Origin of the sequence: Enterobacter sp. BNK-14, assembly GCF_047456095.1 — a bacterium.
GTDB lineage: Bacteria > Pseudomonadota > Gammaproteobacteria > Enterobacterales > Enterobacteriaceae > Enterobacter > Enterobacter kobei.
This window is the reverse complement of the sequence record NZ_CP179897.1, coordinates 228,916-286,372: the sequence shown is the minus strand read 5'-3', so window position 1 is coordinate 286,372 and position 57,457 is coordinate 228,916. Positions and strand designations below refer to the sequence as shown.

The window sequence follows — 57,457 nt, the reverse complement described above, 5'->3', positions numbered from 1 at the left end:
ATGGTCACTCGTTGTCAATCCTGGCCTGTCACGCTAAGCTTAAATAATGACTAAAAATATGAACGCCCCATCAATACGTGGTCCACTTGACCATTCTGTCAGAGAGCAAATCGTCGAAGCGGCTTTTGAGCACTTCGGGCATTACGGCTATGAAAAAACCACCGTCGCCGAACTCGCGAAATCCATCGGTTTCTCTAAGTCCTACATTTATAAGTTTTTCGATTCCAAACAGGCTATTGGCGAGGTGATCTGCGCTAACCGCCTGGAGCTGATCATGGCGGCGGTGCTTTCTGCCATCGAGGATGCGCCGTCAGCCAGCGAAAAATTACGCCGTCTGTTCAAAGCGCTTACCGAGGCCGGAAGCGAGCTGTTTTTCCACGATCGGAAGCTTTACGACATTGCCGCCGTCGCCGCACGGGACAAATGGCCGTCTACTGAAAGGTATACAGACGGCCTGATGAAGCTGATTGAGAGCATCATTATTGAAGGCAGGCAGGCGGGTGAATTCGAAAGAAAAACGCCGCTGGATGAGGTCACGCAGGCTATCCACATGGTGATGTGCCCTTATATCAATCCCATACAGCTGCAATACAACCTCGAAACGGCCCCCACTGCGGCGGTGCTTCTCTCTTCGCTGGTATTAAGAAGCCTGGCCCCCTGATGAGTGACCATTGACTTTATTGGTCACTAGTCTGAGAATGCGGAAACTGTCCTGTTACTTCTATAAGGGTTTCCCATGCTCAGGCTCAATACAGCCCGCCTTGCCGTTAGCCTTCTGCCGTTTGTCCTCGTGGCGTGCGGCGATAATTCCGCGAGTGACGATCCGCGCACAAAGCCACCGCTTGTCAGATCCGCCGCCATCGAGCTTGCGAACAATACTGCTCACGCCTTTACCGGCGTGGTGGTGGCGAGAACGCAAAGTGATTTGGGTTTCAGGGTTCAGGGGAAAATCCTTGAGCGACTCGTCGATACCGGGCAAACCGTCAGACAGGGTCAGCCGTTACTGCGCCTCGATCCGGTTGACCTGAAATTACAGGCCCAGGCACAGCAGCGCACGGTGGATGCTGCCCAGGCGCGTGCGAGAAAAGCGTCCAGCGATGAGGCGCGTTATCGCGGTCTTGTGGCGTCCGGCGCCGTGTCCGCCTCGGAGTATGATCAGATCAAAGCCGCCGCCGATTCCGCCAGAGCGGAACTCAGCGCAGCCCGGGCGCAGGCCAACGTGGCGCAAAACGCAACGGGCTATGCCGTACTGCTGGCGGATTCAGACGGGGTAGTGATGGAAACCCTCGCCGAGCCAGGTCAGGTGGTGAGTGCCGGGCAAGTGGTGATCCGACTCGCCAGGGCGGGACAACGTGAAGCGCTCGTGCAGTTCCCCGAGACCTTGCGCCCTGCCGTTGGCAGCCCTGCACTGGCCACACTTTATGGCAATGAAAAACACCCGGTCAGCGCAACGCTGCGCCTGCTGTCTGATTCAGCCGATGCCACAACCCGCACCTATGAAGCCCGCTACGTGCTGAATGGTGACCTGGCAAACGCGCCGCTGGGGGCAACCGTCACGCTGAACGTTCAGGACCCAAAAGCGGAACGTCAGGTCATGCAGGTTCCGCTCGCCTCACTCTACGATGCTGGCAAAGGCCCCGGTGTCTGGCGCATTTCCGCCAGGCCGGCAAAGGTTACCTGGACGCCGGTGAAGGTGCTGAGCGTGGGTGAAGATGCCGCGCAGGTCACGGGCAGCGTGAAGCCAGGCGAGAAGATTGTGGCGCTGGGCGCACACCTTTTGCACGAGGGTGAAATCGTCAGGCTTGCAGAACAACGCAATGCCGCGCTGGCGGAGAACACGCCATGAGCGGAAGTCGCTTCAACCTGTCAGCGCTTGCCGTGCGCGAGCGCTCCATCACCCTGTTTCTGATCGTCCTTGTGACGATTGCCGGTATCTACGCCTTTTTTGGGCTTGGCCGCGCGGAAGATCCCCCTTTTACGGTGAAGCAAATGACGGTGATATCCGTCTGGCCCGGCGCAACCGCGCAGGAGATGCAGGATCAGGTCGCCGAACCGCTGGAAAAACGCCTGCAGGAGCTCAAATGGTATGACCGGACGGAAACCTATACCCGCCCCGGCATGGCGTTTATCACCTTATCGTTGCAAGACAAAACACCCCCCGCAGAGGTGCAGGAGGCGTTCTATCAGGCGCGGAAAAAGCTGGGAGACGAATCCCTGAACCTCCCTGCCGGGACGATCGGCCCGATGATCAATGACGAATTTGCCGATGTCACCTTTGCCCTTTTTGCCCTGAAAGCGAAAGGTGAACCCCAGCGGCAGCTGGTACGTGATGCCGAAGCCATGCGCCAGCAACTTTTGCACGTACCCGGCGTGAAGAAAGTGAACATTATCGGCGAACAGGCGGAGCGGATATACATCGCTTTCTCTCATGACCGACTGGCTACGTTGGGTCTTTCGCCGCAGGATATTTTCAACGCCCTTAACAATCAGAACGCGTTAAAAGCAGCGGGCTCTATTGAGACCCGGGGCGCCCAGATGTTTATCCGCCTCGACGGCGCGTTTGATGAGTTGCAGAAGATCCGCGATACACCCGTTGTGGCTCAGGGCAAAACGCTCAGGCTGTCCGATGTAGCGACGGTTGAACGGGGCTATGAAGATCCCCCTACGATGCTGATACGTAACCAGCATGAACCCGCCCTTCTGCTGGGTATCGTCATGCGTGAGGGCTGGAATGGTCTGGCGCTGGGTAAAGCGCTGGATGCCGAAACGGCAAAAATAAACGCGAGTCTGCCGCTGGGCATGACCCTGAGCAAAGTCACCGACCAGTCAGTGAACATCAGCTCGGCGGTGGATGAGTTTATGATCAAATTCTTCGTCGCCCTGCTGGTGGTCATGGTGGTCTGTTTTGTCAGCATGGGCTGGCGCGTGGGGGTGGTGGTTGCAGCGGCGGTACCGTTGACGCTGGCGGTGGTCTTCGTGGTGATGGAAGCCGCGGGGATAAACTTTGACCGCGTCACGCTGGGCTCCCTGATCCTTGCCCTCGGCTTACTGGTTGATGATGCCATTATCGCCATCGAAATGATGGTGGTCAAAATGGAGGAAGGTTACGACCGGGTCAAAGCCTCCGCCTACGCCTGGAGCCATACCGCCGCGCCAATGCTGGCGGGTACGCTGGTGACGGCAATTGGCTTTATGCCAAACGGTTTTGCCCAGTCAACCGCCGGGGAATACACCAGCAATATGTTCTGGATTGTCGGCCTCGCCCTGATTGCATCGTGGTTTGTCGCCGTGGTGTTTACCCCCTATCTTGGGGTGAAGATCCTCCCGGCCATTCCCAAAGTGGAAGGAGGCCATGCCGCCATCTATGACACGCCGCGTTATAACCATTTTCGCCGGATGCTGAGCCGCGTTATCGCCGGAAAATGGCGGGTGGCCGGTGCCGTGGTCGCTATTTTCATCCTCGCCATATTCGGCATGGGACTGGTAAAAAAACAATTTTTCCCGACATCCGATCGCCCAGAAGTGCTGGTTGAAGTGCAGATGCCCTATGGCACCTCAATCGAACAGACCCGTGCCGCAACCGCAAAAATAGAAGCATGGTTGAGCCAGCAGCCTGAGGCCAACATCGTGACGGCCTATATTGGCCAGGGATCGCCCCGCTTTTACCTGGCGATGGCCCCCGAATTACCTGACCCGTCTTTTGCAAAAATCGTGATCCTGACGGACAGCGAGACGTCACGCGAAGCGCTCAAGTTCAGGCTCAGGGAGGCTGTCGCCAGCGGCCTGGCGCCTGGCGCCCGCGTGCGGGTGACGCAGCTGGTCTTTGGCCCGTACTCGCCCTTCCCGGTTGCCTGGCGCGTTTCCGGGCCGGATGTCGGTACCTTACGCGATATCGCAGACAAGGTGAAAGGCGTGCTACAGGCAAGCCCGATGATGCGTACCGTCAATACCGACTGGGGATCACGCGTTCCGGTATTGCATTTCACCCTCGATCAAAACCGTCTGCAGGCCACCGGATTAACGTCCAGTGCCGTGGCTGAGCAGCTTCAGTTCTTGCTCTCAGGCGTGCCAATTACTGCCGTGCGGGAAGATATTCGCTCGGTAGAGGTCATGGGGCGCGCCGCGGGGGATATCCGTCTCGACCCGGCAAAAATTGAGGGTTTTACCCTCGTCGGCAATGCGGGGCAGCGCGTTCCGCTGTCTCAAATTGGCAAGATTGAGATCGGTATGGAAGACCCGATTTTGCGCCGCCGCGACCGCACTCCGACCATTACCGTGCGGGGTGATATCGCCGACAATCTTCAGCCACCGGATGTATCGGTCGCCATCATGAAACAGCTCCAGCCGATTATAGATACGCTACCGGCCGGATACCGCATTGAGATGGCCGGTTCGATTGAGGAATCGGGCAAAGCCACGCAGGCAATGATTCCGCTGTTCCCGATCATGATTGCGCTGACGCTGCTGATCATCATTCTGCAGGTGCGTTCGCTCTCGGCGATGGTGATGGTGTTCCTTACCGCGCCGCTGGGGCTGATTGGCGTGGTGCCGACCCTGTTGATTTTCAATCAGCCGTTTGGCATCAACGCGCTGGTGGGGTTGATCGCCCTTTCAGGCATTCTTATGCGCAATACGCTGATCCTGATTGGGCAAATCGATCATAACCAGAAGGACGGTCTCGATCCGTTCCACGCGGTGGTCGAGGCGACGGTTCAGCGAGCCCGGCCCGTACTGCTGACGGCACTTGCCGCCGTGCTGGCGTTTATTCCTCTGACGCATTCGGTATTCTGGGGAACCCTGGCTTACACGTTGATTGGCGGAACCTTAGGCGGTACGGCCATTACGCTGGTGTTCCTGCCTGCGATGTATGCGATCTGGTTCCGGATCCGCCCTGCGGAACAGCGCGTGCAGTCCCCGGCAGAAAACGTGTAAACTACCCTAAGTAGATAACTGTTCCGAGGAAAGCATGGTTGTTAAGCGCTTAAGAAAAGAGGATCGCCGCGTACAGCTGCTGGAAGTGGCGCGCGGAATTGTCCGCCAGCAAGGCACGGAGGCACTGACGTTGGGTTACCTGGCGGAGCGGGCCAACGTGACCAAGCCTATCCCCTACGACCATTTTGGCGATCGTGAAGGGTTGCTGATGGCCTTGTATCAGGATTATAGCGATCGGCAGTTAGCAAAATTCCGTGAGACGCTGGCTGTAGACAGCAAAACGCTGGACAAGACGATCCGCTTTTTCAGCGCCGCCTATATTGATTGCGCCATGACCGCCGGGCCCGAAACCGGGCCCATCGCCGCGGCGCTGTCCGGCTCTCGCGCGTTGCAGTCGTTTCGTGAGGCGTGCGTTGCCGAATGCGCCGACTGCCTGCGTACCGCGCTTTCCCCTTTTGTCGTCCTGAAAGGCGTTCAGGGAGAAGCGGTACTGACGGCCATCATTGGTGCGGCGGACGCGCTCAGCACCGCCGCGTGTAACGGCGTGCTCGCCCGAAATGTTGCGGAAGATACCCTCAGCGGCGCCATCACCGGGGTGCTGGAGACCTACGTGAATAGCACAAAATGATCGTTGGGTGCGGATTGACAGCTAAGTTACCAATAGTAATATAAACGTCACTTCTCACCCATTCGAGGTCGCTATGTCTGCTACACATGCCATTAATAATGCACTGATCGTGACGGCTCACCCTGTCGACAATTCGTTATCCCATTCGCTGGCCGCCCGCATTGCCGGGAAACTGCGTGAACAGGGTACGCAGGTGGAGATGGCCGATCTGCATGCCGAAGGGTTTAACCCGGCCATGTCCCGCGCCGATCTTGATTTGTACCACGGCGATCCGAGCGCCCTTCCTGAAGATATTCTGCGCGAGCAGCAGCGGGTCGAGCGGGCGGATATGCTGGTATTCGTTTTCCCGGTGTACTGGTGGTCCGTTCCCGGTCTGTTGAAAGGCTGGTTTGATCGCGTTCTGACGCTGAACTGGGCGTATAAAGTGGCAGAAGACGGCCGGATTGTGGGCAATTTGCGCGACGTTCCCGTTCGCCTTATTGCGACTGCTGGCAGCGATCTTAACGGTTTCGATAAACATGGTTATTCGACGGCGATTCAGACTCAAATAGTCGAGGGCATTTTCGGCTTCTGCGGTTTGAAGAACGTCAAACTCGATATTCTTTACCAGGCAGACACGGCGACGCCTGAGCTGGTGGAGGAGTTCCTGAAGGGACTAGAGGGCCTTAAATAATCCCGGCTATTCAGTCAGCAAAGGCGTGCACAGCAGGTTACGAGCCTTTGCTGACAGCTTCCTGCCGCTGCATCGTACCCCTACTCAAGTTGGTGTCTTGAAGCAATGCGTTAAGCAACGCTATAACTAACGTGCTCATTCCGCATATAGCGGAATGAATAAACAAAGGTCATTCCATGTATCAGTCAGTTCAGCCAACAACCACCCTCACCACCACCGGCACCTTCGGCGGCATGAGCGTATCTGTAGCAAACGACTGACAAACAGAACCTCAATCCCCGCCTAACTGGACGGGGAAATACCTCTCCGTTCACCGCCCTCTGAATGGAGAAAGAAAATGATTTCTGACAATGCTCTCTTAATTATCGACATGCAGCAGGGCCTCTTCCGGGGCCCGGTCTCACCCTGTTCCGCCGATGCCGTTCTGGCAAATATCCGTTTGTTAATAGCCAACGCGCGCCACGCTCAGGTACCCGTCTTTTTTGCCCGCCATGTTGGACCAGACGACTCGCCCTTTTCAGCGCAGGGGCCGTTGACGCAGCTGATACCCGAGCTGGACGTGAAGGAGCAGGATGTTGTTTTCACCAAGCGCCATCCCAGCTGTTTTCGGGATACCGAATTGCTGCGTGAACTTAATCAGAGAGGCATCAAACAGCTGGTCATTGCCGGGATGAAAACCGAATTTTGTGTCGACACCACCTGCCGGGCCGCGCCGGAGCTGGGCTTCAGGACGATATTGATTTCAGATGCGCATACCACAATGGATAACGCACATTTATCCGCCACTGACATCATTGCGCATCACAACAGCACGCTGGCCGGCCCGTTCGTGATGCTGTCGACTGCCGGCGACTGGCATTTTAATACGGTCAGTTGAGTTGGCGGGAGCGTCTCTCTCTATCCCGGCGTGCCTTTCCGCGCGTCGGGAAAAGTAGAGAAAATTACAGGGTAAAACCTCCATCACCCACCTGTGCCTGAGCGTACCATTTCATCAGCTCCGCACTACCGGGCGCGTTCTCAGCCGGTGACCATGGAGCGGTATCGTGCTCCGGAACAGGCTGATAGCCGCCGTGTTTCACCTCAAAAATGACGCCGCCTTTATCCAGCGACAGCACGGCATGCCAGGTACCGGCATCCATCTCCAGCACTTTGCAGTCTTCACCTAACACCACGCGCTGGGTCACGTTACCGCTGTCATCAAAATTCAACACCAGAAAGCGACCGCTCAGAGCCGTCAGCAGTTCAAACGTGTGCGGGTGGCGATGAGGGCGAACATAGGTACCTGGCTCCATCGCGATAGCCAGGCGTTGTACCGGGTCGCTCAGTTCGGGATGTAAATTGCGGTGCGCGCGTAAGCGAGGAGAATTGGCAGCCTGCTCGCTTTGTTGCTGCAGGTCACTGAACGTAATTTGTTTCATATACACCTTTGTGAATGTGGTCAGCTGGCGGCAACCCGATTGCCGCAGGACGTTATACCATTCTGAAAAGCCGATAAGCCACGGTATTTATGAAACAAAACGCTGCTAGCGTGTTGAAAACATCGCATCTGCCGCTCCGCGCGGACAGGTAATTTTAAGAGAGACAGGGATTTTTCAAACGCTGACTCAGACCATCCGTGGGTGTGATAAATCCATGCGGGATCTGGATAAGTTCTAGCCAGGCATACCATCCTCGTGCGCCCCCTTCGGTTTCAGGTCGTAAGTATAGTGTGATGAGTCCAAAACTGAGGTTGAGTAAAACTCACGTTGAAACGCACGTCATCGCACTGAAATTTAAACCCGTCGGGAACGTGTAGACTCGGTGAAAGCGATGCCAGAATTGAGAGTCGTATTTCAACTGGTCGTAAGATAAATTCAGCGTAAGTGTTACGTCATACAGGAGGGGATATGCCGCAAGCTTTACCGGGAATTGATGTTTTATTTGTCGCTGGGTTCGGGCCTATTTCACGGGACACAGCGTCCAGCGCCGCGTTTTATATCCATACACTCGGCCTTCCGCTTAAGCCGATGGAGGGGAACAGTGATTATCTGCTCGCAGAAGTGGGCCAGTTGAAAGGCGTGAAGCATTTCGCCGTCTGGCCGCTTACACAGGCGGCAATGTCCTGCTTTGGAGAAGAACAATGGCCCGCTGAGCACCCGATACCGCAAGGATGGGTTGAGTACGAGGTTCAGGACCTGGACTCGGCTACCCGTATTTTGACTGAAAAAGGCTATCGGTTGCTGGTGGCAAACCGCACAGAACCATGGGGGCAAACCGTCACCCGCCTGCTCAGCCCGGAGGGCTTGCTTACGGGATTAACGATTACGCCGTGGCTTCGGGAGGTATGACGCCCTTCACCAGGCCATTTACCAGCAGGGTAAAAACCTGAATCGCTTTTGGTAATGCCTGCTGCGGATCTTCGCTGGCGGCCACCCACTGGGCGGCATTCAGTGCGGCACCGTTTAACAGCCAGGCGGTGGCATCAACATCTACCGGTTCGATTAAGCCGCGTTCAATCAGGTCGGAAAGGCTCTTACGCGTAGCGCCGAGGCAGTTATTCTGGCTCGGCCATTTTCCCGGGTCCCCAAGAAAAGCCGGACCATCAAGCAGAACGATGCGACGGACTTCTTCATCCAGCGCCATTTCGATATAGGCTATCCCTTCTGCCAGAAGCTTTTGCTGGTCATCCTTCACATGCGCCGCTGCACTTTTGGCGCTTTGCGCCATTTCAGAATCAATCTGGGTAACGACAGCGGCAAGTAACCCCTTTTTATCGCCAAAATTATGATACAGGGCCCCGCGCGTCAGGCCCACGCTGGCGGTTAAATCATCCATCGAGGCTGCGGCAAACCCTTTTTCGGCAAAGGCTTTACGTGCAGCCGCAATCAATTTAGTGCGGGTTTCTTCCATCGTTTCGGCGCGGCGTTTGGCTGCCATAAGAACTCCTTGCAATCTACACCACGCAAGTCGTTTGACATACGCGGCGTATGTGTGATTAAGTTGACATACGCCGCGTATCTTAATTCATTTATTTATGCCGCGCATCCACTGTCCCTGTCCAAAGAAAGGATCCGTTATGAACCAACCGAAACCCGTTTTCCCTGCAAATCGCCACGCGCTGTATGAGCAGCACGGTTATTCTGCAGCGATCCGCTCTGGTGATTTACTGTTTGTTTCCGGACAGGTGGGTAGCCGGGAAGACGGTACACCCGAACCCGACTTTGCAATGCAGGTAGAGCGTGCCTTCGATAATCTCAAGGCCACGCTTGACGCTGCAGGATGTACGTTTGCCGATCTTGTTGATGTGACAACCTTTCATACCGATCCGGAGAATCAATTTCCAGCCATTATGCAGGTGAAACAAACGCTTTTCCCTAAGCCACCGTATCCGAACTGGACAGCCGTGGGCGTTACCTGGCTGGCGGGATTTGATTTTGAAATAAAAGTTATCGCCCGGATCCCTGAACATCAGGTATGAACACGTTGCACACAGGTATCAGAAGAACCGGTATCTGTGTGTAAAAGTGGAACCGGGGCCGACATAGTGAGTGTTAGCTCAGAGTGACGCTACCTTACAAAGGGCGGTTAGCATGTTACCCGCGCATATCGAAACCGGATTTTTGAAAATCTCTGTAGACTTCCGGATTGTTGAATGCCGGGAATTTGGCTTTATGGGCTGCTGATTTTATCGCTTCACAATAGGCTTTATTGCCGTTGCTGGTGGATATGTTTAAAGGCGTGCCATCCTGAGCAAATTCAATATGCAGCCTGCATTTTTTCCCTTTCCAGTTTTGCGGCTCATCCAGTTTGGCATTTATTGCCGCCCTGATTGCCCGCGCTTGCGCGCCCCACTCATCCTGATCGTCCCAGCGCCCTGAACTGCAACTGCCCGTTGCCGTGGTCTTATGGCATCCAGAAGGATGCAACGGCGCACATCCTGCGGCCATGTTCACCACAAATGCCACTATAACAATTTTCTTTATTGTTTCAGACACGATCACTTCTTACCTTTCAGTCCATTTAAGCATCAGAAATAGTGATCTATTTTTCTGTATTGACTGGTCATGTTTCAACTACCAATTTTTCACACAACCCGATGCTTCCAATGAACCTTTTTATGGCGCAAGGATAATAACTGCGATGTCGTCGTTCATCATGCACGCTAAATCACTACCAAAGCGCTCACCTCCCCAGTGCCTCAAGAATTGCATCCTCCATTTTCTCGGGCGTCGTCATCGGTGCAAAACGCTTGAGGGGTATCCCATCGCGTCCGATCAGGAACTTCGTGAAATTCCATTTGATCCGTCCTCCCAGCACGCCAGGCAATTCCTTTTTCAGATAACGAAACACCGGGTGCGCTGCGCCACCGTTTACCTCAACTTTCTCGAACATGGGGAAACTTACGCCGTAGTTAATGTAACAAGTCTTCGAGATTTCATCGGCGCCGCCGGGCTCCTGCTTACCAAACTGGTTACAGGGAAAGCCAAGCACCACTAACCCTTGACCGGCGTATTTCGTGTAGAGCGCTTCAAGGCCCGCGTATTGCGGCGTGAAGCCACACTGGCTGGCAGTATTCACGACCAAAACCACCTTACCCGCATAGTCGTCCATTGAGATAAGACGGCCATCCAGGCTGGTGGCGGTAAATTGATGAAAATTGGTCATACTGGCATCCTTAAAAGAGAAACGGTTCGGCGTGAAATCTGGTTAACCTTCAGGTTGAATCACTCGTGATGATGATCCCTCAGGAAAACGGTTAATACATCCTTAGGAGGGGCTATTCCCGTTTCTGAAAGCATCCAGCCCACCGCGCCGCGATGATATGAACCGTGAAAAAGGACATGATTGAGCATATCTCCTGCCTTCATTTCACCATACCCACCATCGACGAAACGAAATTTAACGATTTCAGAAAGATCAGACGTGTTCATTATTATACCGACGTGTTGAATATACCATTTAGTGCATTCAAACATCTTTGTCAGAAGCTCGTCTGCAGTCGGGGTATCTGCCGTATTTAACGCGGTGTATTGGTGCTTTTGTCCAGTAATCTTGGCTCTGAAAATCATATCAACGACATAAACATGGTTCATAAGCCTGAGCATCAGATGATGCTTATCAGCATTCGCTAACGTATCTACCTGTATAGAAAGATGTTGCGGATTGCAAGACACCTTAATGCCCAAGTAATGGATGATGATGGTACGATTTACAGTGACGAATCGCAGTGGGAGTATGATCCGTCAACTAACGCTTAACGTCTGCTGTTGGCTCGCAGAGGCCAGGCTAGCTGGTCTTCAGGTCTGCTTTGAGCGAATAGCGGAAGTTAGCATGTGTCTCAACTGCAGGAGAGTTGTACTAACAACGGCATGAGATAATTAACCGGGAGCAGGTCACAGATGCCCAAACGTCCTCTTCCTGCTGCTAAACAATCCTGTCATGCCTCCATTTCATATGGCCGCTATGAGCGAAGAGCGTACATTGGCCTTGGAGGATATCTGAACTATTCTCCGGAAATTATCTAATAAGCGAATGGTATGGATTACAGGCATGCTTGCAATTCCCGACAAACTATAAACAGCATGAAGTCGCGATTTTTTCTACTATTGGATAAAGTTTTCAACTTTTTGGTCGTTAATTATTTTTTAGATAGATTTTTTCAGGAGAAGAGCAATGGCATTTACCGTCGGTGAAAACTATGCGTTCAGGGACATACAGAAGCGTTATAAATTCCTGAAACCGGGCGAAAAGGGACTGTCGCAGGGCGGTTTTTTAAATCCCTCGCGTGGCAATTCCTCCACATTAATTCGCGCCATCTTTGCGCGCAGAGAGGTCAATGGACCTCTGGATAATCTATTGTTCGTTTCTGGCGATAATGAGTACCGAAACTACTTCACCCGTCTTGAGAAAGTGCAAAAGGAATGTAGCCCATTCCTCTATTTTAAAGAAAAGAATGGCGAGTGGTCTTATATGGGGCATAGTAAGGTGGATCGTTTACTGGAGCCCGACTCAAAAGAATTAACCCTCTTGCTTGATGAAATGGGTTGCACGCTGGAAACGGTTGATGAGGTGGATGGCAAACCATTGTGGCAGCTTACAGCATTTGGAGTGCAAGGTTTTATCAGACCGCGTAGACTGGAATTTATAGTGGTCTTAGAGCAGGATGCGTAGCTAACTGTCTTTGTCATCAAATATGTCTGTGGGGCGTTCAGTAACGTCATTTTCAGTATGCTATATCAAGAAGAAACATCACCGTTGTTCGTCGTTTGACGCGACATCACTATAACGAGATGTTCCGCAGACCAACGATGAATTGCTGAGGCCGGTACAGAGACACCTATCGCCAGTAAGATCGAAATAACATCTCGAAAAAAGTGATGCGTTATTATCTGGCTCTATACTAATTCGCCGCTATCGGCCTGACTTAGCCTTGCTCCGAGATTTCCTTCGTCATTTATAGAGGGTGATTTCAGAACAACGCGTCTTTATAGGGATGCCCTCACGTTTCTGAAGAAGAAATACTAAAGATCACAACGTATTAATTAACAGTGAGCAGGTCAGCATCATATAACATATGTTGAGCCCTTATAGTGAAATAGTAAAAGCCCCTTGCGAAGGGGCCTGATTAAGAAAAATTATAGAGAGCTTTTTTTAGCCCCATCGATCTCAGCCTGGCAAACATCATCATTTGTAAATGTATACTGAAGGTAAACATACCACTGCGCAGAACTGTTCGCTCTTGCTTCAATAGAAATAGCACCAATGTTATTTTTCAGCGGCGTTTCCTGCGTTCCCTTCCAGGTAGCTGAAAGGAATCGTTCCTTTTTGTTAAGCCCCATCATCCAGTCCTGAGGTTCTTTCCAGATAGAACCTGACAGTAAAAGGTCTGTGGTTTCAGCCTTTCCATAAAGCGAGCTTAACGAGCTACTCAACTCTTCAAAGCGAGATTTCAAGGCAAGCCCATAACTATCAGTATCAATGTTTTTACCGACAGCTCTGATTTGGCATAAGCCTGCTTTAGGCGAGATCAACAAACCATACATTTCAAAATCAGCGTTGGACTTCGGTAACTTATCGGAAGTATAGAGATTTACGCTGTCAGGAAGTGGTTTTAGCTTTGCCCCGATCATATCTTCGATATTCTTTTGAGTCAGGCCAGCCTCGAGTCCGAACGGACCATCAGCTGGTGGCAGCAGAGGGGGCTGTTCATGTCTTGTTTCAGCGGTTGTGTCCTTCTTACTGCTGGCGGTTGCAACATTATCCTGAACCGGTGCAAGCTTAACTTCAGCAAGCCCATATTTAGCCGTGAGATATTTTTGCTGCAACATCGCCATGCTTTGCTCTTCAGTAGCAACCGTTGACAGTTTTAAGACCTGTATTAAACCACCACTGTACTGGCTGGCATCTGTTTTTGCTTCGTTTATTTTTACTGCCAGGTCCTCCATTTCAGCTTTAATAGAAGCAGCAAGTTCAGGGTCTGGCTTGACACCTGAAACAACGACGTCAATTTTGGCTCCTGACTCAATTGCATTTATACGCTGTTCTAAAAGAGCCTTATTCGTTCCTAAAACTTCCAATCTTGCGGTGATTAAATTCTTGATCAGTCCACCTGAAAATTGTTGATCAATATGTTTCGCTGCAGAGATTTCTCCCTCCGTTTGGGACAGCTCAGCCTTAAGTGCCGCCACTTCCTGCTTTTGCTCTGGAGTTAACTCTTTAGGCCCACACCCGGTTAACATCGTTATGCTTACTAATGTTGCAATCAATGTTTTTTTCATATCCCTGTCCCAGTGGAAAATATTCAGATTAATCCTATCAGAAAGTGAACTGCAACAGAATATTTGAATCGTCACAGGTATGAGAGACGACTCCGGAGTCGTTAAGTTGGCTTTAAGAAAGATGCCTATGAGTGCTCAGTATTAACCCTATGCGTTTAAAATCGAAGTAGTCATACCGGTTGTTGAACGCTGTCATTCCGTATCCAGCATTGCAACACGATCCCATATCCCCCTTACGCCGAATAAAGAAATACGGGCCAGACTCCTTAACTAACATAGGCAATCAGAAGCTCAGGCTGGGTTCCGCCAACTTCAGAAGGAGCTAACGAAGCAGATAATGATCCAATAAGCATCCGTTCGCCATAAATGTGTTGCTCCCGGCGGCCGATTGTGGCGTATGGCATAGTCAAAGGCGTTTCGGAACGTGGCTTTAAGCCAGCGAAATCACGGCTGCATCGCAGCTGACAGAACCTTGTACAAGTTATATGCACCGAGCGTCTCTGGGAAATCAGTCCGGAGGACATCGAAAATGCTTCGTCGTGAGGACAGGAATTGTTTTCTGTGTGCGGTCAGTCCAAACCGCATCCATTATGCAGATGCGGTTTAACACAATCAGAAGATCATAAAGTGCTGCGCAATTTGCCAACCGACAGAAAGCCCAACAATGCAACCCATCACCGTCAGTACAAAGCGATGACGAAATCGGGATTTGAGAAAATTCACCTGTAACTCAGCAATAGCATGATCAATGCCTGTTTGCCTATCAGCTTGTTGCGCCACAACAACGGATATTTCATGCTGGAGCGCATCACACTGGTTTACGGTTGATTTAACCGAATTAACTAAATCCATCCGGTTTCGCTCAAGCTCGCCGAGCAGTTGCTGATGAGACAACTGCTGTTCCTGCAACAAGGATTGCTGCATCTTCTCAACGAAACTCTTTTGAACAGCCTGATTGTCCACCATTGTCTGTTCGAGCATGCTATGCCGTCCTACCTGGTCATCAAGGCCACTTTGCAATTTTTGCGCAAGATCAGAAGAAAAGTTAGCAATACGCTGTTCAAGTTCTGCCAGCAAGGTGGCGTTTGCCTCGCCAATTTTGTTTTCCGCCTCTGTCACCCTTTTTACGCAGCCAATTAGCTGCTTAGCCTGATCTTGCGTTACCCCTTTTGCATCCATTAATCCCTGGTTGGCCTTATTAATCTCTTTTTGCTGTTCTTCCAGTAGCACCTGTTGTTTCAGGATTTGTTCATTTTGTTCAGCAAGGGAGCGTGTTTGGCCTTCCAGAATGTTTTGCTGATTCAATAAAATCTGTTGTTGCTCGTTCAGTAGCTTGGATAGCGCCGTATTGACAATCAATAACTGAGAAGATTTTTGCGTCAGGCGACCAATGGCTTTATTGAGATCAATCTGCGCATCCTGTAACAAATCGTCGCGATCATTCCACCAGTTAGTTATAAAGTTTCCGTCCCTCTGTTCCCTGCGCAGGCGGTCAAGATCCTTCGCGCTCTTCTGAACCGTTTGCTGCTCCTCCGTCATACTGCTAATCAATTCTTTAATGTTGCTGTCGCGAAAGACACGTTCCGGTAAATCTGCGGACGAAAACGCCTGGATAACCTGAAGTTCCTGCTTGTTTAACAAACTCATCTTACTGTTCTCAAATATTTTTTAGAAAGTCATCAATTTCGGCCTGGCTTTCATTAATAAACACAATTGCAGCAGTACTCCGCGCCACTTGCACAGCTGTCTCGGCAGTAGTTCTCTCAAGACATGCCAGTGTTGCTTTAGTCGAAATCGTTGCAGTAGCCAGGTTTTCCCCAATAGCTTGATACTGGGTTATAGCAGTCGCGTAATTTTCAATATTACCCAGCGAACGTTCTGAAAGTGTCACCAGCTCACTGGCAAACGCTTCACGACGTATACCGTCTGCGAGCATCTCATCCATGAATTTTTCGCTTAACGTAAAACGGGAGCGATCAAAAAACGTATCAATCTGATACGAGAGAAAGGCAGAAAGCAATCCGGTGGCAATGCCTATGAGAACTGGGGTTAACATATCTGCAAAAGGTTTCAGAAACGGTACAGTCGCCATAAACGTCGCGATGCTTTCGTTCAACAACATACCGACCGAAGTCACGATGACAGCAGTGAGCATTTTCAGTCCTTCCTGTAACGCTTGCTGTGCCGTCATATGTGCCGGTGGGAAGAAAATCATTTTAAATGCCCGGAAAAGTCCCAACAGCCCTTCCCGAATCATGGTCACGAAACGCTTTGCGGTAGAGAGAAAATTATTAAGCAAGAAGGTGAGTAAATTACTCATGAATCCACTCACTCCACCCTGGAACATTTGTCCCAGCGCATCGGGAATTTTTTTGGTCACGGAAGCAACTACGCGCATTAAGCGCTGTCGGACCTCCTCAAACAATGTTTTTCCCACTTCAACACCATGTTGAATAAGCACTTTGAACTCGTTAAACAAGCCATTTACCAGTTCAGTGAGCAATAGCCCAAGAGCTTGTCTGAGCCCCATCTGCAACGCTTGTTGGCCGCCTGTCTGCAACAACTCTGCGCTTTGTTTTTTCATTAGCGCCGAGTTAAGCGTTGTCGAAATATGGTCCTTAGATTGTTTCTTCGCTGCTGCTACTCGTTCTGGGTCCAGCTCAAATCTTTCACCATTTTTTTCTGCAAAAGTATCGAGTTCAGCAGCGCCTTTTGAACGGTTAATCGACTTATGTGTGGTTACCAGGTTTTCGTCGGAATTGGCCATTTTGACGACTTTTTCAACGCCTTTCCCGGTTTCAAGAGCAAGATGCACTTTCTTATTTTTGGACAATGTATTTAGTGAAGTGACATGGTCGAGATCCATATCCGCCGCGTTGGTCGTTTTTCCCGTATAACCATCAATACCACCGGCCCGGAGTTTCACGCTTTTTTTTGTAAAATCTTTACTTTCATATTCTTTGCGCTGGTAATCCTCACGCGATTTCGCATGACTGGACATGTCTTTATCAGCGATGAAATCCGACTCTTCACGCTCGAAATTATGCATCGTCGTTACATTGCCGCCATTGCGATCCTCAAACATGGCCGTTGAAAGCCCAAAAGGCCCAATAATTTGTGACAACACTTGCTGCTGGAAATCGTGGAAGAGTTTTTGCAGGCGCTGTTGTTTTAAGTCTTCATATGTTAAATCCATTTACCCTCCTGGCTAATCGAATCAATTGCAAAAAAGCCTACATTTGCTCTACATACTGTCTGAGCCAATCACTGAAACTGTCCGCTTGTTTTCTACGCTCCCCATCATCATGCCAGAGCGTGATAATCTGCCCGCGAATCCCAGCGTCAGTCGGGGCAAGGTCAAGACAAAGATGATCGCCCGCTCCATTGTAAGTAAACGGGATCCAGGAGGGATTCCACCATTCCGAACGAATACCACTTTGCGGACACGACTCAGCTCCATCAAAATCGCCACCATCAAGTAAATCTTTCCAGACACGCCACTCCTGCAAAATGCGTGAAGTGGATAAGAATTCGCAATCATCAAATAATCCATGGCTCATACCACGCTGACCATTGTGAATTTTCATGAAGGCTACAAAATCGGCTGGCAAGATTACACTCAGGGCCTGCTCTAACGCGACGATTTCTTCATCTGTGGCCGGAGGTGCAAGATCTATTAATACCTCAGGGTCGCGGTCTTGCAGAATGACTTCCAGTTTTTCCCATAGTTGCTTCATTGTTTCTGTTCCTTTCAATCCATATGATTATTAACGGCAGTTTTCGCTGAGAATTGAGTAATATTTTATACGTATGACGGTCAGCTAATGAGTTAATCACAACCCGCTGTCAAACTGTGTCAGCCGTTCTCAGTTTTTTGCGGCAAGGCTCATTTGGCCCGCCAGAATCAAGAATGAGATATACCTCATGTGATTGCACGAAGGTCGCCGACGCGGTCGCTCCCAAATGCGCCGATAACCGAGGCGTCTGTGTTCAATTACCAGCTCTTGAATGCGTAGAGTCAGTCCGGTAGGGACAAACTCGTAACCCTACTGCAGCGACGTCGCGAAAGATCGGCCGCATCACACTTCATCATCTCGGCTTCTTGCTTCTGGCCTGTCAACGTAGTTTCGCCCAAGTACTAACTGAAGCGCTCACTTATCCAGCATGGCTTTGGCAAGCATCTTTATGAGTCGGGCGTTTCCGCTTCTGTCGACTTAAGTCACTTCATCTCAATGGCCTCCGTGCCCCAGATTTCTTGCAGCCGATATAGAGCGGGAAGTATAAAAATGTATGCTTGCGGAAGCGTTCACGGCTTCGGCTTCGGCTTCGGCTTCGGCTTCGGCTTCGGCTTCGGCTTCGGCTTCGGCTTCGGCTTCGGCTTCGGCTTCGGCTTCGGCTTCGTGGAGCATACTGATGCTCTTTTAGCAGGAAAGAAGCTTAGTCATAGGAATTGATACCCATCCTCGTTTATATCTGAATATATTAATCTACTTTATTAACTTCTCTGATTAACATTCCGCTTGAGGTCAAAGCATCAGATCCTTTAATTCCATTTCGGTGCGATTTCGGTAAAGCCGATTTAATGATAACTTTCTCAAATAAAGAATTGAATTCATTAAGTATTTCATCAAGTTTCAGATGCTGACGACAACGTAAAATAAAGGAGGTGGATTCATCAACTTCATTAAGTTCTGAAATAAAGTTCAAAAATTTCTCCACTATAGCGTTACCTTTATATTTAAATTCGTAGGATGAAATTTTCTTACCGATATTTTTTATGATGAACTCTACCGACCACTGTGCTCCCCTCTTATATTTATCAATAATTTCAGTAGCGATAAAATATAATCCAAGCCGTGTTCTAAGCTCCTCTTCAAGATCGAAATATTGAGATGGCAGAGCCACTATTAAGTTTTTTATCTGCGGCACAGTCTTCCATTCCCAGTCATCTTCTGTTCTCATCTCTGTCCCGAGCACATGGAATTGATCTAAACTTTCAACGATTTTCAGCAGCTTGCAAACGGCTTCATCAAGAATGATGTTTTTCCCTTCTTCGGTATACTCACCCGGGGGATCATAGGCAAGCACCTTCAAAGGACGGCCAGCATCAATGGACGTGTGCGTACATACATTGGTTTGCACCTGTTTTAAAGTCAAAGTAGGTGAAGCCCATGCCAGATGTGTTATAGCACCAAGCTGCAGTAAACCTTCCTGAATCCTTTTATTACGCCCAGCATCCGTGCCACCTTTACTTTCAAATATATGCCATTCTCCGGTATCAGACTCAATAAGATAGTCGGGTGATTTTTTAGTAGTGAAAGGGTTTGCTAATATAGAGGGATGCAATCCTTTAGTATAAATACTGGTATGCAACATAACATTGATTTTTTCACCCGCAGCAGCAAGCCAATGGTATGCAGCAATGAAACTACCTATACCACCTGCTATAAATGAGATTGCAACTTTTTCTGAAGGTTCTATTTTTGAATAAAACTCCTGCGTGAAATAAGCATCGTTTTTACCTACTTTGATACATGAAGCCACCATTAGTAATCTTTTAAGTAAGTAAGACGCCAGTTCAAGTGACTCGTTATGATTTAGAAGAAGATGAGATGACCACATTCCTGTACGACCATACCCACACTCAAGCGCGGCATGTACAATTTGTGGTAGGGGTAGTGCCGGGTAATGCGCTGAAAGATTTTTTTTTGCGCCACTTCCGAATGGGATTCTTGTCGTCTTCGTAAAAGAATTTTTTAAAAAACTAGCTGGTTTGCTTTTATCATAAATCTTTTTAGTTGGATCTTTTTTGTTAATAATCTGCTTAGGCCTTGGTTTTGCCCCGCGTATTTTAGGTACGTAATATTCAAATATATTACCTTTAATCAGTTTAGAAGGAGTTTTAGGCTTTGCCACAATCATATCCTTGTGAGAAGAGAAATCTCAAACCAGAGTTAATTAAAAATCCCAAGCAGATAAACTTCACCACGCTGCTCGAAACAATGACTACAGAGTAAACTTATTCTTATTCTAATCCACATATTATTTCAACTTTTGTGACTACTGAAATTAGTAGGTGCTTATTACGTTCTCATTGCAGGGCGGATTTTTTATGCTATGCGTTTTGCAGTGAGATTTTGGGGGGTGTCATACTCCACAGGGGAAACGTGAGAAGTACTATTTTTTCAGCATCACTACATTCTGCGCTATTATCATGCCCTTTTGCTACATGCGCTGTTGCATCTGTTCGGCAATAAACGCCATCGTACTGATGATCCCTTCAATCGACATTTGGCAGAACTCGCTTACGCTCATCATCACCAACCTTTCTACTTAAAAGCCCAACGCCTAACTGATAATGGACCTTCAACCCATTCGAAATACCAGAGCTTCAGATGTTGATAAACTGACTATATAACGCCATAACGATTCTGTATGGTACGAGATACAGAGAGGATGGAAAAATTCAGCAAAGTGCTAAATAAACGTCGGTTTCTGGTACCAAGCGGACGACAGTTCTCAAGCGCAAACATCAATGACATATCCCCTGCACAAGCTTTGCCCTTCCCTTGCCAACAATCAAACAGCTTGTACCGCAGATTTTGTCGGTAGACATGCGCATCGCCCAACCCTGATATATTGAGCCTAACGGGACGCCCAAGTTTCAGCATCTAAGTTCAGCGATCCTTCACACCGTTTACGATTTGATATGAAATGTCCGACGGAGAGGCTGGAAGCATTTCGGGCACAAATCAACGCTGCCGCAGAGACGAGCGAAGCTGTTTCAGCCGAGTCGGGAAGCGACAAAAAACTAGCTCCCGGGCTACCGACAGCGTCATAAAGGGTCTTTGCATCAGGATATCTGGCGAGGCACTGCTGGCGAACTGCGGCTACCTCGCCGTTTACCCGAACCAGGGCTGATGGAAAACACCACATTCTTTTAAACATATGATTCTGAAGCGTGATACGCCGTGTCGCTCAGCCGAGACCGATTAAATGTCTTCACTCAAATCGCTGTTCGCCTTTACGATCTTCCTGCTGTTCCCGATCCCGTTGACGCTCAATCATAAGCATTAAGCGCTCATGGATGTCTCTTGCAGCGTCTGAAATGTCAGCCCGCGGGTGGTGGATGAGTTCACCGAAAGCGTCAGCTCGTGCCTGCCATATGTTTGCAAGGCTGCCACTCCAGCTTGTGGGGCTCGTTAAGTCAGCAAAGGATTCAAGGGCCACGGAAGGGTCAGGTGTAGTCTCAAGGAACTTGACTGCATTTTTGTGTAAGACCGTCCAGCCTGAGTCATAGACACTTACCCAGAGTTCTACCCCCTGCGGTACAGATACCCACAGGCCCGCATCGTCACTACAATAGCGCCCCATGGAAAGCGGCAAACGTCTCACCATATTGGTTGACACGACGTCGTTAATGACTCTCGCCATGCTAAAAATGCACAAGAAGAATCCCACCGTAGCAACCAGGGCTGCCGCTAACATAAGCTAGTACGGTATGCCTGTTTTCGTGACAGACTGGTGAAGACCCCAGCCATGACCAGGCACGGTACCAGTCCAAACGATAACGCCCCTGAACTCCCCTCTACCACTGTGCCAAAATCTTTCGTACAGGGACTCGACATTGACGTGTTCACCTTCTTGTTGCCCTAAATCTGGCTAAGCCAGCCTGTCATACATCCATTTGATATAAGCCGCTGTGAGCGAGAACCTGACGGCTTTCTTCTGATTAGTGAAGCGTCACATTTAGCTCAAACAACCGCTCATGCAAGTCGTTTTTTTGCCGATATAACATAGATGTGTATGTATGCAGGGTGAAAACAGGGCCTTTGCTTTCACCTGGCTACCCATTTACAGCTTTGCGGACTATCACAAGATAAATCGAAGCTGTCGATGCAGCGGGATCAAAACAATCCTGATAAGGAGTGATTAAGTGGCAGTTGTACAAATTGCGTGGGACTGGCTGCACTGGAACTGCCGTCAGAGCTGGAAAAATGTCCTTCCAGTATTCCAAAGCTGTGACGTAAGTCAGGAAGACCTGAAACGGCGGTTTTATGCACTCAGGCTTAATGGTCTGTTCGCTATTAAGTACCCATGCGGCATTTCTCCCTCGTTTTACCTCAGCGAAGGAAATTAAATATATTTTTTTACTGTGATAAAGACATGGTTTTTATTAAATAGGGAATAATGATGATTAGAATTTTAGGGCTTATATTTGTGTTACTTACGGCGGGCTGTTCAACGCCCGGGAAGCCGGCTTTTTATTATACCTGGACACAGTACAAAACCGGTGTTGAAGTGATGCTGGTCAATGAACCGCAGTACAAAGATGGTTTTGATGGAATTCTTCGCCTTGACGATAAAGGCGAATATGCAGTAATGGCTATATACTACGGTGGGGATATGTCGAGTCACTTCGGATATGTTACGAAGGACAGCCTCGAAAGCTGGATAACCATGTACACTGGCTTTTTAAAATGGGATCCGCAAAATCCTGCGCAGCCGGCAAAATTCACTATTCCGGATAATCTCTCGTGGACCCATAAAGACTACGATGTTGAGTATCGATTTTTGAACGGTAAAAAGCTATTTGTTATCAATAAGCACAGTACTGGAAACTGGTTTGTTGACTTCTCAGAACTCTCCATGGATGAAGCCAATGTCGCAAAGCTGACTGATGTCTATATCGATCTGAGGCAGAAGCTGAAATAGAAGGTCAACAGCTCCTCAGCCAGGCCTCATTTGGAGCTTTTCCGTGACTGGCAGAGGTAATCTAATCGTCTGCATTGTACCTTTCCGGTGAATGCAATGCAGACTTTGCAATACGCGCTTTTGGCACGAAACGGACGTTTGCAGGCCGATGTCCGCTATGAGCGAGAAGCGGACGTTCGAGTGGTCTAGCAAGCAGGTGGGGGTTTTGCTAACGTGGTTGCGTATCAATAACAAGGGGCAGGTCACATTGGGCTACAGTGAATACCAAAAGTGGTTTGTTTAATTAAGCGGGATAATTACAGCATCGGTGGGTTTATACTTATCGTTGGGAGAAGATCCTAGTGATTGGTGCCCCTCTCTTCAGCATAATACCTTGCTATAAAAAGAACAGATCAAGAAGCTGGCAAAAGCTGGAATGATTACTTGTTGAGACACATTATCCTGTAAGGAAACACAGCATGTTTAAAGAACTTATAGAGCAGAGCCTAAACGAGGCAAAAGCCGCCAGAGCTGCGCTGAACAAGGTTAACGGTGTAGTTGTCGGAAAGATGCATAATCCTGATCAGGGGTTGTATCTCGCTAACTATGCAAATTTGCTAATGAACAGGCAGATAGATATCTTTGATGATGCGCTTCTCCTCCTCGAAAACGAACGATACCAAACCGCTTGTGTCGTTAGCCGGGGGATGATTGAAACACATGCTTTCTCACGACTCTTAAACAAGAAAGTGGAGAAGATCCTGACGAACCAAAGCGGCCGCGAAAGTGTAGATAAAGCTCTCGATGTCATCCTGGGCTTTACGAACAGTTCCCGATTTAAAAAGTCAGAGCAAGAAAAGATTCAGAAAGGAGTATTTGACCCTAACGACTACATGTTTACTGAAGAGACTAAGCATCGTTTTGAAAACCTACTTGCTGTCAGTCAGCATGTGATGAATGCTTTACGCGATCTCTATGAAGATGAGATGAAACAGACTAAGGGGAGAGAAAGCGATTTTGAACTGACGTATGACATACTTAGCGAATATGTTCATCCTTCACAAACGAGCATCTACCAATACTACACACCTGAAACCCACTTAGTTCCTACTTCAGTTGGTAATATCCATGCTTATGAGTCTGCTCAGATACAGTGCGCGAGAGCGCTACACTTCATATTAGATGCGAAGAATCAACATTATTGGTCTTCACAGTTAGCAGATGAGATGACTAAACGTGGTAAACAGTAAAAACTCAGCCCCTGTAGAGGGGCTTTTTATTTGACAGTCTTTTAATTTCTTCTTTATATACTGCAAATGACATGCGCCCCATAGAACAATTTATATTGATGTTAGCAATGCCCGCTTCTGGCACAAAGCGGACCTCCCCCCTACACCGCCGACTTCGGCCTTAAATTCTCATCAAACGTCAGTCGCTTCCGGTCAGGCTCAACCTCGCGCAGCGGCTCGACCTGGTGCATCGTCAGCTTGCAGCGCTCTACCAGCACCTGATACTCCCGCGTGCCCTGCTGCTTCCAGGCCAGTTCCTGCTCACTCAGCTCGCGGATCGCTTTGGCCGGACTGCCGATAATCAAATGGTTAGCGGGCATCTCCGCTTTCGCCTTCACGAACGCCGCCGCTCCGACGATGCTGTTTTCACCGATGACCGCCCCATCCATTACCACCGCGTTCATGCCCACCAGCGCGTTACGGCGGATCACGCACCCGTGGAGAATGGCACTGTGGCCGATATGCCCGTCCTCCTCCACCACCGTGTCCTGCTCCGGGAAGCCGTGCATGACGCAGTTATCCTGAATGTTGGCGCCATCTTTCACCACAATGCGGCCAAAATCACCGCGCAGGCTGGCGTTAGGGCCGACATAAACGCCTTTACCCAGAATCACGTCCCCAATCAGCACCGCCGTTGGGTGGACGTAGCTCTCGTCAGGCACCACCGGCGTCAGACCGTCAATTTGATAAACAGGCATCTTCACTCCTTATGCGCTTGAAAGACCACCAAAGCGTTGATAGTAGAGCGTGCCGGGCACGGGCAGTTCGCCGACGGAGGTTTCCCCCTTCTCGCTGACAAACGCCAGCGCCCCCGGTGCAACACGCTGATAGATATTGATGCAGAGCTGTCGGGCGCTTTGTCCCGCCCAGTGCGCAGGCAGTAACTCCTCCGGCAACAGCGGGTCTTTTAGCACCACACGACGATAAAAGTGAATCAGCAGCAGCTGGATCTGGAAGCACCGTTCCGGCGTAAGCTCCTCCGGCGCGGCCTCTTTTAACAGCGGCAGAAGCGGCCGGAACGAAGTAATAAACGACTCATACATCGCGTTTTGCTCGGTTAGCTGCCAGCACTCTTCTACCCGTGAACGCAGCGCCGCGCGGGAGAGCGCCAGCGGCGAGTGGGCCTCAAAGAAAATGACGTTCTCCGCCACGCCAGCATCGTGAAGCAGAGATTGTACATCCGCCAGATGCTGCGACGGCGAGGCCATCAGGCTCGGCGCCAGCGTGCCAAACCCCTGCCAAATCAGCTGCTTTTTGACGTCGGCAAGGGTGGTTTTGTCCAGCCCTTCGGAGAGCAGTAACAGCCATTTTCCGTCCCAGGCGGGCAGTTCGGCGCGGTAAATCTTATTCTCCGCGCGACGGGTCAGGCGCAGCCCTTTATCGCTCAGGCGGTAAAAGCTGCGACGCCCGATGCGCGAGACGTCCAGCCAGCCCTCTTTGTTGAGGCGAAACAGCGCGGTGCGCACGAAGCGCTCGCCAAACCCCATGCCTTCCAGTAAGGCGGCGAGGCTGCCAAGCCAAATCTCGCCGCCGCGATGTGAAAGCGCGTCACCGTATAATGAGGAGATAAGCGACGTTCCGCTAACGGGAACCGAGCTAACCGCGTGCTGGATAAAGGCATCGAGTTTATTCATGTGATTCATTCTGTTGTTATTTTTGGTCTGGATGAATCATAGCATATTCCCCTCACCCTAACCCTCTCCCAAGGGGAGAGGGCTGACTTGTGGGAAACTCAACCGTTGGCCGCGACTTTACGCAAATCAAACACCCGACAGGCCTTGCCCTCTGAACGCGGGATGCTGCCGCAGTTGACTATCATCACATCGGTGGAAATCCCCACCATCGATTTAATGCGATGACGCAGCTGGTGGCACACCTGGCAACGCTGCTCGTGGGTCAGCGTTAAGCTGCTCTCTTTCAGCTCCACCTTCACGGAAAGTGAATCAAGATGTCCGCGACGGTTCACCTCCAGCTGGTAGTGGGGTGAGAGATGTTCAAACTTCACAATCTCCTCTTCCAGCTGTGACGGGAAGACGTTGACGCCGCGGATGATCAGCATATCGTCGCTGCGACCGCTGATCCGGTCCATGCGGCGCATGGTACGGGCGGTGCCGGGCAGCAGACGCGTCAGGTCGCGGGTGCGGTAGCGGATCACCGGCAGCGCCTCTTTAGTGAGCGTGGTGAACAGCAGTTCGCCCTGCTCGCCGTCGTTCAGCGGCGTGCCGTCGTTCGGGTTGACGATCTCCGGATAGAAATGATCTTCCCAGATGGTCGGACCGTCGGCGGTTTCAATACACTCCATCGCCACACCCGGCCCCATCACTTCGGAGAGGCCGTAAATGTCCAGCGCCGTAATCCCCAGGCGTTTTTCGATTTCACGGCGCATGGCCTGTGTCCACGGCTCGGCGCCGAATACCCCCACGCGCAGGGAACAGGTGCTGGCATCGCCGCCCATCTGACGTTCCAGCTCCTCAATCAGGTTGAGGCAATAGGATGGCGTCACCATGATCATGTCCGGCTGGAAATCACGGATCAGCTGCGCCTGTTTCTCCGTCTGGCCGCCGGACATCGGGATCACCGTCGCCCCTAAGCGCTCGGCACCGTAATGTGCGCCCAGCCCGCCGGTAAACAGACCATAGCCATACGCCACGTGAATTTTGTCCTTCGCACTACCGCCCGCGGCGCGCAGGGAACGGGCCACCAGGTTGGCCCAGTTGTCAATGTCGCCCTGCGTGTAGCCGACAACGGTCGGTTTGCCGGTGGTACCGGACGATGCGTGAATGCGCACCACCTGCTCCATCGGCACGGCAAACGTATCAAACGGATAGTTATCCCGCAGGTCCTGCTTGGTGGTGCACGGGAATTTGCGGATATCCGCCAGCTCGTTGAAATCGTCAGGGTGAACGCCCGCGGCGTCAAACTTGCGTTTGTACATCGGCACGTTGTTGTAGGCGTGATGCAGCGTCCATTTCAGACGCTCAGTCTGCAGCGCCTGTAACTCGTCAAGGGAGGCTGTTTCAATCGGATCAAGCTTTGTTGTATTTGTCATTGTAGGGTGCTCACAGTGAAATTTGATCAAACACGCTCAAGGATCATGGCAATGCCCTGACCCACACCGATGCACATCGTACAGAGCGCGTAGCGCCCGTTGCGTCGATGCAATTCATTACTCGCGGCCAGCGCCAGTCTGGCCCCGCTCATTCCCAGCGGATGGCCCAGCGCAATCGCGCCGCCGTTCGGGTTAACGTGCGCGGCATCATCCGGCAAACCCAGCTGACGCAGCACGCCCAGCGCCTGCGCGGCGAAGGCTTCGTTGAGTTCGATGACGTCCATATCGTTGATGCTGAGACCGGCACGCTCCAGCACCCGGCGGGTGGCAGGCACCGGTCCGAGCCCCATTAAACGTGGCTCCACGCCTGCCGTTACCATCGCCACGATCCGCGTGCGGGGGATTAATCCCTGCGCCAGCGCCATTTTCTCGCTGGCGATGATTAACGCCGCCGCGCCGTCGTTGACGCCGGACGCATTCCCCGCCGTCACCACCCCGTTCTTACGGAACGGCGTTTTCAGCCCGGAAAGCTGTTCGAGCGTGGTCTCTGCGCGCGGATGTTCATCCACGCTGAATTCGGTGACCGTCCCTTTTTTACCCGGTACCCGTACCGGCACGATTTCCTGCGCCAGAATGCCGTTCTGTTGCGCCAGAGCGGTTCGTTGCTGGCTACGCAGCGCGAACGCGTCCTGATCGGCACGGCTGATATTTAACAATTCGGCTACATTCTCTGCCGTTTCCGGCATACTGTCAGTTCCGAATTGCTGATGCATGAGCGGATTCACAAATCGCCAGCCGATGGTGGTATCAAAGATCTCCGCCTGGCGCTGAAACGCGGCGGTGGCTTTCCCCATCACAAACGGTGCGCGCGACATGGACTCGACGCCGCCCGCCATCAGCAGGTCGCCATCACCTGCTTTAATAGCGCGAGCAGCGAAGCCTATTGCGTCCAGACCCGAGCCGCACAGGCGGTTAATGGTGGTTCCGGATACCGTCTGCGGCAATCCGGCCAGCAGCGCCGACATTCGCGCCACGTTGCGGTTATCTTCCCCCGCCTGGTTGGCGCACCCGAAAATAACATCATCAATTCGTTCCAGGTCGAGCTGCGGGTAGCGGTCCAGCAGCGCACGCAGCGGTACGGCACCGAGATCGTCCGTTCGCACGGCAGAAAGCGCGCCGCCGTAGCGACCCACTGGCGTTCGAACGCCATCACAAATAAATGCGTCACGCATCAGGCCTCTCCTGTGACAGTGCCGCCGATGCGGTGTGATTTTCCGCGGAACAGGGCGACGGTTTTCTGTTGCTGGTTCTGAATTTCAATGTCGTACACGCCGGTCAGTTTGCCCTGATGCATCACCCGCGCGGTGGCGGTGAGCTTATCTCCGGCAAAGCCCGGACGCAGAAAATCGATCGAGCAGCCGGAGGCCACCGCCGCCAGCCCCTGGCTGTTGCAGGCGTAGGCAAAGGCGGTGTCTGCCAGCGAAAAAAGTTGGCCGCCGTGACAGGTTTTGTGGCCGTTGAGCATCTGCGGGGTGATGGTCATGGTCACCACCGCGTAGCCCTCGTCCATATCGACAATGTCCATCCCCATCGCCTGCGCGCAGGCGTCCTTTTCGTACATCGTGCGGGCGTTATGCCAGGCGTTATGACTCATAGCTACTCTCCAGAAGCGCCCGCTGGCGCAGCAGTGAACAGGGGCGATAACGTTCTTCGCCGTAATGTCGTTGCAGGTTCTCAAGCAGGGTCAACAGGCGCTGCCAGCCCAGACGCTCGCCCCAGGCGATCGGGCCGCTCGGGTAGTTCACGCCCAGACGCATGGCGGTGTCGATGTCCTTCTCGCTGGCGACCCCCTTTTGCAGGGCATCCAGCGCTTCGTTAGCAATCATTGCCAGCGTGCGCCAGACCAGCAGGCCGGGATAATCGGCAATTTGCACCACCCGGAGACCCTGCTGTTGCAGGTAGCGGATGGCGTTTTGCGTCGCGGTGTGCGGGTTGCTGGCGGCCGCCGCAATCACCGCCACGTCACGCTCAATACGGTCTACCACCACTACCGGGCCGTTGAGGCGCAGCGCCAGTGCCTGAGCGGTTTCCCCCTGCGTTTCAACCAGATACACATCATCAATTTCTGTGACACCGTCACGTATTTTTTCCACGCGCATCGGGCTGTAGCTGTCATTTACGGTCTCAACCCACTGCACGACGGGTTTCTCCCCCTGCCACTCGTAAACCCCTTTTCCGCTCTTTTTACCCAGCCTTCCGGCCAGCACCAGCTCCTGCTGCACCAGCGAAGGCAGGAAACGACGCTCCTGCCAGAAGGCGTTAAACACCGAGCAGGTCACCGCAAAGTTGACGTCCTGACCAATCAGGTCGGTCAGCTCCAGCGGCCCCATCGGAAAACCGCCGCCCTCGCGCAGCGCAGCGTCAATCACCTCCGGTGGGGCGACCTGCTCTTCCAGCGCACGCCAGGCTTCGGAATAAAACGGGCGCGCGACGCGGTTGACGATGAACCCAGGCGTTGACTGGCAGCGAACGGGTTGTTTACCCCAGTTCAGCGCCAGTTCGCACAGCGCGTCTGCCACTTCCGCAGAGGTCGCCAGCCCGCTGACCACCTCCACCAGCTTCATCACCGGCGCGGGGTTAAAGAAGTGCAGCCCCGCCACGCGCTCCGGATGATTCACGTCTGCCGCAATCGCCGTGACGGAAATGGACGATGTGTTGCTGGTCAGCAGCGTCTGGGGCGGACAGATCTCCGCCAGCTGCGCAAACAACGCCTTTTTCACCTCCAGCCGTTCGGAGGCCGCTTCAATCACCAGTTCGGCCGCGGAAAGCGCGGTGATATCCGTCACCGGAAGCAGTCGGGCCAGGATCTGGGCGCTGGCATCGGCGGAGAGCTTTCCGCGCGTTACCCGGGAAGCCAGACGCTGGCGAATCCCGTCGATGGCGCGTGAAATCGCATCTTCGGCGATGTCATAAAGCAGAACCTGATGGCCGTGGCTGGCGGCAACTTCGGCAATGCCCGCGCCCATCGTGCCGCTGCCAATCACGGCGACCGTGCGTATGTTCAGCATCTTATTTCCCCGTAAAGTTCGGCGTGCGCTTCGCCAGGAAAGCGCTGACGCCTTCGCGGTAGTCGTCGCTGCGACCGGCCAGACGTTGATAGTCGCGCTCCAGGTCAAGCTGGGCATCCAGGGTGTTGGTTTCCGCGGCGTTAATGGCCTGCTTGATCAGCCCCAGCCCAAAGGTTGGCTGAGACGCAAAGTGCAGCGCCATCTGCTGCGCGGTAGTGGAGAGCTGGTCGTCATCCACCACCTGCCAGATCATTCCCCACGCCTGCGCCTGTTCGGCGCTGAGTTTATCGCCGAGCAGCGCCAGTCCCATGGCGCGGGCACGTCCGGCCACGCGTGGCAGCAGCCAGGTGCCGCCGCAGTCCGGCACTAAGCCGAGCTTGCTGAAGGCCATCACAAAGTTGGCAGAACGGGCGGCAATCACCATGTCGCAGCCGAGCGCCAGCGTGGCGCCCGCGCCGGCCGCTACGCCGTTGACTGCACAAATGACCGGCTTCGGCAGTTTTGCCAGGCGGCGTACCAGGGGGTTATAGAAGGTTTCAACCGACATCCCCAGGTCCGGTGCCGGGCCGTTGGGGTCGACGTTGCGGTCGTTCAAATCCTGCCCGGCGCAAAAACCGCGCCCTGCGCCGGTGATCAGCAGGCAGCGGATGGTGTCATCGCGCTCGGCCTGTTTCAGGCATTCTGCAAGCTGCTGATGCATCACGTCATTAAAGCTGTTCAGACGCTCCGGACGGTTCAGCGTAATGGTCATTACGCCCTGTTCTACTTGACTGAGAATACATTCCACAATTAGCGTCCTTTAAAGTCGGGGGTGCGTTTTTGCAAGAAAGCGTCGATACCTTCCCGGCGGTCTTCGGTGGCAGAGAGCAGCGTAAAAAGCTGACGCTCCTGCATCAGGCCAGCCTGCAGAGGCACCTCCTGAGACTGACGAAGCGCCTGTTTCGCCGCCTGCAGCGCCAGCGGGGAATGGCGCGCCATCACTGCCGCCTGCTTCAGGGCATACTCCAGCGTCAGGGATGCCGGGAAGACATCGCTGACCAGCCCGGTGCTCATCGCCTGCTGCGCAGTAATGCTCTCTCCGGTCAGCACCATTTTGCTGGCAAGGGATTTACCGACGCTGCGGATCAGTCGCTGGGTACCGCCCGCCCCCGGCATAATGCCGAGGGTGATTTCCGGCAGGCCAAATCGTGCGTTATCCCCGGCAATCACCACGTCGCACAGCAGCGCAAGTTCACATCCGGCGCCCAGCGCGAAACCGTTGACGGCGGCGATCAGCGGTTTGTTAAACGCGTTAATGCGCGCCCACAGTTGCGGGCGGATATCGTTCAGGGTGGCTGGCAGGTCTTTCTCTGCCATTTCGTTGAGATCGGCCCCGGCGGCAAAGCAGCGTTCGTTGCCGTAGATCACACAGGCCGAGATGTCGGCATCAACCGCAGCGCTTTCCAGCGCGTCGGCTAATTGCGTCAACAGGGCGTTATTCAGGGCATTACGCGCCGCCGGACGGTTCAGCGTCAGCTGCAGCACGCGGCCATGACGGGTAACAGTCAGTTCGCTCATGCCATCCCCTTTGCGTCAAAGTCGACGATCACGTCGGCGGTGAGCGGCAGTGACTGACAGCTCAGCACATACCCGGCGGCCAGCTCGTCCGGCTCCAGACTGTAGTTGGTCGCCATGTCCACCTTCCCGCGCAGCACTTTGCATTTACAGGTCGCGCACACGCCGCCTTTGCAGGCATAAGGCAGGTCCGCCCCCTGACGCAGGGCAGCATCGAGGATGCTTTCGTCGTCTGCCGTCAGGGTAATTTCGCGGTCGCGCCCGTCCTGTCGCACGGTCACTTTCTGCCCTTCCGCCTGCACGTTTACCGTGCGTTTCACGGCGGTCCCCGGCGTATTAAAGCGTTCAAGATGAATGGATTTTTCCGGCATCCCCAGCGCCTTCAGCGCGGCTTCGGCCTCGTCCATCATCGACGACGGGCCGCAGATAAACGCGTCGTCGTACTGACGGAAGTTGATCAGGGTTTTCGCCAGCGCCTGCAGCTTTTCCCCGTCGATGCGGCCATACAGCAGATCGCTGTCCAGCCGCTCCTGGCTGAAGATGGAGACCAGCTGCAGCCGCTGCGGATATTTATCTTTCAGGTCCGCCAGCGCCTGGCGGAACATCATGCTCTGACTGCTGCGGTTGCCGTAAATCAGAGTGAAATGGCTGTTCGGTTCGGTGGCCAGCGTGGCGGAGAGGATCGCCAGCATCGGGGTGATGCCGGAGCCTGCGGCTATCGCCAGGTAGTGGCCTTCACGTTCGGCCTGCGGCTGATAGCCAAATTGCCCCTGCGGAACCATCACCTCCAGCGCCATGCCTGCTTTGATCTCATCCCGGGCATAGCGGGAAAAACGCCCGCCTTCGATGGCTTTGACCGCCACGCTGATCTCACCCGGCGCGGTACTCCGGCAGATGGAGTAACAGCGGCGCAGCTCGTCCCCGCCCAGCTTCGTTTTCAGCGTCAGGTGCTGTCCGGGGCGAAAGCGGTAGGCTTCCTGCAGCGCCTGCGGCACCGCAAACGTGATGGTCACCGCGTCGCGGGTTTCGGGTTCCACTTTTGCCACTGTTAATGAATGAAACGTTGTCATGGCAGCCTCAAATGCATTTGAAATAGTCGAAGGGTTCGCGGCAGGTGTTGCAGCGGTAAAGCGCTTTGCAGGCCGTCGAACCAAATTCACTGATTAGCGCGGTGTCGGTACTGGCGCAGCGCGGGCAGCTCACCTCCAAAGGTGCGTGCGCGTGGCAGCTATGCCCCACGGGCGGGCTGATGCCGTAAGCCCGCAGGCGTTCGCGCGCGTCGGCGGTCATCCAGTCGGTGGTCCAGGCAGGGTCAAGCTGGAGCACAATGTGCACCGGGGTAAAGCCATGCGCGGTCATCACGTCGCGGATCGCCCCCAGCAGGTGTTCCGTTGCCGGGCAGCCCGAATAGGTTGGCGTGAAGCCAATCACCCAGCCTTCCCCCTGTGCCTTGACGCTGCGCACCATGCCTAAGTCGGTGATGGTTAATACCGGCACTTCCGGGTCCGGGATCTGGCTTAACAGCGACCAGATCTGCGGGATTTGCGCCGGTGCGATGTCGACGAGACGTTGCATAGCCTTCTCCTTTACCACTGCTGACCGGGATACGCGCGCTGGAGATACTGCATTTCTGCCAGCATCGGCCCCAGATGTTCGGTATGCAGCCCCTTCTTACCCCCGCTGCGGTACGCCACCTCGTCGGGTACGCTCAGGCTGGCTTCTTTAAGACCGGCATACACTTCGCTTTCCCACGGCTGGCGCAGGGTGCGTGGGTCCACCGCCACGCCGGAATGTATCAGCGCCAGCTCAACGTCATCGGCGTCAAACAGCTCTGCCGTAAAGCGCCACAGGTTATCGATGGCCTGCTGCATTTTTTGTGCGGACGTTTCGGTCCCGTCGCCCAGGCGTACCAGCCAGCCGCGGCTAAAACGCAGGTGGTAGCGCGCCTCTTTGATCGCTTTGGCGGCGATGGCGGCAAGCTGGCCGTCAGTGCTGCGGGTCAGGCGCTCATACAGCGCCACGTTCCAGGCATCCATCAGGTACTGACGGGCAATCGTGTCGGCGAAATTGCCGTTGGGTTGCTCCACCAGCAGGACATTGCGGAACTGGCGCTCGTCGCGCCCAAACGCCAGGGTATCTTCGTCGCCCTCACCTTCACATTCAGCGGCGTAGGCCAGGAAATTGCGCGCCTGGCCCAGCAGATCAAGACCGATATTGGCCAGCGCGAGATCGATCTCCAGCTCCGGCGCGTGGCCGCACCAGGCCCCCAGACGCTGGGAGAGCACCAGACCGTTGTCGCCCAGACGCAGGGCATAGGCTGTGACTGTTTTCATCCTTCGCCTCACATGTGCTCGATGCCATCGGGGATGGTGTAGAACGTCGGATGGCGGTAAACCTTGCTTTCCGCCGGATCGAAAAATTCGCCGCTCTCTTCCGGCTGGGAGGCAATAATCTCGCTCGCCTTCACCACCCAGATAGAACATCCTTCACTGCGACGAGTGTAAGCATCGCGCGCATTTTCCAGCGCCATGCGATCGTCGGCGGCATGCAGGCTGCCCACGTGACGGTGGGACAACCCTTGTTTGCTGCGTACGAACACTTCGTACAGCGGCCAGTAGACATTGCTCATGATTATTTCCTCTTATGCGGCCTGACGGGCGCGTTGTTTTTCTGCGTGGGCCAGGGCGGCTTCCCGCACCCACGCCCCGTCTTCCCAGGCTTTACGTTTCGCGGCCAGTCGTTCGTGGTTGCAGATACCGCGCCCGTTAATCACCTCTTCAAATTCCTGCCAGTCGATTTCGCCGAAGCGGTAGTGACCGCTCTCTTCATCAAAACGCAGGTCGGGATCCGGCACCGTCATGCCCAGCATCGCCACCTGCGGCACCGTGTTGTCGACAAAACGCTGACGCAGCTCGTCGTTTCCGAAGCGTTTGATTTTCCAGGCCAGGCTGCGGGCGCTGTTTGGCGAGTTATCGTCGTTCGGCCCGAACATCATCAGCGCAGGCCACCAGAAGCGATTGATGGCGTCCTGCAGCATCTGGCGCTGCGCCTCACTTCCCTGGGCCAGCGCCATGCAGGCTTCAAAGCCCTGACGCTGGTGGAAGCTCTCTTCTTTGCAGATTTTCACCATCGCCCGGGCATACGGACCGTAAGAGGTGCGGCACAGCGCCACCTGATTGACGATGGCAGCCCCGTCCACCAGCCAGCCGATGACACCGATGTCGGCCCAGCTCAGGGTGGGATAGTTAAAAATGGAGGAGTACTTCATCTTGCCGTCGAGCATCTTCTGGTAGATGTCTTCCCGTGCGCAGCCCAGCGTTTCTGCCGCGCTGTAGAGGTAAAGTCCGTGTCCGGCTTCATCCTGTACTTTCGCCAGCAGAATCGCTTTTCGGCGCAGCGTGGGTGCGCGGGTGATCCAGTTACCTTCCGGCAGCATGCCGACGATTTCGGAATGCGCATGCTGACCAATCTGGCGGATCAACGTTTTACGGTAGGCGTCAGGCATCCAGTCCTGAGGCTCAATCGCCGTCTCCTGCGCTATGCGCTGCTCAAACCGTTGTTCTTGCGTCACGTCATCACCTTTATGATTCGTTAGTTTGCAAATTAAAGCGAAATGATGAATCACTTTGTTTTTTAAAAGTTACACAAAGGTTAAATATAACCCCAAGAATTGTTTCCTTGTTTTGTGATGGTGCTCGCAAGGCTTTTGCTACTGCCCTTGCAGAAAGCGGTCTGACGGACTGCAATTCATCAGGCCAGATCACAGCATTAACAATTCATTAAAATCTCAGCTTGCTTTTTATGATTCATAATTAAACTATTAATGGTGAAATTACGTAACATTTGGAGATAAGCGATGCAGCAGTTAGCCAGCTTCTTGTCCGGTACCTGGCAGTCTGGCCGGGGCCGTGAACGCGCCATTCATCACGCCATCAGCGGCGAAGCATTGTGGGAAGTCACCAGCGAAGGGGTGGATATGGCGGCCGCTCGTCGCTATGCGATTGAGCGCGGTGGCGAAGCGCTTCATAAGATGACCTTTATTGAACGTGCAGCCATGCTGAAAGCGGTAGCGAAACACCTGCTTAGCGAAAAAGAGACGTTCTATGCCCTCTCCGCCCAGACCGGGGCGACGAAAGCGGACAGCTGGGTGGATATTGAAGGCGGGATCGGCACTCTCTTTACTTACGCAAGCCTGGGCAGCCGGGAGCTGCCGGATGACACGCTGTGGCCGGAAGATGAGTTGATCCCGCTGTCAAAAGAAGGCGGTTTTGCCGCTCGCCACGTTCTGACCTCGAAATCCGGCGTGGCGGTACATATCAACGCCTTTAACTTCCCCTGCTGGGGGATGCTGGAAAAGCTGGCGCCGACCTGGCTTGCCGGGATGCCCGCCATCATTAAACCGGCCACCGCCACCGCGCAGGTGACACAGGCGATGGTGAAATCTATCGTGGACAGCGGACTGGTGCCGGACGGCGCCATTAGCCTGATTTGCGGCAGCGCGGGAGACCTGCTTGACCATCTCGACAGCCAGGACGTGGTGACTTTTACCGGCTCCGCCAGTACCGGGCAAAGCCTGCGCGTTCACCCGAATATTGTGGCGAACGCGATACCGTTCACCATGGAGGCCGACTCCCTGAACTGCTGCGTGCTGGGTGAAGACGTCACGGCGGAGCAGCCGGAGTTTGCCCTGTTTATCCGGGAAGTCGTTCGCGAGATGACCGCCAAAGCCGGACAAAAATGTACCGCTATCCGCCGTATCATCGTCCCCCAGAATCAGATTGATGCCGTCAGCCAGGCGCTGATTGCCCGGCTGGAAAAAGTGGTGGTGGGTGATCCGGCGCAGGACGGGGTGAAGATGGGCGCGCTGGTGAATGCCGAACAGCGCGCCGACGTGCAGGAGAAAGTGGACCAGTTGGTTACGGCGGGATGCCAGATCCGTCTGGGTGGCAAAGCGGATTTACAAGCCGCGGGCGCGTTCTTCCCACCGACCCTGTTGTTCTGTCCGCAGCCGGACGAAACCCCTGCGGTGCACTCAACTGAAGCTTTCGGCCCGGTAGCGACGCTGATGCCGTATCGCCACACAGAGCACGCGATGGCGCTTGCCCGCGCGGGCGGCGGCAGCCTCGCAGGAACGCTGGTTACCGCTGATTTAGCCCTTGCCCGCCAGTTCATTGCCGGTGCGGCACGTGCCCACGGTCGTATTCAGATCCTCAACGAGGAATCATCCAAAGAGTCCACCGGCCACGGCTCCCCGCTGCCGCAGCTGGTGCACGGCGGTCCGGGTCGCGCGGGCGGCGGTGAGGAACTGGGCGGCCTGCGCGCGGTGAAGCACTACCTGCAGCGCACGGCGATTCAGGGCAGTCCGACCATGCTGGCGGCCATTGGCAAGCAGTGGGTGCGCGGCGCAACCGTGCAAGAAGATCGCGTGCATCCGTTCCGCAAATACTTTGAGGAGCTGCAGCCGGGCGATAGCCTGCTGACGCCGCGTCGCACCCTGACGGAAGCGGATATTGTGAACTTTGCCTGTCTGAGCGGGGATCACTTCTACGCCCATATGGACAAGATTGGTGCGGCAGAGTCGATCTTTGGCGAACGGGTGGTTCACGGTTACTTCCTGATCTCCGCCGCAGCGGGACTGTTCGTCGATGCGGGGGTCGGACCGGTGATTGCCAACTACGGTATGGAAAACCTGCGCTTTATCGAGCCGGTCAAACCGGGCGACACCATTCAGGTGCGCCTCACCTGCAAACGCAAAACGCTGAAGAAGCAGCGCACCGCGGAAGAAAAACCGACGGGCGTGGTGGAGTGGGCGGTTGAGATTTTCAACCAGCACCAGCAGGCCGTTGCGCTCTACTCCATCCTGACGCTGGTGGCGCGCCAGCGGGGTGAATTCTAACACCTTACCTTCACCGCCTTCCCTGCCGGGTGGCGCGATGCTTACCCGGCCTACGACGACCTGCCGGGTGTGACACCGTCCCGCTCTTTTTTTAACCTGGCAAGTGCAACAAATAACCTGGCAGATGCAGGCAAACGCTTTTCTCAGGCGTCTGTCAGGATAAGGCTGACACAACACAATAAACACAACAAGATGAGGTCTACGATGGGAAGCAATTCTTCTTTTTCTGCCCGTAGAACGGCACTGGCCATGGCCGTTGCGCTGTGTTGCGCCTGGCAATCCCCTGTTTTCGCCCACGGCAGCGAGGCGCATATGGTCCCGATGGACAAAACGCTGCAGGACTTCGGCGCAGACGTGCAGTGGGACGATTACGCACAGATGTTCACCATTGCGAAAGACGGCGCCTTTGTGAAGGTCAAACCGGGCGCAAAAACCGCTATCGTCAACGGTAAAACCCTCACGCTTGAGGTGCCGGTGGTGATGAAAGGCAACAAGGCCTTTATCTCAGAGACGTTCATCAACGATGTTTTCCAGTCCGGTCTCGATCAGACCTTCCAGGTTGAAAAAAGTCCTCACCCGTTAAATGCGCTCACGGCAGACGAAATTAAGCAAGCCGTAGAGATTGTTAAAGCCTCTGCGGATTTTAAACCGAATACCCGCTTTACCCAGATCGCCCTTGCGGAGCCAGAGAAAGCCAAAGTGTGGGACTATGTGCTCAACGGTACGGCAGTCGATGCCCCTCGCCAGGCGAAGATCGTCATGCTCGACGGAAAGCATGTCATCGAGAGCCTGGTGGATCTGAAGGATAAAAAAATTCTGCGCTGGGAACCGGTCAAAGACGCGCACGGCATGGTGCTGTTGGATGATTTCACCGCGGTTCAGCAGATCATTAACGACAGTACTGAATTTGCTGAGGTGCTTAAAAAGCACGGCATAACCGACCCGAAAAAAGTGATTACCACGCCGCTGACCGTCGGCTATTTCGACGGTAAAGATGGCCTTAAGCAGGAAGACCGTTTGCTGAAAGTGGTGAGCTATCTGGATGTCGGCGACGGCAACTACTGGGCACATCCGATTGAAAACCTGGTGGCGGTGGTCGACCTTGAGCAGAAGAAGATCCAGAAGATTGAAGAAGGTGCCGTTATCCCGGTTCCCCTGACCCCGCGTCCCTATGATGGCCGCGACCGCATAGAGACACCGAAAAAACCACTCGACATTATTGAACCGGAAGGCAAGAACTACACCATAACCGGCGACAGAGTGCACTGGCAGAACTGGGATTTCCATCTGAGCCTGGACTCGCGCGTGGGCCCGATGATCTCAACCGTCACGTATAACGACAACGGCAAGAAACGTCAGGTGATGTATCAGGGGTCGCTCGGCGGCATGATTGTCCCTTACGGCGATCCGGACGTGGGCTGGTACTTTAAAGCCTATCTCGACTCCGGCGACTACGGCATGGGCACCCTGACCTCGCCGCTGGTGCGGGGTAAAGACGTGCCATCCAACGCCGTGATGCTCAATGAAACCATCCCGGACTATACCGGCGCGCCGATGGAGATCCCGCGCGCAATCGCCATTTTCGAACGCTATGCGGGGCCGGAATACAAGCATCAGGAGATGGGTCAGCCAAACGTCAGCGCCGAGCGCCGTGAACTGGTGGTGCGCTGGGTGAGTACCGTCGGTAACTACGATTACATCTTCGACTGGGTATTCCATGAGAACGGCACCCTCGGCATTGATGCTGGCGCGACGGGTATCGAAGCCGTGAAAGGCGTTCAGGCCAAAACCATGCATGACGCCACCGCCAAAGACGATACCCGTTACGGCACGTTGATTGACCACAACATTGTCGGCACCACGCACCAGCACATCTATAACTTCCGTCTTGATATGGATGTCGATGGTATTAACAACAAGCTGGTGGCGATGGATCCGGAAGTGAAACCCAATACCGCCGGTGGCCCGCGCACCAGTACCATGCAGGTCAATCAGTACGACATTGATACCGAACAGCAGGCGGCACAGAAATTTGACCCGGGCACTATTCGCCTGCTGAGCAACACCCGTAAAGAGAACCGCATGGGCAACCCGGTCTCGTATCAGATTATTCCCTACGCGGGCGGCACCCATCCGGTGGCAACCGGCGCGAAATTTGCCCCGGATGAGTGGATCTACCATCGCCTGAGCTTTATGGATAAACAGCTGTGGGTGACCCGTTACCACCCGGATGAACTCTATCCGGAAGGTAAATTCCCTAACCGCTCCATCCACGACACGGGACTGGGACAGTACAGCAAAGATAACGAGTCGCTTAACGATCAGGATGACGTAGTCTGGATGACCACCGGCACGACCCATGTCGCCCGTGCTGAAGAGTGGCCGATCATGCCAACGGAATGGGTGCATGCCCTGCTTAAACCGTGGAACTTCTTCGACGAGACGCCAACGCTCGGAAAGAAAAAAGACGAAAAATAACCCACCGCCGGGCAATCGCCCGGTTTTTTTTGCCCTGCCGTTTGAGGATCGTCCATGCTTGCTTATAGTTACAGATATCTCACCTGCATGATTTATCCCCCGGACGGGAAAGGGCTTTATGGAAAAAAGAAAAAAACCGACACTGGAACGCGCTACCTGGCCGACGCGCCACGCGATGGTCATGCATGGGCTGGCGATGAACCTGCCCTGGCTGGCGTTCGTCAACGTCAGCTTCGCCGTGATGATCCTGCTGCGACACGTCCTGCTTAAGGCCAGCGATCCGCTTTATCCTCATATACCGCAACTGACGACCCTGGTCGATGCCTCGATGCTCGGCATTATTATCCTCTCTGCCGCGTTGATCCTGATGGCCTGGCGGCGTATTGCGGGTATCAGCGTGGTGCTCTTTATCTGTAGCGCCATCTGGTCGGTATCCTGTTTTTTGTTTATTACCTATTTGCTGCTGCCCCACGTCTGGCCGCTGTGCGTAATTTTGTTACTCGCAGGGTTAACGGCGCTCTACTTTTACCCTGAGGGATTACTCGCCTTTGTGCTTCCGCTCTGGATCACCCTGCCGGTCGCAAGCTGGATACTCAACGATGGCCTCAACCTTCACTTTGTCATCATCTGGAGCGTGTTTACCCTGATCCTGATCTGCGGGCGTTTTATCCTGTTGAGCTGGTTTGATGAAGCCTGGCGTCGTAATCAGCAAAATCAACTGCTGATCTCACGGCTGGATGCGCTGGCGCATCAGGATCCGCTAACCAAAACCGCCAACCGCCGGAGAATGGAGGTGGTGCTGGAAAACGCGGTTGAGCAGAAGAAACCTTTCTCGCTGATTATGCTGGATATCGACTATTTCAAACGCTACAACGACACCTACGGCCACCAGGCGGGTGATGACTGCCTGACGCGCGTGGCGCGGGTGCTGAAGCAGTCGGTACGAACGCCGGACGACGTCGTATCACGTTACGGCGGCGAGGAGTTTGTGGTGATCCTTTTCAATTGCCCGCTAAACATCGCAGAAAAGGTTGCCATGCGTATTCAGGACGGGCTGCGCACGGAGGCCATACCGCATGGCGCCTCGACGGTCAGCGACCATGTGACCGTGAGCATGGGGATTGCCGGCATGACGGAGGGGTTAGCCGGCACCGAAATAATCGCCCGCGCCGATGCGGCGCTTTATCGGGCGAAAGAGGCCGGACGGGATCGGTGGTCGCTTTGAATAATGCCGGGTGGCGCTGCGCTTACCCGGCCTACAAAACCAGAGAAAGTAGGCCGGGTAAGGCGTAGCCGCCACCCGGCTTGTTTCTTAATACCGCACGCAAACCGACTTCGTCTCACACCATCCGTCCAGCCAGTCCGGGCCAAAGTCGCGACCGGTGCCAGACTGCTTCATGCCGCCGAACGGCAGGTTGGCGTCGATCAGCGTATGGCTGTTTACCCAGACGGTGCCCGCCTGCAGCCTGTCGGTGTACTCCAGCGCCTTGCTGATATTCTGCGTCCAGACGCTGGCGGTCAGGCCATATTCGGTGTCGTTTGCCAGCTGAAGCGCCTCTTCACCATCGGCAACGCGCACCAGATTGACCACCGGGCCAAACACCTCTTCGCGGGTTAAGCGCAGCGCGGCATCCGGGTTGACCACCAGCGTCGGCGAAACGTAATAGCCTTTCCCTTCCGGGCCACGGTTACCGACAATCAGCTCTGCGTGGCGAGATTGCGCTTCATCGAGGAAAGTCTGCACCTTGTCACAATGCGCACGCGACACCAGCGGGTTGATAAATGCTTCCGGGGACATGCCCGGCCCGACGCTCAGGGATTTCACCGCCTGTTCGAAGCCGCTGACCAGCGTGTCAAACAGCGGCGCTTCAATGTAGATACGGGAACTCGCCGCACACACCTGCCCCTGGTTCAGGAAGCTCCCGGTCATCAGGCCTTCGATCACCCACGCCGGGTCCGCATCTTTGAGTACGATAGCCGGGTTTTTGCCACCCAGTTCCAGGGTCACGCCTGTCAGGGTATCTGCCGCCGCGCGGGCAATTTGCTTGCCCGTCGCCGTTGAGCCGGTAAAGCTCACCTTTGCAATATGCGGATGCGAGGTCAGCGCTGCGCCGCACACCGCGCCGCTCCCGGTCACCACGTTGAATACCCCGTCCGGAATGCCCGCTTCACTGGCCAGTTCCGCCACGCGCAGCATGGTCAGCGGCGTGGTTTCTGATGGCTTGATGACAATCGAGCACCCCGCCGCCAGCGCAGGCATCACTTTCCACATCCCAATCATCAGCGGGAAGTTCCAGGGCACAATCCCGGCCACCACGCCAACCGGCTCTTTACGTGTCCATGCCTGATAACGCGCCCCCTGTGGCAGGGGAATAGAAAGGTCGAGGGTTTTGCCTGCAATTTTGGTGGTCAGCCCGGCGGTATAGCGCATCCAGTTCAGGGTACAACCCACTTCAAAGAGACGGGAAATGTTAATCGATTTCCCCTGCTCCAGCGTTTCAAGCTGGGCCAACTCCTCGCTGTGCTGTTCAACCAGATCGGCGAAACGGAGCAGGATCCGCTCGCGCTCCGCCGGTAATTTTCCGGCCCAGCTGCGGGCAACAAAAGCACGCCAGCCGGACATGACGGCACGGTCAACGTCATCGACGCTGGCATCGGCCGTCGAGGCAATCACCTCGCCCGTGGCCGGGTTATAGACGTTGAGCCGCTTTTCGCTGTCCGACGCGGCCTGACGCCCTTCAATCCACAGGCCATGATGTCGGTCTAAAAACTGCTGCACGGCAGGCTGAATAGCCACCTGAGATTCAGACATAGGATACTCCTTCGTTATTATTCGCAGGGTGTTCATCCAGTCTAAGAGGGGTTTCGCATTCTCGCTTTTGTCTCTGTGACATTCGCTTTGCCACCTGTGACAGGTGCCGCAAATCGTGATAATTCCACCTTATATCGCTGTTCCCGATGAGTGTTCTTTCCTATAGTCAGCCCAGAGCTCTGACAAAACGCAACATAAATGCAACAATGCGAAAACATTGACGATGCAGTGAGAGAAACGATGGCGTGTGCAAGCGAGCAGGAACAGTATCAGCAGTGGCTGGCGCAGATTAACCAGGTGTGCGGGCGTTTTAATGCACAGCCCACCGGGGGAAAATTCGTCGGCGAACTGGAGACCAGCTATGCGCGCAGCCTGAAGCTCAGCACCGTCACCGCCGGCGGCGTAAATCTGTTCCGCTCCCGTCAGGAGATCAAACAGAGTAATGATGCCTGGTTCTATACCGTCTTCCAGCTTGAGGGCAGTGCGGAAATTGAACAGGATGACCGTCGCGCTGTGCTCCGAACAGGCGATATCACGCTGCTTGACGCCTCCCGGCCCTGCTCAATCAACTGGCAGGAAAAATCCCGCCAGATTTCGCTGCTGGTACCCCGCCAGATTATTGAGCAACAGTGTCGTTTCCATGAGATTAGCTGCGCGCTCGCCCTCTCACGCTCGCTGCCAACGGTACAGCTGAGCCATCGCCTGCTGATGGAAAGCATGAACAACGCCGACCTGAGTGACCGGGAGAGCGAAGCCGCGCTCGAAGCCATGGTCTGCCTGCTGCGCCCCGCGTTTCAGCAACGCGACGTGATTCAGCCGCGCAAGGAACGCCAGTTCCAGCATGTCGTGGCGCTGATTGACGATCATATTCAGTCTGACTCTCTGCGCCCGGAGTGGATTGCCGCCGAGAGCGGGATGTCCGTGCGCAGCCTCTACCGCATGTTTGCCGAGAAGGGGCTGGTGGTCGCGCAGTACATTAAAAACCGTCGGCTGGATCTCTGTGCGCAGGTGCTGCGCTCTGCCGGGGATGATGAAAAGCTGGCGGGAATTGGCTACAGCTGGGGGTTCACCGACCATAGCCATTTTTCAACGGCCTTTAAGCAGCGTTTTGGCGTCTCGCCCGGCGAATACCGCAAGCGCCACCGCTAGCTATTTTTTCAGCCATTTGCCGTTAATTCCCTTCACGTATTCGCCCGGCTGCGCGCGGGCAACCAGTTTTTGCCCCGCCATTTTCGCCACTTCATCGACCGGTAAATTATTGCTGTCGGCCAGCTTCTGATAGCTCTCGGTGCGCGCCGCGTTAATACGGTTTACCAGCGCCAGCGTTTCAGCATCTTGTTGGATCGGGGCAATATACCCGCTGAGTGTTTCCCCCACGCGCCCCTGCGCCCGGGCATCATTTAAGGTCAGCGCAGCCGCCTGCGCATTCATCCCCAGAGCCAGTAGAATCAGAGCTAAACGTTTCATGGCATCCTCAGAACAGATCGCTGCGCGATTTCAGCAGGGTTTCAACGTCTTTATCGACCTTAATGTGGATCTCGTGTTCGATTTTGACATTCATATTGATGGTAATCGGCTCTTTCGGCGCAGCGACTTCAATACGCGGCGTACAGCCGGTCAGTAGCGCAGCAACGGCAACGGTGAGTACACCAGCCATCTTTTTCATTGTTGTTCCTCACTTTCCTTGCCAGTCGAACTACGGAGACCGGGTATCGCCGCGTGTTGCTCAAACCAGGTTTGCAGGTTGTCTCCAAAACGCAGGCTGCGCCAGAGGGTAAAGACATTCTCGTCATGGGTATAGTTCAGGTTGACGGAGCTGCTTTTGCCATCCACACGGCTGGTTCCCTTGATGGTCGCCTGCATGGTTAATTCACCCAGGTTATCTAAATTGATTCTTGTCCACGAACGAGAAATTTCCATATAGCGGAGCCAGTTGATCGCGGCACCCGCAACCATATTATCTTTCACGATGGCATCCGCCGTATCTTTGTCGATACGCAGCGTCATTGGGCCAGGGTTGGTCAGCCAGCCATCTTTAATGATCCATTTTTCATTGTCCAGCCAGAATGGCAGCGCCCCGCTTACCGGGCCTGACATGGCAAACTGTTTAGGATTGACGGCGCCGATCAGTTCACTTGACGAGATATTGTCCACGCGAAGCAGCGCCGGATCGTGCTGCGGCATCCGCAACTGCTGCATCGTAATCTTCCCGCCGAGGGTTTCCACTTTCACGTTGGTAAGCAGCAGCGGATTGTCCTCCGTCCAGGGATAATCCCCCTGTAGATCGGCGGTAATATTGCGCGCGGTCACCAGGTTTTCCACTTCGCCAATACGCAACGTAACCGGGCCGCGCGTGCCCAGGGACCAGGTCCCCTTGCTGAAGCGGAACGGCAGCACAAAATCGACACCGTTGATCTGGTTATCCGGCATCCAGGCGCTACCGGCTTTCAGCACGCCGTGCCCCCCCGCCTCAAAGCCCTGATCGGCCGCCGCCGAGAAAGCCACCTGCGCATAGAGTTCCCCGTCACGCAGCGTCATTTTCCAGTCCGGAGGGATCAGAGGCTGGAACACGGTGAGCGACTGTTTCGGCCACCAGGCCTGCCCGCGCAGACGTTCACCATCCCAGCGACCATTCACCTGTACCGGGCCGATTTTCTCTGCATGGAGGTCGCCCTTAAACTGGAACACCGTCGGATCGGTGCCGTCGACGCTAAAGGTCAGCACCGACGGTGGCAGCGTGCTGCCACCGGAGAAACGGGTTTGCCCGGCATTGAGCGCCAGCGCGCCGCTGAACGTCGGCTTTTCGGCGTCACGGAACCAGCGCACGGGTTGATCCAGCACCAGACGCGGCGTGCTGACCTCCATGGTTCCATACTGGAGCTTGTCAAAACCGGTGGAGAGCGCCGTGAGCTCAATGAGTTTGTCACGCCACTCGCCTTTCCCGGCGACATCCCAGCGGGCATGCATCGGCGTAAAACTCCCTTTTCCCCAGTAGCGCCACTGCCAGAGACCGCTGTCGGGTAAAAAGTCGTTCGCCTGCCCGTCCAGATGCAGTTCAAAATCGCCCATCTCGTTTTCATGGGCACGCAGGATAGCCTGTAACCGCCCGTCCACGCCCTTCTGCGTCAGCTTCACACCTGCCAGCGGCCAGCGGATTTCATCGATATCAAGCGAGTCAATGATGCGCCCGCGCGAGCGAAGCAGTGCGCCCGGTTCAAAGGCGAGTTGCGGTTCATATAGGCTGCCAGTCAGTGTTGCCGGCAGTTTGGCATAAAGAATGAGGTCGTTTTGCTTCGCCTCACCGCTCAGATGCAGCGGCATATCGCTGTTTTCCATACTGAGCCTGCCGGGCCCAATATTGAGTACCGCGTTGCCTTTCCCCGCATCACCATGGGTAAGCACGTTCAAACGCCCGGTCAGGGTGGCTTTCTCAAGCCCCTGCTGCCAGTTATCGGCGCGAAGCGAAACGCGTCCGCTCAGCGGCATACCGGACAGATCCCAGTTCCAGCGCCCGTCACTGATGTTCAGCTGTTCCGTCGTAACTTGCCACGGCAGATCGAGCAGTGGATCAGGGTTGTCTCGCGCCATCACCACCAGTTGTCCACGGTTGTCTTCCCAGTCCAGATCGGCATCGACGAGAGACGTCAGTTGTGGCACGTTTAAGGTCGCCACCGCGTGGCCTTTTACCGGCACGCCATCCGGCACCAGCGGCAGAGTGAACTCCCCCACCAGTTTGATGGGCTGCGGCTGATCGGGTAGCTGAACATCGAACTGGCTGACCGAAAGCGTCTGGCCGCGAAGCGTTCCTTGAATGCTCACCCGCTCGCCTTTATAGGCTATCTCCTGGCTGGACGGGGTCAGCGAGGCCTTCAGCTCACCCTGCCACTGCTGCCAGGGCGAGAGGGTGAGACGGTGAATGGTCAGCCAGGTATTCGGTAATACCGCCTGCCACTGCGCCAGCGTTTTGGGGGCAACGGTCGACGGCGCGGATTGGGGAATTTTGCTGAGGCAGACGGCGTTAAGATCCAGCGCGCCGATATCCAGCTGCCAGCGGCTCGGATGTGACAGCGTCACGTTCTCAATGCGAGCAATTTCGCACTCTTCAACCAGATAGCGGAGATCGGGGATCACCAGCGCATGACGAGTCATTTTAGGACTCTCTTCGAAAGCGATACGCGTCCCGACGGGAAGCCAGATCCCTGCAAGCGTCGGTACCCACTGAGCGAGCGTCATCAGCAGCGTCAGCGGCAATAAGATGAACAGCAGTAAAAGCGCAAGTGCGGCTTTGTATTTACCCTTCATGGGCAGTTAATATCCTGATTTAGCGAAAGAATTAAGCCGACGATGCCTTTCATTGTCGCATGTTTAGCCAGTCAGTTGAAGGAAATGCCATTTTTAAGGATAGATGCTCTAGAATAATTCATAGAACTTATTGAATTCAATAATATTTTAGAAATTGTAAGATAATTTTAATCATGCTAACGTGAATGCAAAATCACTGGAGAAAGTCTTATGAAACTCGCGGTATATAGCACAAAGCAGTACGACAAAAAGTATCTGCAACATGTTAACGAAGCTTACGGGTTTGAGCTTGAATTTTTCGACTTTCTGCTGTCCGAAAAAACCGCCAAAACGGCGCACGGCTGTGAAGGCGTCTGCATTTTTGTTAACGATGACGGCAGTCGTCCGGTGCTGGAAGAGTTGAAAAAACAGGGAGTGAAGTATATCGCCCTGCGCTGTGCAGGCTTTAACAACGTGGATCTCGATGCGGCGAAAGAGCTGGGGCTGAAGGTGGTGCGCGTTCCGGCCTACTCCCCGGAAGCCGTCGCGGAACATGCGATTGGCATGATGATGTCGCTCAACCGTCGTATTCACCGCGCTTATCAGCGCACCCGTGATGCCAACTTCTCGCTGGAGGGGCTGACCGGCTTTACCATGTACGGTAAAACCGCAGGGGTGATCGGGACCGGGAAAATTGGCGTCGCTGCCCTGCGGATCCTCAAAGGCTTTGGCATGCGTCTGCTGGCGTTTGATCCGTATCCAAGCGCCGCGGCGCTGGAGATGGGCGTGGAATATGTTGACCTGCCGACCCTGTTCTCGCAGTCTGATGTGATCTCCCTGCACTGCCCGCTGACGCCGGAAAACTATCACCTGCTGAACCAGGCGGCGTTTGACCAGATGAAGGACGGCGTGATGATCATCAACACCAGCCGTGGTGGCCTGGTTGACTCTCAGGCCGCTATCGAAGCGCTGAAAACCCAGAAAATTGGCGCGCTCGGGATGGACGTGTATGAGAACGAACGCGATCTGTTCTTTGAAGACAAGTCCAACGATGTGATTCAGGACGACGTGTTCCGCCGCCTGTCTGCCTGTCATAACGTCCTGTTTACCGGTCACCAGGCGTTTCTGACGGCTGAAGCGCTGATCAGCATTTCAGAAACCACGCTGGGCAACCTGCAGCAGCTGGAAAAAGGCGAAGCCTGCCCTAACGAGCTGGCATAAGTATGACGCCGGGTGGCGGCTATGCCCCACCCGGCGTACTGTCTGTTTCCCAGGTTCGGTGAGCAACGCGCCACCAGAGCAGGACGGCCACCAGCGCAATCGCGCTCAGCACGCTGAATGCCGTCGCAAAGGAGTAATGCCCGGCTATCGTGCCGGTTAACGCCGGGCTCATCGATGCCCCAACGCCCTGCATCAACATCACCACGCTCTGCCCGGCATTGACGTGCCCGCTCCCTCGCAACAGCACAACAATAAACGACGGTACCACGACGCCTAGGATGCCTGCGGCCAGCCCGTCGAGAATTTGCACCGGGATCATCATCAACGGCGCGTCCGTGGACGCCGCCAGCGCCGCACGCACCGGCATCACCAGCAGCGCCAGCATAATTAATCTCCAGTAGCCGTAGTGTTCTATTCTCCGTGCGACCCAAATGGCGACGGGGATCATCACGGCCTGAGAAATAATGACAGTGCCCGCTGCATACAAGCCGGGGTTGATTGAGGCGGGTGCCGCCGCAACCCTCATGCTGAGCATCGGTAACAGCGCAGCGTTCGCCAGATGAAACAGGAGCAGCGTCAGTCCGGTAACAAACAGCGCCCGGTTTTTAATCAGCACCGCAAAGCCCGGAACAGGCAGGTTCGCTGGAGAGGACAACCCGCGCGCGGCATTGTTGTCGATATCCTTATTGCGAATGGCAAGCAGCGCACACAACGTTAGCAACGTCGTACAGGTCATCAGCAGGAAAATTCCGCCGACGCCCCAGTACCAGGCAATGCCGCCAGCCATCAGTGCGGTCATAAAATTGCCCGCATGATTAAACGCCTCATTTTTGCCCATCTGCGCGCTGAACCCACTCTGGCCGGTCAGCCCTAAGGTAATTCCGGTGATCAATGGCCCCACAAACGCCGCACAGATGCCGGTGATAATTTGTGAAACGGCGACAACGCCGCTCTGCTGGCTAAACCAGAGCAGAAGCGTGCTCAGGGTGATCAACAGGCAAAGCAGCGCGAGTACAGCGCGTTTGTTTCGGGAGGTGTCGGTGATGAATCCCGCCGGGAGCGTGGCCAGTAAACCCGCCAGCCCGCCCGCCGTCATCAGAATACCAATATCATCGGGCGTCCAGTGACGTTCGGTGAGAAAAATACCGAGAAAAGGGCCGAGGCCATCGCGGACATCCGCAATGAAAAAACTGGTCAGGCATAACGCCCGTAGCGAACGAAGAGACATACTGCCTGCCTTTACAAAGGGTCGCCTGAAAAAATTAAAACGTAGTATACCCGGCATTGCGCGGTTTGATACGTCGCGTTGCAGGTACGGATTGTCGTGCAGATCGCGTCATTGACCCCATGCCGGGAACGTTCGCCTGTATAGCTATCACAGAACCGAAATTTGTCTCCGTTATGACAACCTGCTCTCTGTTTTCCTGGAATTAACGGTCTAACCTGAATTGTGTAAAAAACACTCAGGAGGGACAAATGTACAATTCAATTTTGGTTCCAATTGATATTTCCGAAGATAGCCTGACGCATATGGTGATTCCTTTCGTTCAGGCTCATACCGCACTTAACACAGCTAAAGTCCATTTTCTTACGGTCATTCCTTCGCTACCTTATTATTCATCTTTAGGCCTGGCCTACTCCGTGGAGATGCCGAAGCTAAAAGAGTTCCAGCATGCGGCTTTAGAAAAACTGGATGAAATCGTTAAGCAATTTAAAATTCCGCCAGAAAAGGTGCAGACGCACGCCGTTACGGGATCGCCAAAAGATCAGATCCTAAAACTCGCGGACACGATCGGCGCCGACCTGATCATCATCGCCTCCCATAAGCCTGACATATCAACGTATCTGTTAGGTTCAAATGCGGCGGCAGTGGTGCGCCACGCAAAATGCCCTGTGCTGGTCGTAAGATAAAAAACCGGGCGAAAAGCCCGGTTTTTTTTTCGCTGACGCTTCCCTGTCCCAGGGGGCGCGGAAGATGCAAAAACGCGTTTATGTATTCACCAGGTTGGCGTTTAAATTGAGATCGGCAATGGCAGCGGGTTTACCAAGTAAATATCCCTGAACTTCATCACACTTATTTTTTTTAAGAAAAGCCAGCTGTTCGCTGGTCTCCACTCCTTCAGCGGTCACTTCCATGGAATAGGCTTTACCCAAATCGATTATCTTCTCGACTACCGATTGGTTCTGTGGCGAATCCGCTAAGGTAAAAATAAAGCTTTTATCGAGCTTTAGCCCATCAAACTGAAACTTTCGAAGATAGCTCAGAGAGGCATAGCCGGTACCGAAATCATCGATCAGAATCCGTACGCCCATTTTTTTGAGGGCTTTCATGGTGTGCAACGTTTTTTCTGGATCGGAAAGCGTGACATTTTCAGTCACTTCTATTTCCAGCCTGGTGGGTTCAAGTCCCGTTTCGTGAAGAATTTCTTTTACTCTTTCAGCCAGATCGCTCGCCTGGAATTCAATAGCCGAAATGTTGACTGATACCGATAACCCTGGCAATTGATCTTTGGCCTCCGTACACGCTTTACGAATGACCCAGTTGCTGAGGCTAATAATCAGCCCTGTTTCTTCAGCCAACGGGATAAACTGATCGGGCATCATGGTTCCTCGATCCGGGTGTTGCCACCGGACCAGCGCTTCGACGGCATCTGTTTTCGAATATCGGAGGTTATAACGCGGTTGATAAACCAGATAGAGTTGGTCTTCGCGAATGGCGGTCTTCAGCTCCAGTTCGAGTTTTCTGCGTTCGGTCAGCTTTTCCGACATATCCTGGCGATAATAGACCCATCGGTTTCTCCCGGATTGTTTTGCCTGGTAAAGCGCAATGTCAGCATAGCGCAGAAGATCGTTTGCGCTGTTGCCGTCTTGTGGGGCCAGTGCAATCCCCATGCTTACCCCTATTGTCACATCATTGCCATCAATGGTGAAAGGACGGTTGAGTTCTGACACGATGCGCTGGCACACCTCTTCAATCTGGTCTGTCTGGCTGGTGTTACCGAGGAGCAGCATAAATTCATCCCCGCCCTGCCGTGCAACAAAATCACCGCTCCGAATACAGCTTTTAAGACGTAAGGCGACTTCGCCAAGCAGAGCGTCGCCGGTGGAATGCCCAAAAATGTCATTGACGGGTTTGAACTTGTCCAGATCCAGGCAAATCATTGCAAAGGGATAATTATTGACGCCTTCATTCGCTAACCGGCCCGCCAGAAACTCCTTAATATGATACCGGTTTGGAAGCCCCGTTAATTCATCATGCCGTGACAGAAATTCCACACGTTTAGTTGCTTCCACTTCCAGAGAGACATCTGTTGCCGCGCCCCGTAAAACCACCGAACCATCAGGCTGAGAAGAAAATTTAGCCAGAAGCGTGCAGTAGGACGTGGATTGCTGATAGTTAATATAAGGGCAATTCTTAAATTCGAAGCGTCCAGTTAATTCCCGGTGGCGGACACGATCATGAAGTAAGTGACTTGTCGACGGAAAGAGCTCATCCAGCCTGCGGCCTATCCATTGACTATGTTCATATCCCGTTACCGTTGAGAAACGACCTGATAGCCATGTAATCTTTAACGATAAGTCAGTTTCCCAGAACCAGTCGCTGGTTGTTTCACTGACATCCCTGAATCGTTTTTCACTGGTGATAAGATTCAATCGTGCCTGCTCAAGGAGAAAGGCATTTTCGTCATGAATTCTCGCCTTGTGCATAATATGACGCATAAGGATCACCGTCATCGATATTGTCAGCAGTACGGAAAGAATGAGTAATGGCAGGAAATAAACGATCAGCGCCTGGCCAGGATTTTCACTGTCCCATAAAATATGCACATCACCATTTGGCGTGCTTATGGTCAATGACGTCTGATTATTAACTTCATTGGGTGAAATGCGAACATTTTTGATGGCGGCATCATGCCCAATCGCAAGGAGTTTTTTAGCCGTTAATTTGTCGACAAACACCATGACTGAAGGCCTGCCCGGTAACGGTTGCACACTCGAATCATCACCCGTTGTTATCCATTCAGCAGAAACAATGGCCGGTATGCCGTCGATAAGCGTTAGCATAGACACCGGCAATCCCTTTTTTCTGCTCAGTTCACTGAGTAAACGGTCTTTTGTGGATTGACCCAACCAACGCTCCAGATCTTCAGGTATCCGTTTCCCGGAAATCACGCTGTAGCGCGTGGCGCCTTCCGGAGAGAGAACAAACACCCCCTCATAGCCAAAGTTATCATACAGAGACTTGCCAAGATTCTGCTTATCCCATGCCCAGTGCATGTCAACATTCTGATGAAGATGTTTGTAGGCATCCCCCCACTCCGCATAGTCTTTCAAATGGCTACGGATGCTCTCCTGTCGGGTATCTAACGCTTTTCTTAGTAAGAAATCATCATGCGAATCGCTGATTTCATTAACATTATTTTTTATTATCAACAAAGAAATTATTGCCGCCGCAAAAATAGCGATCAGCAACGTTACAACATAGGTAAAGGTTTTATTTATCAGCCTCTTAGAATGCTCAGCATCCGTAAAGCCAGGAGTGGTCAGAGGTAGGGTCATCTTTCGCCTTCTTAACTGCTATAACGTCGATTTTTTTGTTATCCTCATTTATCGGCATAAAAGGGCAAAAATTTAGAATTAAAAAAGACATTTGAAAGAAGATTTTATTTCTTACAACCCAGATCAAATTATTAACAGTTCTCGAATGTAGAGCTTTGTCTCTATTAATAAAAAATCCTTTTATCGGCGCGTTCAATTTCACCGGTTATCTTTCAAAAGCATGCTAAAATATCGCTGATTAAAGGGTATAAAAAACCGGGCTTCACGCCCGGTTCTTTTTTTCAGCCCAAATGGACACTATTCACTTAACCCACGATTCTCCAGCATCGGTTCAATCCTCGGATCGTGCCCGCGCCAGCTCCGGTAAAGTTCAGCTAAATCAGTGCTGTTCCCGCGCGACAAAATCGCCTCGCGGAATTTCTGTCCATTTTCGCGCGTCAACCCGCCCTGCTCGACAAACCATTGATAGCCATCGTCCGCCAGCATTTGCGTCCACAGGTAGGCGTAATAGCCCGCCGCGTAACCGCCGCCGAAAATATGGGCAAAATAGCTGCTGCGATAACGCGGAGGGACCGCGGGCAGGTCCAGTCCCTCTTTTTTCAACGCAGCCGTTTCAAAGGCTTCGACGTCAGATACGGCTTCACTGATGGCGTGCCAGTTCATGTCCAGCAATGCCGCACCCAGCAGCTCCGTCATGTCATAACCCTTGTTGAAATGGGTCGCGTTGAGCATGCTTTCCCGCAGCGCGTCCGGCATCGGTTCACCGGTTTCGTAGTGACGGGCGTAGCGGGTAAATACCTGAGGATGGCTGGCCCAGTGTTCATTGATCTGCGACGGAAATTCAACGAAATCACGCGGCGTATTGGTACCGGACAGCGTGGCGAAGCGCTGGCTGGCAAACAGACCGTGCAGGGTATGCCCAAACTCGTGGAACAGGGTAATTACGTCGTCCCAGGAGAGTAACGCGGTGCCCACGTTACCCGGTTTTGGGTAGTTACAGACATTGTAGATAACCGGGCGGGCAGAAAACTCAAAAGATTGTTCAACGAAATTGCCCATCCAGGCTCCGCCCTGCTTGGAATCGCGGGCAAAGAAGTCGCCGTAAAACAGCGCCATCCCTTCACCGGTATGGTCGAAAATTTCCCATACGCGAACGTCCGGATGATAAACCGGAATATCGAAGCGTTCCACGAAGCGGATACCGAACAGCTGGCTGGCCGCCCAGAACACGCCGTCGTGCAACACGGTATTGAGCGCAAAGTAGGGCCGGATCTGCGACTCATCAAGCGCATATTTCGCCTGGCGCACGCGCTCGGCATAAAAGGCCCAGTCCCAGGCCTGCACGGTGAAACCGCCCTGCTCGTCATCAATCACTTTCTGAATATCGGCCTGTTCGCGCTCCGCTCGGGCACGGGCGGCAGGCACAATGCCGCGCATAAAGGCCAGCGCGGCGTCGGGGGTTTTCGCCATCTGGTCGGCAATACTCCAGCTGGCGTAATCCTTAAAGCCCAGCAGGCGAGCCTGACGCGCACGGAGCGCCGTCAGACGCAGGATCAGCGCGCGGGTATCGTTTTCATCCCCTTTCTGGGTACGCGTCCAGCCTGCGTTGAACAGGTTTTCACGCGTCTGCCGATTGCGCAGCGCAGAGAGCGCAGGTTGTTGAGTCGTATTCAGCAGCGAGATCAGCCAGCGGTCGTTAAGCCCTTTTTCCGCGGCCGCCTGCGCGGCGGCGGCGATCTCTTCTGCACTGAGCCCCTCAAGCTGATGCGCATAATCCACCACCAGCCCACCCGCTTTATCGGCGGAAAGCAGACGCTGGTTAAACTGGCTGGTCAGGGAGGCTGCCTCGGTGTTCAGCGCCTTCAGCTCGGCTTTTTCTGTCTCATTCAGACGCGCACCGGCCAGAATAAACCGCTGGTACGTCTCCTCGACCAGCCGACGGGACTCGGCATCCAGCGCGCCGCGATCTTGCCAGACGCTCTCAACGCGGGCGAAAAGTGTGTCATTCAGCCAGATGTCATTCGCCAGCGCGGCAAGTTCAGTGGAAAACTGCTCCTCTAACTCTTGCAGGTACGGATTGGTATGCGCAGAGGTCATGGCGAAAAAGACGCTGCTGACGCGCGAGAGCATAACGCCGCTTTTCTCCAGCGCCAGCACGGTATTATTGAAGTCTGGCGCGGCGGTTTGCGAGGCAATCGCATCAATGTCCGCCCGCTTCTGACGCAGCGCTTCATCAAACGCCGGACGATAGTGACTGTCGTTAATCTGATCAAAATGGGGCGCCTGGTAAGGCAACAGACTGATTTCAAAAAAAGGATTCGTGGCCGTCATCTTTCACTCCTCAGAACGGATATCTTCCCAGAGTAGGCCAGGCCGCCATCACCTGCAATGCTGTCATACAAATGTTGCCTTAACGCACCCTCTGCGGCCGTGCTATGTTAGTACAACACAAAAAGCGTTGAGGAACAGTGAGATGATTATTTTAGTTACCGGGGCAACGGCGGGTTTTGGTGAATGCATCACGCGTCGCTTCGTCGCCAACGGGCACAAGGTGATTGCAACGGGCCGTCGTCAGGAGCGCCTGCAGGAGCTGAAAGACGAATTAGGTGACAGCATCCTGACCGCACAGCTGGACGTGCGCAACCGCGCAGCCATTGAAGAGATGATTGCTAACCTGCCTGCCGAGTGGCGCGCCATTGATCTGCTGGTCAACAACGCCGGACTGGCGCTGGGCATGGAGCCCGCGCACAAAGCCAGCGTTGAAGACTGGGAAAACATGATCGACACCAACAACAAAGGGCTGGTCTATATGACTCGCGCGGTGTTGCCGGGCATGGTTGAGCGTAATCGCGGTCACATTATCAATATTGGTTCTACCGCCGGGAGCTGGCCTTACGCGGGCGGCAACGTCTATGGTGCGACCAAAGCGTTTGTCCGTCAGTTCAGCCTGAACCTGCGCACCGATCTGCACGGCACCGCCATTCGCGTTACCGATATCGAGCCGGGTCTGGTGGGCGGCACCGAATTCTCCAACGTGCGCTTCAAGGGTGACGATGCGAAAGCGGATAAAACCTACGAAAATGCTAACGCGCTGACGCCGGAAGATGTCACTGAAGCGGTCTGGTGGGTGGCGACGCTGCCTAAGCACGTCAACATCAATACCGTGGAAATGATGCCAGTCACCCAGAGTTTTGCCGGACTTAGCGTCCATCGTGGCTAAATAAGCCCCACCCGGCCTGCGGGCCGGGTCTGTTTCGGGTCCGAAAAGAATGGTAGTATGTTCAGGCTAACTCTCTGAGAAATGACAACTCATGGCCGCTGAATCGCAACTCAATCCCACCCAGCCCGTAAACCAGCAAATCTATCGCATTTTGCGACGTGATATTGTCCATTGCCTGATTCCGCCGGGAACGCCGCTTTCTGAAAAAGAGGTCTCGGTGCGTTTTGACGTCTCCCGTCAGCCGGTGCGTGAAGCGTTCATTAAGCTTGCTGAAAACGGCCTGATTCAGATCCGCCCGCAGCGCGGCAGCTACGTAAACAAAATTTCACTTTCTCAGGTGCGTAACGGCTGTTTCGTTCGCCAGGCCATTGAATGCGCGGTCGCTCGCCGGGCGGCAACGCTTATCAATGATAACCAGTGTTACCTGCTGGAGCAGAACCTGCATCAGCAGCGTATAGCGATCGACCGTAAACAGCTCAACGATTTCTTCCAGCTCGATGATGAATTCCACCAGAAACTGGCACAAATAGCGGATTGTCAGTTGGCCTGGGATACCATTGAGAACATCAAGGCCACCATCGACCGCGTGCGTTATATGAGCCTCGATCACGTCTCCCCGCCGGAAATGCTGCTCAGACAGCATCACGATATTTTCAGCGCGCTGGAAAAACGCGACCCGGACGGCGTGGAAAAAGCGATGACGCTGCATTTGCAGGAAATCAGCGAATCCGTGCAGCTTATTCGTCAGGAAAACAGCGAGTGGTTTAGCGAAGAGTAATATTTGCCGCACCCTGTTGGGCGCGGCGTTGGGTTTAGCGAACGACTAACACCGGAATCGTGGCGTAGCGCAGAATGGATTCCGCATTCGATCCCAGCAGATGGGTGGTGATGCTCGGGTTTTTCGACCCGATGACAATCGCATCGTATTTCCCCTCCTTGCTCAGTTTGATAATTTCATCGCGAACGTTGCCAAAACGAACCATGCTGTGAATATTCTCTGGGGCAATATCAAACAGTCTTTTTAATTCGTTCATTTTCTTCGCGGATTCCGCGGTCATATACTCTTCAAACTTTTTGATATCGGCATTGAACCCGCGCAGCAGAGACCGACTGCTGGCAGGCAGAATGTTGACCAGGGTAATTGATGCCCCCTCTGCCTTTGCAAGGTTTGCCGCGTGGCGAACCGCTTTGTCGCTCAAATCCATTTCAAACACATCTACAGGCATCAAAATGTTCTTATACATAAGCCTGACTCCTTATTCCGATGAAAGGGTTATTTCCTGTACCCAGAATGGCAGCAGGAATATAAACCAATCCTAAACGCTTCCATGTTGAAACTATCAAT

50 protein-coding genes and 1 pseudogene are annotated in these 57,457 nt (G+C 53.7%); 20 read left to right on the top strand and 31 right to left on the bottom strand.

Going from position 1 to position 57,457, the window contains the following annotated elements; translation table 11 throughout:
- The first annotated feature begins 46 nt into the window (after window positions 1–46).
- The 6 genes from ACMGGM_RS01405 (at window position 47) to ACMGGM_RS01380 (ending at window position 7,110) form a co-directional block, all read left to right on the top strand.
- Entirely contained in the window at window positions 47–661 is a 615-nt protein-coding gene (locus tag ACMGGM_RS01405; RefSeq protein ID WP_014883733.1) for a TetR/AcrR family transcriptional regulator, read from the top strand.
- Window positions 662–736: 75 nt separating this feature from the next.
- Window positions 737–1,846: an efflux RND transporter periplasmic adaptor subunit gene (locus ACMGGM_RS01400; RefSeq protein WP_014883732.1), complete on the top strand. Its 1,110-nt coding sequence runs from the start codon at window positions 737–739 to the stop codon at window positions 1,844–1,846.
- Window positions 1,843–4,932, top strand: coding sequence for an efflux RND transporter permease subunit (locus ACMGGM_RS01395; RefSeq protein WP_045282067.1), 3,090 nt, complete (start codon window positions 1,843–1,845; stop codon window positions 4,930–4,932). Before ACMGGM_RS01400 ends, ACMGGM_RS01395 begins: the two co-directional genes overlap by 4 nt.
- A gap of 34 nt (window positions 4,933–4,966) precedes the next feature.
- The gene (locus tag ACMGGM_RS01390) at window positions 4,967–5,560 is read left to right on the top strand and encodes a TetR/AcrR family transcriptional regulator (protein WP_032636662.1); all 594 of its coding nucleotides are present in this window, start codon (window positions 4,967–4,969) and stop codon (window positions 5,558–5,560) included.
- Between the two features lie 73 nt (window positions 5,561–5,633).
- Window positions 5,634–6,233: an NAD(P)H-dependent oxidoreductase gene (locus ACMGGM_RS01385; RefSeq protein WP_045135144.1), complete on the top strand. Its 600-nt coding sequence runs from the start codon at window positions 5,634–5,636 to the stop codon at window positions 6,231–6,233.
- A gap of 337 nt (window positions 6,234–6,570) precedes the next feature.
- Window positions 6,571–7,110, top strand: coding sequence for a cysteine hydrolase family protein (locus ACMGGM_RS01380; protein WP_014883728.1), 540 nt, complete (start codon window positions 6,571–6,573; stop codon window positions 7,108–7,110).
- 64 nt (window positions 7,111–7,174) lie between these two features.
- Here the strand turns inward: ACMGGM_RS01380 and ACMGGM_RS01375 are convergent, their stop codons facing one another.
- Window positions 7,175–7,651: a WbuC family cupin fold metalloprotein gene (locus tag ACMGGM_RS01375; protein ID WP_014883727.1), complete on the bottom strand. Its 477-nt coding sequence runs from the start codon at window positions 7,649–7,651 to the stop codon at window positions 7,175–7,177.
- A gap of 468 nt (window positions 7,652–8,119) precedes the next feature.
- On the opposite strand from ACMGGM_RS01375, the gene ACMGGM_RS01370 reads away from it, so the two are divergent.
- The gene (locus tag ACMGGM_RS01370; RefSeq protein WP_023330340.1) at window positions 8,120–8,560 is read left to right on the top strand and encodes a VOC family protein; all 441 of its coding nucleotides are present in this window, start codon (window positions 8,120–8,122) and stop codon (window positions 8,558–8,560) included.
- On the opposite strand, the gene ACMGGM_RS01365 is transcribed toward ACMGGM_RS01370, so the two are convergent.
- A complete protein-coding gene (locus tag ACMGGM_RS01365; RefSeq protein ID WP_063943094.1) occupies window positions 8,535–9,149 on the bottom strand; it encodes a TetR/AcrR family transcriptional regulator in 615 nt (204 codons plus the stop codon). The two genes, ACMGGM_RS01370 and ACMGGM_RS01365, sit on opposite strands and share 26 nt — an antisense overlap.
- Window positions 9,150–9,288: 139 nt before the next feature.
- Here ACMGGM_RS01365 and ACMGGM_RS01360 point away from each other — a divergent pair, with 139 nt between their 5' ends.
- Window positions 9,289–9,690, top strand: a complete 402-nt coding sequence (locus tag ACMGGM_RS01360; protein WP_063614001.1) for a RidA family protein — start codon at window positions 9,289–9,291, stop codon at window positions 9,688–9,690.
- A 115-nt stretch (window positions 9,691–9,805) separates the two neighbouring features.
- Here the strand turns inward: ACMGGM_RS01360 and ACMGGM_RS01355 are convergent, their stop codons facing one another.
- The 3 genes and pseudogenes from ACMGGM_RS01355 to ACMGGM_RS01345 form a co-directional block, all read right to left on the bottom strand.
- The gene (locus ACMGGM_RS01355) at window positions 9,806–10,159 is read right to left on the bottom strand and encodes a cell envelope integrity TolA C-terminal domain-containing protein (RefSeq protein ID WP_063614092.1); all 354 of its coding nucleotides are present in this window, start codon (window positions 10,157–10,159) and stop codon (window positions 9,806–9,808) included.
- Between the two features lie 235 nt (window positions 10,160–10,394).
- A complete protein-coding gene (locus ACMGGM_RS01350) occupies window positions 10,395–10,877 on the bottom strand; it encodes a glutathione peroxidase (RefSeq protein ID WP_063614000.1) in 483 nt (160 codons plus the stop codon).
- Window positions 10,878–10,936: 59 nt separating this feature from the next.
- Window positions 10,937–11,356: pseudogene (locus tag ACMGGM_RS01345) on the bottom strand (DinB family protein); the annotation flags it as partial.
- 529 nt (window positions 11,357–11,885) lie between these two features.
- Between ACMGGM_RS01345 and ACMGGM_RS01340 the strand changes: the two are divergent.
- Entirely contained in the window at window positions 11,886–12,383 is a 498-nt protein-coding gene (locus tag ACMGGM_RS01340; protein ID WP_049010933.1) for a hypothetical protein, read from the top strand.
- A 464-nt stretch (window positions 12,384–12,847) separates the two neighbouring features.
- On the opposite strand, the gene ACMGGM_RS01335 is transcribed toward ACMGGM_RS01340, so the two are convergent.
- The 4 genes from ACMGGM_RS01335 to ACMGGM_RS01320 all read right to left on the bottom strand — a co-directional run bounded on the left by ACMGGM_RS01335 (window position 12,848) and on the right by ACMGGM_RS01320 (window position 17,727).
- Complete coding sequence (locus tag ACMGGM_RS01335) at window positions 12,848–13,990, bottom strand: hypothetical protein (RefSeq protein ID WP_414149086.1); 1,143 nt, start codon at window positions 13,988–13,990, stop codon at window positions 12,848–12,850.
- 612 nt (window positions 13,991–14,602) lie between these two features.
- Complete coding sequence (locus ACMGGM_RS01330) at window positions 14,603–15,637, bottom strand: hypothetical protein (protein ID WP_049010936.1); 1,035 nt, start codon at window positions 15,635–15,637, stop codon at window positions 14,603–14,605.
- A 10-nt stretch (window positions 15,638–15,647) separates the two neighbouring features.
- Window positions 15,648–17,186, bottom strand: coding sequence for a hypothetical protein (locus ACMGGM_RS01325; RefSeq protein ID WP_336219930.1), 1,539 nt, complete (start codon window positions 17,184–17,186; stop codon window positions 15,648–15,650).
- 37 nt (window positions 17,187–17,223) lie between these two features.
- Entirely contained in the window at window positions 17,224–17,727 is a 504-nt protein-coding gene (locus ACMGGM_RS01320; RefSeq protein ID WP_032636512.1) for an SMI1/KNR4 family protein, read from the bottom strand.
- Window positions 17,728–18,276: 549 nt separating this feature from the next.
- Here ACMGGM_RS01320 and ACMGGM_RS01315 point away from each other — a divergent pair.
- Window positions 18,277–18,444 (top strand): hypothetical protein, encoded by a 168-nt coding sequence (locus ACMGGM_RS01315; protein ID WP_325838883.1) that lies wholly within the window; start codon window positions 18,277–18,279, stop codon window positions 18,442–18,444.
- A 28-nt stretch (window positions 18,445–18,472) separates the two neighbouring features.
- Here the strand turns inward: ACMGGM_RS01315 and ACMGGM_RS01310 are convergent, their stop codons facing one another.
- A complete protein-coding gene (locus ACMGGM_RS01310; RefSeq protein WP_127312451.1) occupies window positions 18,473–19,906 on the bottom strand; it encodes a hypothetical protein in 1,434 nt (477 codons plus the stop codon).
- 2,274 nt (window positions 19,907–22,180) lie between these two features.
- On the opposite strand from ACMGGM_RS01310, the gene ACMGGM_RS01305 reads away from it, so the two are divergent.
- Window positions 22,181–22,705: a hypothetical protein gene (locus tag ACMGGM_RS01305; RefSeq protein ID WP_230278688.1), complete on the top strand. Its 525-nt coding sequence runs from the start codon at window positions 22,181–22,183 to the stop codon at window positions 22,703–22,705.
- A gap of 458 nt (window positions 22,706–23,163) precedes the next feature.
- Window positions 23,164–23,934 carry a DUF5677 domain-containing protein gene (locus ACMGGM_RS01300; RefSeq protein WP_045135017.1) on the top strand — a complete coding sequence of 257 codons (771 nt, stop codon included), beginning with the start codon at window positions 23,164–23,166 and terminating at the stop codon, window positions 23,932–23,934.
- A 140-nt stretch (window positions 23,935–24,074) separates the two neighbouring features.
- Here the strand turns inward: ACMGGM_RS01300 and paaY are convergent, their stop codons facing one another.
- The 13 genes from paaY to paaA all read right to left on the bottom strand — a co-directional run bounded on the left by paaY (window position 24,075) and on the right by paaA (window position 35,215).
- Window positions 24,075–24,671, bottom strand: a complete 597-nt coding sequence (gene paaY, locus ACMGGM_RS01295) for a phenylacetic acid degradation protein PaaY (protein ID WP_045135016.1) — start codon at window positions 24,669–24,671, stop codon at window positions 24,075–24,077.
- Window positions 24,672–24,680: 9 nt separating this feature from the next.
- A complete protein-coding gene (paaX, locus tag ACMGGM_RS01290) occupies window positions 24,681–25,616 on the bottom strand; it encodes a phenylacetic acid degradation operon negative regulatory protein PaaX (protein ID WP_014883708.1) in 936 nt (311 codons plus the stop codon).
- 89 nt (window positions 25,617–25,705) lie between these two features.
- Window positions 25,706–27,022 (bottom strand): phenylacetate--CoA ligase PaaK, encoded by a 1,317-nt coding sequence (gene paaK / locus ACMGGM_RS01285; protein ID WP_014883707.1) that lies wholly within the window; start codon window positions 27,020–27,022, stop codon window positions 25,706–25,708.
- A gap of 26 nt (window positions 27,023–27,048) precedes the next feature.
- Window positions 27,049–28,254, bottom strand: a complete 1,206-nt coding sequence (gene pcaF, locus ACMGGM_RS01280; RefSeq protein ID WP_063943090.1) for a 3-oxoadipyl-CoA thiolase — start codon at window positions 28,252–28,254, stop codon at window positions 27,049–27,051.
- On the bottom strand, window positions 28,254–28,676 hold the full coding sequence (gene paaI / locus ACMGGM_RS01275) for a hydroxyphenylacetyl-CoA thioesterase PaaI (protein WP_014883705.1): 423 nt from the start codon (window positions 28,674–28,676) through the stop codon (window positions 28,254–28,256). Before paaI ends, pcaF begins: the two co-directional genes overlap by 1 nt.
- On the bottom strand, window positions 28,666–30,090 hold the full coding sequence (paaH, locus tag ACMGGM_RS01270; RefSeq protein ID WP_063943088.1) for a 3-hydroxyacyl-CoA dehydrogenase PaaH: 1,425 nt from the start codon (window positions 30,088–30,090) through the stop codon (window positions 28,666–28,668). Before paaH ends, paaI begins: the two co-directional genes overlap by 11 nt.
- A 1-nt stretch (window position 30,091) precedes the next feature.
- Window positions 30,092–30,880 (bottom strand): 2-(1,2-epoxy-1,2-dihydrophenyl)acetyl-CoA isomerase PaaG, encoded by a 789-nt coding sequence (gene paaG, locus ACMGGM_RS01265; protein ID WP_100246810.1) that lies wholly within the window; start codon window positions 30,878–30,880, stop codon window positions 30,092–30,094.
- Complete coding sequence (gene paaF / locus ACMGGM_RS01260; RefSeq protein ID WP_063943086.1) at window positions 30,880–31,647, bottom strand: 2,3-dehydroadipyl-CoA hydratase PaaF; 768 nt, start codon at window positions 31,645–31,647, stop codon at window positions 30,880–30,882. Before paaF ends, paaG begins: the two co-directional genes overlap by 1 nt.
- Window positions 31,644–32,714: a 1,2-phenylacetyl-CoA epoxidase subunit PaaE gene (gene paaE / locus ACMGGM_RS01255; protein ID WP_014883701.1), complete on the bottom strand. Its 1,071-nt coding sequence runs from the start codon at window positions 32,712–32,714 to the stop codon at window positions 31,644–31,646. Before paaE ends, paaF begins: the two co-directional genes overlap by 4 nt.
- 7 nt (window positions 32,715–32,721) lie before the next feature.
- Window positions 32,722–33,219, bottom strand: coding sequence for a 1,2-phenylacetyl-CoA epoxidase subunit PaaD (gene paaD / locus ACMGGM_RS01250; RefSeq protein ID WP_014883700.1), 498 nt, complete (start codon window positions 33,217–33,219; stop codon window positions 32,722–32,724).
- 11 nt (window positions 33,220–33,230) lie between these two features.
- Window positions 33,231–33,977 (bottom strand): 1,2-phenylacetyl-CoA epoxidase subunit PaaC, encoded by a 747-nt coding sequence (paaC, locus tag ACMGGM_RS01245; protein ID WP_045282064.1) that lies wholly within the window; start codon window positions 33,975–33,977, stop codon window positions 33,231–33,233.
- An 8-nt stretch (window positions 33,978–33,985) separates the two neighbouring features.
- Window positions 33,986–34,273, bottom strand: coding sequence for a 1,2-phenylacetyl-CoA epoxidase subunit PaaB (gene paaB, locus ACMGGM_RS01240; protein WP_006175064.1), 288 nt, complete (start codon window positions 34,271–34,273; stop codon window positions 33,986–33,988).
- A 12-nt stretch (window positions 34,274–34,285) separates the two neighbouring features.
- Window positions 34,286–35,215 (bottom strand): 1,2-phenylacetyl-CoA epoxidase subunit PaaA, encoded by a 930-nt coding sequence (gene paaA / locus ACMGGM_RS01235; protein WP_014883698.1) that lies wholly within the window; start codon window positions 35,213–35,215, stop codon window positions 34,286–34,288.
- 285 nt (window positions 35,216–35,500) lie between these two features.
- On the opposite strand from paaA, the gene paaZ reads away from it, so the two are divergent.
- The 3 genes from paaZ (at window position 35,501) to ACMGGM_RS01220 (ending at window position 41,243) form a co-directional block, all read left to right on the top strand.
- Window positions 35,501–37,540: a phenylacetic acid degradation bifunctional protein PaaZ gene (gene paaZ / locus ACMGGM_RS01230; RefSeq protein ID WP_063943084.1), complete on the top strand. Its 2,040-nt coding sequence runs from the start codon at window positions 35,501–35,503 to the stop codon at window positions 37,538–37,540.
- A gap of 204 nt (window positions 37,541–37,744) precedes the next feature.
- Window positions 37,745–40,018, top strand: a complete 2,274-nt coding sequence (tynA, locus tag ACMGGM_RS01225; RefSeq protein WP_063943082.1) for a primary-amine oxidase — start codon at window positions 37,745–37,747, stop codon at window positions 40,016–40,018.
- 118 nt (window positions 40,019–40,136) lie between these two features.
- The gene (locus tag ACMGGM_RS01220) at window positions 40,137–41,243 is read left to right on the top strand and encodes a GGDEF domain-containing protein (RefSeq protein ID WP_023330317.1); all 1,107 of its coding nucleotides are present in this window, start codon (window positions 40,137–40,139) and stop codon (window positions 41,241–41,243) included.
- 87 nt (window positions 41,244–41,330) lie between these two features.
- Here ACMGGM_RS01220 and ACMGGM_RS01215 read toward each other — a convergent pair whose 3' ends face one another.
- Entirely contained in the window at window positions 41,331–42,830 is a 1,500-nt protein-coding gene (locus tag ACMGGM_RS01215) for an aldehyde dehydrogenase family protein (RefSeq protein ID WP_014883694.1), read from the bottom strand.
- A gap of 240 nt (window positions 42,831–43,070) precedes the next feature.
- Between ACMGGM_RS01215 and feaR the strand changes: the two genes are divergently transcribed.
- Window positions 43,071–43,979 (top strand): transcriptional regulator FeaR, encoded by a 909-nt coding sequence (gene feaR, locus ACMGGM_RS01210; protein WP_014883693.1) that lies wholly within the window; start codon window positions 43,071–43,073, stop codon window positions 43,977–43,979.
- Here feaR and ACMGGM_RS01205 read toward each other — a convergent pair whose 3' ends face one another.
- The 3 genes from ACMGGM_RS01205 to ACMGGM_RS01195 are packed head-to-tail and all read right to left on the bottom strand — an operon-like array spanning window position 43,980 to window position 47,132.
- On the bottom strand, window positions 43,980–44,297 hold the full coding sequence (locus ACMGGM_RS01205; RefSeq protein ID WP_023330315.1) for a YdbL family protein: 318 nt from the start codon (window positions 44,295–44,297) through the stop codon (window positions 43,980–43,982).
- A 7-nt stretch (window positions 44,298–44,304) separates the two neighbouring features.
- Window positions 44,305–44,496 (bottom strand): YnbE family lipoprotein, encoded by a 192-nt coding sequence (locus ACMGGM_RS01200; protein WP_014169918.1) that lies wholly within the window; start codon window positions 44,494–44,496, stop codon window positions 44,305–44,307.
- Window positions 44,493–47,132 carry a YdbH family protein gene (locus ACMGGM_RS01195; protein WP_063613991.1) on the bottom strand — a complete coding sequence of 880 codons (2,640 nt, stop codon included), beginning with the start codon at window positions 47,130–47,132 and terminating at the stop codon, window positions 44,493–44,495. Before ACMGGM_RS01195 ends, ACMGGM_RS01200 begins: the two co-directional genes overlap by 4 nt.
- A gap of 210 nt (window positions 47,133–47,342) precedes the next feature.
- On the opposite strand from ACMGGM_RS01195, the gene ACMGGM_RS01190 reads away from it, so the two are divergent.
- The gene (locus tag ACMGGM_RS01190; protein WP_045135007.1) at window positions 47,343–48,332 is read left to right on the top strand and encodes a 2-hydroxyacid dehydrogenase; all 990 of its coding nucleotides are present in this window, start codon (window positions 47,343–47,345) and stop codon (window positions 48,330–48,332) included.
- Between the two features lie 19 nt (window positions 48,333–48,351).
- Here the strand turns inward: ACMGGM_RS01190 and ACMGGM_RS01185 are convergent, their stop codons facing one another.
- Complete coding sequence (locus tag ACMGGM_RS01185; protein WP_014883688.1) at window positions 48,352–49,560, bottom strand: MFS transporter; 1,209 nt, start codon at window positions 49,558–49,560, stop codon at window positions 48,352–48,354.
- Between the two features lie 248 nt (window positions 49,561–49,808).
- Between ACMGGM_RS01185 and uspF the strand changes: the two genes are divergently transcribed.
- Window positions 49,809–50,243, top strand: a complete 435-nt coding sequence (gene uspF / locus ACMGGM_RS01180) for a universal stress protein UspF (protein WP_023338284.1) — start codon at window positions 49,809–49,811, stop codon at window positions 50,241–50,243.
- Between the two features lie 78 nt (window positions 50,244–50,321).
- Here uspF and ACMGGM_RS01175 read toward each other — a convergent pair whose 3' ends face one another.
- Window positions 50,322–52,892, bottom strand: coding sequence for an EAL domain-containing protein (locus tag ACMGGM_RS01175; protein ID WP_414149085.1), 2,571 nt, complete (start codon window positions 52,890–52,892; stop codon window positions 50,322–50,324).
- Between the two features lie 297 nt (window positions 52,893–53,189).
- Window positions 53,190–55,223 (bottom strand): peptidyl-dipeptidase Dcp, encoded by a 2,034-nt coding sequence (dcp, locus tag ACMGGM_RS01170; RefSeq protein WP_414149084.1) that lies wholly within the window; start codon window positions 55,221–55,223, stop codon window positions 53,190–53,192.
- Between the two features lie 142 nt (window positions 55,224–55,365).
- Here dcp and ydfG point away from each other — a divergent pair, with 142 nt between their 5' ends.
- Both ydfG and ACMGGM_RS01160 read left to right on the top strand, forming a co-directional pair.
- Window positions 55,366–56,112, top strand: a complete 747-nt coding sequence (gene ydfG / locus ACMGGM_RS01165) for a bifunctional NADP-dependent 3-hydroxy acid dehydrogenase/3-hydroxypropionate dehydrogenase YdfG (protein WP_023330307.1) — start codon at window positions 55,366–55,368, stop codon at window positions 56,110–56,112.
- A gap of 91 nt (window positions 56,113–56,203) precedes the next feature.
- Complete coding sequence (locus ACMGGM_RS01160) at window positions 56,204–56,890, top strand: GntR family transcriptional regulator (protein ID WP_014883681.1); 687 nt, start codon at window positions 56,204–56,206, stop codon at window positions 56,888–56,890.
- Window positions 56,891–56,924: 34 nt separating this feature from the next.
- Here the strand turns inward: ACMGGM_RS01160 and ACMGGM_RS01155 are convergent, their stop codons facing one another.
- Window positions 56,925–57,356 carry a universal stress protein gene (locus ACMGGM_RS01155; protein WP_047344081.1) on the bottom strand — a complete coding sequence of 144 codons (432 nt, stop codon included), beginning with the start codon at window positions 57,354–57,356 and terminating at the stop codon, window positions 56,925–56,927.
- Between the last annotated feature and the right edge of the window lie 101 nt (window positions 57,357–57,457).

Excerpts from the sequence above, each read along its gene's own strand:
- paaB (WP_006175064.1), bottom strand. The coding sequence starts at position 34,273 with ATGAGCAATGTCTACTGGCCGCTGTACGAAGTGTTCGTACGCAGCAAA.
- paaX (WP_014883708.1), bottom strand. The coding sequence starts at position 25,616 with ATGAATCACATGAATAAACTCGATGCCTTTATCCAGCACGCGGTTAGC.
- paaE (WP_014883701.1), bottom strand. The coding sequence starts at position 32,714 with ATGACAACGTTTCATTCATTAACAGTGGCAAAAGTGGAACCCGAAACC.
- tynA (WP_063943082.1), top strand. The coding sequence starts at position 37,745 with ATGGGAAGCAATTCTTCTTTTTCTGCCCGTAGAACGGCACTGGCCATG.
- ACMGGM_RS01160 (WP_014883681.1), top strand. The coding sequence starts at position 56,204 with ATGGCCGCTGAATCGCAACTCAATCCCACCCAGCCCGTAAACCAGCAA.
- ACMGGM_RS01315 (WP_325838883.1), top strand. The coding sequence starts at position 18,277 with ATGTATGCTTGCGGAAGCGTTCACGGCTTCGGCTTCGGCTTCGGCTTC.
- ACMGGM_RS01220 (WP_023330317.1), top strand. The coding sequence starts at position 40,137 with ATGGAAAAAAGAAAAAAACCGACACTGGAACGCGCTACCTGGCCGACG.
- ACMGGM_RS01305 (WP_230278688.1), top strand. The coding sequence starts at position 22,181 with ATGATGATTAGAATTTTAGGGCTTATATTTGTGTTACTTACGGCGGGC.
- paaC (WP_045282064.1), bottom strand. The coding sequence starts at position 33,977 with ATGAAAACAGTCACAGCCTATGCCCTGCGTCTGGGCGACAACGGTCTG.
- ACMGGM_RS01200 (WP_014169918.1), bottom strand. The coding sequence starts at position 44,496 with ATGAAAAAGATGGCTGGTGTACTCACCGTTGCCGTTGCTGCGCTACTG.
- ACMGGM_RS01205 (WP_023330315.1), bottom strand. The coding sequence starts at position 44,297 with ATGAAACGTTTAGCTCTGATTCTACTGGCTCTGGGGATGAATGCGCAG.
- uspF (WP_023338284.1), top strand. The coding sequence starts at position 49,809 with ATGTACAATTCAATTTTGGTTCCAATTGATATTTCCGAAGATAGCCTG.
- ACMGGM_RS01350 (WP_063614000.1), bottom strand. The coding sequence starts at position 10,877 with ATGACCAATTTTCATCAATTTACCGCCACCAGCCTGGATGGCCGTCTT.
- ACMGGM_RS01390 (WP_032636662.1), top strand. The coding sequence starts at position 4,967 with ATGGTTGTTAAGCGCTTAAGAAAAGAGGATCGCCGCGTACAGCTGCTG.
- ACMGGM_RS01380 (WP_014883728.1), top strand. The coding sequence starts at position 6,571 with ATGATTTCTGACAATGCTCTCTTAATTATCGACATGCAGCAGGGCCTC.
- ACMGGM_RS01335 (WP_414149086.1), bottom strand. The coding sequence starts at position 13,990 with ATGAAAAAAACATTGATTGCAACATTAGTAAGCATAACGATGTTAACC.
- ACMGGM_RS01385 (WP_045135144.1), top strand. The coding sequence starts at position 5,634 with ATGTCTGCTACACATGCCATTAATAATGCACTGATCGTGACGGCTCAC.
- paaD (WP_014883700.1), bottom strand. The coding sequence starts at position 33,219 with ATGCAACGTCTCGTCGACATCGCACCGGCGCAAATCCCGCAGATCTGG.
- paaZ (WP_063943084.1), top strand. The coding sequence starts at position 35,501 with ATGCAGCAGTTAGCCAGCTTCTTGTCCGGTACCTGGCAGTCTGGCCGG.
- ACMGGM_RS01190 (WP_045135007.1), top strand. The coding sequence starts at position 47,343 with ATGAAACTCGCGGTATATAGCACAAAGCAGTACGACAAAAAGTATCTG.
- ACMGGM_RS01375 (WP_014883727.1), bottom strand. The coding sequence starts at position 7,651 with ATGAAACAAATTACGTTCAGTGACCTGCAGCAACAAAGCGAGCAGGCT.
- feaR (WP_014883693.1), top strand. The coding sequence starts at position 43,071 with ATGGCGTGTGCAAGCGAGCAGGAACAGTATCAGCAGTGGCTGGCGCAG.
- ACMGGM_RS01395 (WP_045282067.1), top strand. The coding sequence starts at position 1,843 with ATGAGCGGAAGTCGCTTCAACCTGTCAGCGCTTGCCGTGCGCGAGCGC.
- ACMGGM_RS01320 (WP_032636512.1), bottom strand. The coding sequence starts at position 17,727 with ATGAAGCAACTATGGGAAAAACTGGAAGTCATTCTGCAAGACCGCGAC.
- ACMGGM_RS01185 (WP_014883688.1), bottom strand. The coding sequence starts at position 49,560 with ATGTCTCTTCGTTCGCTACGGGCGTTATGCCTGACCAGTTTTTTCATT.
- ACMGGM_RS01195 (WP_063613991.1), bottom strand. The coding sequence starts at position 47,132 with ATGAAGGGTAAATACAAAGCCGCACTTGCGCTTTTACTGCTGTTCATC.
- ydfG (WP_023330307.1), top strand. The coding sequence starts at position 55,366 with ATGATTATTTTAGTTACCGGGGCAACGGCGGGTTTTGGTGAATGCATC.
- ACMGGM_RS01355 (WP_063614092.1), bottom strand. The coding sequence starts at position 10,159 with ATGGCCGCAGGATGTGCGCCGTTGCATCCTTCTGGATGCCATAAGACC.
- ACMGGM_RS01405 (WP_014883733.1), top strand. The coding sequence starts at position 47 with ATGACTAAAAATATGAACGCCCCATCAATACGTGGTCCACTTGACCAT.
- ACMGGM_RS01400 (WP_014883732.1), top strand. The coding sequence starts at position 737 with ATGCTCAGGCTCAATACAGCCCGCCTTGCCGTTAGCCTTCTGCCGTTT.
- ACMGGM_RS01360 (WP_063614001.1), top strand. The coding sequence starts at position 9,289 with ATGAACCAACCGAAACCCGTTTTCCCTGCAAATCGCCACGCGCTGTAT.
- ACMGGM_RS01365 (WP_063943094.1), bottom strand. The coding sequence starts at position 9,149 with ATGGCAGCCAAACGCCGCGCCGAAACGATGGAAGAAACCCGCACTAAA.
- ACMGGM_RS01340 (WP_049010933.1), top strand. The coding sequence starts at position 11,886 with ATGGCATTTACCGTCGGTGAAAACTATGCGTTCAGGGACATACAGAAG.
- ACMGGM_RS01300 (WP_045135017.1), top strand. The coding sequence starts at position 23,164 with ATGTTTAAAGAACTTATAGAGCAGAGCCTAAACGAGGCAAAAGCCGCC.
- dcp (WP_414149084.1), bottom strand. The coding sequence starts at position 55,223 with ATGACGGCCACGAATCCTTTTTTTGAAATCAGTCTGTTGCCTTACCAG.
- paaH (WP_063943088.1), bottom strand. The coding sequence starts at position 30,090 with ATGCTGAACATACGCACGGTCGCCGTGATTGGCAGCGGCACGATGGGC.
- pcaF (WP_063943090.1), bottom strand. The coding sequence starts at position 28,254 with ATGCGTGACGCATTTATTTGTGATGGCGTTCGAACGCCAGTGGGTCGC.
- ACMGGM_RS01325 (WP_336219930.1), bottom strand. The coding sequence starts at position 17,186 with ATGGATTTAACATATGAAGACTTAAAACAACAGCGCCTGCAAAAACTC.
- paaI (WP_014883705.1), bottom strand. The coding sequence starts at position 28,676 with ATGAGTCATAACGCCTGGCATAACGCCCGCACGATGTACGAAAAGGAC.
- paaY (WP_045135016.1), bottom strand. The coding sequence starts at position 24,671 with ATGCCTGTTTATCAAATTGACGGTCTGACGCCGGTGGTGCCTGACGAG.
- ACMGGM_RS01370 (WP_023330340.1), top strand. The coding sequence starts at position 8,120 with ATGCCGCAAGCTTTACCGGGAATTGATGTTTTATTTGTCGCTGGGTTC.
- ACMGGM_RS01330 (WP_049010936.1), bottom strand. The coding sequence starts at position 15,637 with ATGAGTTTGTTAAACAAGCAGGAACTTCAGGTTATCCAGGCGTTTTCG.
- ACMGGM_RS01155 (WP_047344081.1), bottom strand. The coding sequence starts at position 57,356 with ATGTATAAGAACATTTTGATGCCTGTAGATGTGTTTGAAATGGATTTG.
- ACMGGM_RS01215 (WP_014883694.1), bottom strand. The coding sequence starts at position 42,830 with ATGTCTGAATCTCAGGTGGCTATTCAGCCTGCCGTGCAGCAGTTTTTA.
- ACMGGM_RS01175 (WP_414149085.1), bottom strand. The coding sequence starts at position 52,892 with ATGACCCTACCTCTGACCACTCCTGGCTTTACGGATGCTGAGCATTCT.
- paaF (WP_063943086.1), bottom strand. The coding sequence starts at position 31,647 with ATGAGCGAACTGACTGTTACCCGTCATGGCCGCGTGCTGCAGCTGACG.
- paaK (WP_014883707.1), bottom strand. The coding sequence starts at position 27,022 with ATGACAAATACAACAAAGCTTGATCCGATTGAAACAGCCTCCCTTGAC.